Source organism: Bartonella sp. AA18HLJMS (genome assembly GCF_042197245.1).
GTDB lineage: Bacteria > Pseudomonadota > Alphaproteobacteria > Rhizobiales > Rhizobiaceae > Bartonella.
Genome location: NZ_JBHIRP010000004.1, coordinates 1 through 57671, shown reverse-complemented (window position 1 = coordinate 57671; position 57671 = coordinate 1). Strand labels below are relative to the sequence as shown.

Annotated in this window: 46 protein-coding genes, 1 other RNA gene and 2 pseudogenes; 21 read left to right on the top strand and 28 right to left on the bottom strand. The window is 37.8% G+C overall.

Going from position 1 to position 57671, the window contains the following annotated elements:
• Positions 1–191: 191 nt before the first annotated feature.
• Positions 192–773, top strand: a complete 582-nt coding sequence (gene hslV / locus ACFINW_RS03985) for an ATP-dependent protease subunit HslV (protein ID WP_375611823.1) — start codon at positions 192–194, stop codon at positions 771–773.
• Entirely contained in the window at positions 774–2084 is a 1311-nt protein-coding gene (gene hslU, locus ACFINW_RS03980; protein ID WP_375611822.1) for an ATP-dependent protease ATPase subunit HslU, read from the top strand.
• 19 nt (positions 2085–2103) lie between these two features.
• Here hslU and ACFINW_RS03975 read toward each other — a convergent pair whose 3' ends face one another.
• The 3 genes from ACFINW_RS03975 to rpsO all read right to left on the bottom strand — a co-directional run bounded on the left by ACFINW_RS03975 (position 2104) and on the right by rpsO (position 5882).
• Entirely contained in the window at positions 2104–3099 is a 996-nt protein-coding gene (locus tag ACFINW_RS03975; protein WP_375630005.1) for a class I SAM-dependent methyltransferase, read from the bottom strand.
• A 72-nt stretch (positions 3100–3171) separates the two neighbouring features.
• Complete coding sequence (gene pnp, locus ACFINW_RS03970) at positions 3172–5364, bottom strand: polyribonucleotide nucleotidyltransferase (RefSeq protein WP_375630006.1); 2193 nt, start codon at positions 5362–5364, stop codon at positions 3172–3174.
• 248 nt (positions 5365–5612) lie between these two features.
• The gene (gene rpsO / locus ACFINW_RS03965) at positions 5613–5882 is read right to left on the bottom strand and encodes a 30S ribosomal protein S15 (protein WP_375611819.1); all 270 of its coding nucleotides are present in this window, start codon (positions 5880–5882) and stop codon (positions 5613–5615) included.
• 314 nt (positions 5883–6196) lie between these two features.
• On the opposite strand from rpsO, the gene ACFINW_RS03960 reads away from it, so the two are divergent.
• On the top strand, positions 6197–7825 hold the full coding sequence (locus tag ACFINW_RS03960; protein WP_375639495.1) for an MFS transporter: 1629 nt from the start codon (positions 6197–6199) through the stop codon (positions 7823–7825).
• Positions 7826–8285: 460 nt separating this feature from the next.
• On the opposite strand, the gene truB is transcribed toward ACFINW_RS03960, so the two are convergent.
• From truB to ACFINW_RS03840, 24 genes are all read right to left on the bottom strand, one after another.
• Positions 8286–9248 carry a tRNA pseudouridine(55) synthase TruB gene (truB, locus tag ACFINW_RS03955; RefSeq protein WP_375639490.1) on the bottom strand — a complete coding sequence of 321 codons (963 nt, stop codon included), beginning with the start codon at positions 9246–9248 and terminating at the stop codon, positions 8286–8288.
• Between the two features lie 4 nt (positions 9249–9252).
• A complete protein-coding gene (gene rbfA / locus ACFINW_RS03950; protein ID WP_375639986.1) occupies positions 9253–9660 on the bottom strand; it encodes a 30S ribosome-binding factor RbfA in 408 nt (135 codons plus the stop codon).
• A gap of 121 nt (positions 9661–9781) precedes the next feature.
• A complete protein-coding gene (gene infB / locus ACFINW_RS03945; RefSeq protein ID WP_375673815.1) occupies positions 9782–12301 on the bottom strand; it encodes a translation initiation factor IF-2 in 2520 nt (839 codons plus the stop codon).
• Positions 12298–12933: an RNA-binding protein gene (locus ACFINW_RS03940; protein WP_375630008.1), complete on the bottom strand. Its 636-nt coding sequence runs from the start codon at positions 12931–12933 to the stop codon at positions 12298–12300. The genes infB and ACFINW_RS03940 overlap by 4 nt, the downstream gene beginning before the upstream one ends.
• Positions 12934–14565 (bottom strand): transcription termination factor NusA, encoded by a 1632-nt coding sequence (gene nusA / locus ACFINW_RS03935; RefSeq protein ID WP_375630009.1) that lies wholly within the window; start codon positions 14563–14565, stop codon positions 12934–12936.
• A 47-nt stretch (positions 14566–14612) separates the two neighbouring features.
• Entirely contained in the window at positions 14613–15263 is a 651-nt protein-coding gene (gene rimP, locus ACFINW_RS03930; protein WP_375611870.1) for a ribosome maturation factor RimP, read from the bottom strand.
• 127 nt (positions 15264–15390) lie between these two features.
• Positions 15391–16092 (bottom strand): tRNA (guanine(46)-N(7))-methyltransferase TrmB, encoded by a 702-nt coding sequence (locus tag ACFINW_RS03925; protein WP_375611812.1) that lies wholly within the window; start codon positions 16090–16092, stop codon positions 15391–15393.
• Positions 16089–17357 (bottom strand): methionine adenosyltransferase, encoded by a 1269-nt coding sequence (metK, locus tag ACFINW_RS03920; RefSeq protein WP_375613312.1) that lies wholly within the window; start codon positions 17355–17357, stop codon positions 16089–16091. Before metK ends, ACFINW_RS03925 begins: the two co-directional genes overlap by 4 nt.
• A gap of 130 nt (positions 17358–17487) precedes the next feature.
• Positions 17488–17901, bottom strand: coding sequence for a helix-turn-helix domain-containing protein (locus ACFINW_RS03915; protein ID WP_375611810.1), 414 nt, complete (start codon positions 17899–17901; stop codon positions 17488–17490).
• Between the two features lie 148 nt (positions 17902–18049).
• Positions 18050–19684, bottom strand: coding sequence for an apolipoprotein N-acyltransferase (gene lnt / locus ACFINW_RS03910; protein ID WP_375673813.1), 1635 nt, complete (start codon positions 19682–19684; stop codon positions 18050–18052).
• Complete coding sequence (locus tag ACFINW_RS03905) at positions 19647–20672, bottom strand: hemolysin family protein (RefSeq protein ID WP_375621196.1); 1026 nt, start codon at positions 20670–20672, stop codon at positions 19647–19649. The genes lnt and ACFINW_RS03905 overlap by 38 nt, the downstream gene beginning before the upstream one ends.
• 109 nt (positions 20673–20781) lie before the next feature.
• Entirely contained in the window at positions 20782–21249 is a 468-nt protein-coding gene (ybeY, locus tag ACFINW_RS03900; RefSeq protein WP_375621197.1) for an rRNA maturation RNase YbeY, read from the bottom strand.
• The gene (locus ACFINW_RS03895) at positions 21246–22370 is read right to left on the bottom strand and encodes a PhoH family protein (protein ID WP_375621222.1); all 1125 of its coding nucleotides are present in this window, start codon (positions 22368–22370) and stop codon (positions 21246–21248) included. Before ACFINW_RS03895 ends, ybeY begins: the two co-directional genes overlap by 4 nt.
• 159 nt (positions 22371–22529) lie before the next feature.
• On the bottom strand, positions 22530–23906 hold the full coding sequence (miaB, locus tag ACFINW_RS03890; protein WP_375621198.1) for a tRNA (N6-isopentenyl adenosine(37)-C2)-methylthiotransferase MiaB: 1377 nt from the start codon (positions 23904–23906) through the stop codon (positions 22530–22532).
• Positions 23907–23937: 31 nt separating this feature from the next.
• Entirely contained in the window at positions 23938–24429 is a 492-nt protein-coding gene (rimI, locus tag ACFINW_RS03885; protein ID WP_375611805.1) for a ribosomal protein S18-alanine N-acetyltransferase, read from the bottom strand.
• Positions 24429–25115, bottom strand: a complete 687-nt coding sequence (gene tsaB / locus ACFINW_RS03880; protein WP_375621199.1) for a tRNA (adenosine(37)-N6)-threonylcarbamoyltransferase complex dimerization subunit type 1 TsaB — start codon at positions 25113–25115, stop codon at positions 24429–24431. Before tsaB ends, rimI begins: the two co-directional genes overlap by 1 nt.
• 735 nt (positions 25116–25850) lie before the next feature.
• Entirely contained in the window at positions 25851–26879 is a 1029-nt protein-coding gene (locus tag ACFINW_RS03875) for a YeiH family protein (RefSeq protein ID WP_375621200.1), read from the bottom strand.
• Positions 26880–26948: 69 nt separating this feature from the next.
• Entirely contained in the window at positions 26949–27554 is a 606-nt protein-coding gene (gene recR / locus ACFINW_RS03870) for a recombination mediator RecR (protein ID WP_375673811.1), read from the bottom strand.
• A 30-nt stretch (positions 27555–27584) separates the two neighbouring features.
• A complete protein-coding gene (locus tag ACFINW_RS03865; RefSeq protein ID WP_375621202.1) occupies positions 27585–27908 on the bottom strand; it encodes a YbaB/EbfC family nucleoid-associated protein in 324 nt (107 codons plus the stop codon).
• A gap of 14 nt (positions 27909–27922) precedes the next feature.
• Complete coding sequence (locus ACFINW_RS03860) at positions 27923–29863, bottom strand: DNA polymerase III subunit gamma/tau (protein ID WP_375673809.1); 1941 nt, start codon at positions 29861–29863, stop codon at positions 27923–27925.
• 223 nt (positions 29864–30086) lie between these two features.
• Positions 30087–30184: signal recognition particle sRNA small type (gene ffs / locus ACFINW_RS03855), an RNA gene on the bottom strand.
• Positions 30185–31768: 1584 nt separating this feature from the next.
• Positions 31769–32176 carry a hypothetical protein gene (locus tag ACFINW_RS03850; RefSeq protein ID WP_375610537.1) on the bottom strand — a complete coding sequence of 136 codons (408 nt, stop codon included), beginning with the start codon at positions 32174–32176 and terminating at the stop codon, positions 31769–31771.
• A gap of 537 nt (positions 32177–32713) precedes the next feature.
• Positions 32714–33577, bottom strand: a complete 864-nt coding sequence (locus tag ACFINW_RS03845) for a prephenate dehydratase (RefSeq protein WP_375611800.1) — start codon at positions 33575–33577, stop codon at positions 32714–32716.
• Entirely contained in the window at positions 33574–34305 is a 732-nt protein-coding gene (locus ACFINW_RS03840) for a 3-deoxy-manno-octulosonate cytidylyltransferase (protein ID WP_375611799.1), read from the bottom strand. The genes ACFINW_RS03845 and ACFINW_RS03840 overlap by 4 nt, the downstream gene beginning before the upstream one ends.
• Positions 34306–34430: 125 nt before the next feature.
• Between ACFINW_RS03840 and ACFINW_RS03835 the strand changes: the two genes are divergently transcribed.
• Positions 34431–34994: a c-type cytochrome gene (locus ACFINW_RS03835; RefSeq protein ID WP_375611798.1), complete on the top strand. Its 564-nt coding sequence runs from the start codon at positions 34431–34433 to the stop codon at positions 34992–34994.
• Between the two features lie 924 nt (positions 34995–35918).
• Here the strand turns inward: ACFINW_RS03835 and ACFINW_RS03830 are convergent.
• Positions 35919–36713, bottom strand: a complete 795-nt coding sequence (locus ACFINW_RS03830; protein WP_375639463.1) for a molybdopterin-synthase adenylyltransferase MoeB — start codon at positions 36711–36713, stop codon at positions 35919–35921.
• Positions 36714–36800: 87 nt separating this feature from the next.
• On the opposite strand from ACFINW_RS03830, the gene gshB reads away from it, so the two are divergent.
• From gshB to ACFINW_RS03745, 17 genes and pseudogenes are all read left to right on the top strand, one after another.
• The gene (gshB, locus tag ACFINW_RS03825) at positions 36801–37748 is read left to right on the top strand and encodes a glutathione synthase (protein WP_375621206.1); all 948 of its coding nucleotides are present in this window, start codon (positions 36801–36803) and stop codon (positions 37746–37748) included.
• A gap of 133 nt (positions 37749–37881) precedes the next feature.
• A complete protein-coding gene (locus tag ACFINW_RS03820) occupies positions 37882–38928 on the top strand; it encodes a PstS family phosphate ABC transporter substrate-binding protein (RefSeq protein WP_375673806.1) in 1047 nt (348 codons plus the stop codon).
• Between the two features lie 75 nt (positions 38929–39003).
• Positions 39004–40464, top strand: coding sequence for a phosphate ABC transporter permease subunit PstC (gene pstC / locus ACFINW_RS03815; protein ID WP_375621207.1), 1461 nt, complete (start codon positions 39004–39006; stop codon positions 40462–40464).
• Positions 40461–41750 carry a phosphate ABC transporter permease PstA gene (gene pstA / locus ACFINW_RS03810; protein ID WP_375639449.1) on the top strand — a complete coding sequence of 430 codons (1290 nt, stop codon included), beginning with the start codon at positions 40461–40463 and terminating at the stop codon, positions 41748–41750. Before pstC ends, pstA begins: the two co-directional genes overlap by 4 nt.
• Positions 41751–41801: 51 nt before the next feature.
• Positions 41802–42560 carry a phosphate ABC transporter ATP-binding protein PstB gene (pstB, locus tag ACFINW_RS03805; RefSeq protein ID WP_375632304.1) on the top strand — a complete coding sequence of 253 codons (759 nt, stop codon included), beginning with the start codon at positions 41802–41804 and terminating at the stop codon, positions 42558–42560.
• Positions 42561–42581: 21 nt separating this feature from the next.
• Complete coding sequence (gene phoU / locus ACFINW_RS03800; protein ID WP_375611791.1) at positions 42582–43304, top strand: phosphate signaling complex protein PhoU; 723 nt, start codon at positions 42582–42584, stop codon at positions 43302–43304.
• A gap of 549 nt (positions 43305–43853) precedes the next feature.
• Complete coding sequence (locus tag ACFINW_RS03795; protein WP_375639442.1) at positions 43854–44687, top strand: cell wall hydrolase; 834 nt, start codon at positions 43854–43856, stop codon at positions 44685–44687.
• A gap of 177 nt (positions 44688–44864) precedes the next feature.
• Positions 44865–46112, top strand: coding sequence for an aminopeptidase (locus ACFINW_RS03790; RefSeq protein WP_375639437.1), 1248 nt, complete (start codon positions 44865–44867; stop codon positions 46110–46112).
• A gap of 271 nt (positions 46113–46383) precedes the next feature.
• A complete protein-coding gene (mutM, locus tag ACFINW_RS03785) occupies positions 46384–47259 on the top strand; it encodes a bifunctional DNA-formamidopyrimidine glycosylase/DNA-(apurinic or apyrimidinic site) lyase (RefSeq protein ID WP_375621213.1) in 876 nt (291 codons plus the stop codon).
• Positions 47260–47343: 84 nt separating this feature from the next.
• Positions 47344–48738: a M20/M25/M40 family metallo-hydrolase gene (locus ACFINW_RS03780; protein WP_375611787.1), complete on the top strand. Its 1395-nt coding sequence runs from the start codon at positions 47344–47346 to the stop codon at positions 48736–48738.
• Positions 48731–49351: a ribonuclease D gene (locus ACFINW_RS03775; protein ID WP_375611786.1), complete on the top strand. Its 621-nt coding sequence runs from the start codon at positions 48731–48733 to the stop codon at positions 49349–49351. Before ACFINW_RS03780 ends, ACFINW_RS03775 begins: the two co-directional genes overlap by 8 nt.
• A gap of 1126 nt (positions 49352–50477) precedes the next feature.
• A complete protein-coding gene (locus tag ACFINW_RS03770) occupies positions 50478–50807 on the top strand; it encodes a hypothetical protein (protein WP_375621214.1) in 330 nt (109 codons plus the stop codon).
• Positions 50808–52322: 1515 nt separating this feature from the next.
• Positions 52323–53156, top strand: coding sequence for an outer membrane protein (locus ACFINW_RS03765; protein WP_375621215.1), 834 nt, complete (start codon positions 52323–52325; stop codon positions 53154–53156).
• A gap of 335 nt (positions 53157–53491) precedes the next feature.
• Entirely contained in the window at positions 53492–54325 is an 834-nt protein-coding gene (locus tag ACFINW_RS03760) for an outer membrane protein (RefSeq protein WP_375673804.1), read from the top strand.
• 377 nt (positions 54326–54702) lie between these two features.
• Positions 54703–55514, top strand: a pseudogene (locus ACFINW_RS03755) (porin).
• A gap of 182 nt (positions 55515–55696) precedes the next feature.
• A complete protein-coding gene (locus tag ACFINW_RS03750; RefSeq protein ID WP_375621217.1) occupies positions 55697–56578 on the top strand; it encodes an outer membrane protein in 882 nt (293 codons plus the stop codon).
• A 215-nt stretch (positions 56579–56793) separates the two neighbouring features.
• A pseudogene (locus ACFINW_RS03745) lies at positions 56794–57671 on the top strand (hemagglutinin repeat-containing protein); the annotation flags it as partial.

The following is a 57671-nucleotide window of genomic DNA, read 5'->3' as shown; positions in this document are numbered from 1 at the left end:
TATAAAGCTATTTAGCAGTAATTTACATTGACAACAATGATATCATTTTTCCAATTTTCAACAAATTGAGTTATGCTGAATCATTGTGTTTTGCTGTATATGTTCTTAAATAGGACAATAGTAATTGAGTTTTACATTGTATGAAAAGAAATCAATATTAAAAAGTAAAGTTAATATTAAGGAGTTTCCTTATGACAGAACATAAGCCAGACATAATGTATGGTACAACAATTATTACGGTACGAAAAGGTGGACAAGTCGTGATGGCCGGGGATGGTCAGGTCTCTCTTGGACAGACAATTATGAAAGGCAATGCACGTAAAGTGCGTCGTCTTGGAAAGAACGGAGTGGTTATTGCTGGTTTTGCTGGTGCTACGGCAGATGCTTTTACATTACTGGAGAGATTGGAAACAAAGCTTGAACAATATCCTGATCAGCTTATGCGTGCTTGTGTGGAACTTGCAAAAGATTGGAGAACAGATCGCTATTTGCGTCGTCTCGAAGCAATGATGCTCGTGGCTGATAAGAAAGTAACTTTGGCTCTAACAGGGCTTGGTGATGTCTTAGAACCAGAAGATGGGGTTATGGCAATTGGCTCTGGAGGAAATTTTGCTCTTTCAGCAGCGCGTGCACTCATGGATTTGGATTTAGATGCAGAAACTATTGCTCGTAAAGCTATGGCTATTGCCGCTAAAATTTGTGTTTACACCAATGATCATTTTACGATTGAAACATTGGATGCAGAATTATCTTCTTTAGAGAAAGCTATTTAAATGTGTGTTGTATTTTCCCCTCGTGAGACTGTTTCTGAACTTGATCGTTTTATTATTGGCCAAAATGATGCCAAACGCTCTGTAGCTATTGCATTGCGCAATCGGTGGCGTAGGCAACAGCTTGATGAGCCGATGCGTGAAGAAGTTATGCCAAAAAATATTTTAATGATAGGGCCAACAGGTGTTGGTAAAACAGGAATCGCACGTCGATTAGCAAAACTTTCTGGAGCACCTTTTGTGAAAGTAGAAGCGACGAAATTTACTGAAGTTGGTTATGTGGGACGTGATGTTGAGCAAATTATTCGAGATCTTGTTGAAATTGCCATTTCTCTTGTGCGTGAAAAGAAACGGGATGAAATAAAAGAAAAGGCTCACGTGAATGCTGAAGAGCGGGTTTTAGACGCCCTTGTTGGTAAAACAGCAAGTCCTGCTACCCGTGATAGTTTTCGTAAAAAATTGCGTGAAGGTGAATTGGATGAGAAAGAGATTGAAATTGAAGTCGCCGATAATAATAGCAATAGTGCTTCAACCTTTGATATTCCTGGTATGCCTGGGGCACAAATGGGTATTATGAATTTATCAGATATTTTGGGCAAAATGGGCAGTCGTACAAAAGTCCGTAAGACGACAGTAAAGGATTCTTTTAAACCGCTCATTGATGATGAATCTGAAAAACTCCTTGATCAGGAGCAAATTATTCAAGAGGCGCTTCGTGTTGCTGAAAATGACGGTATTGTTTTTATCGACGAGATTGATAAAATTGCAACTAGGGATGGTGGAGCAAGTGTTGCGGTTTCGCGTGAGGGCGTTCAACGGGATCTTTTGCCTTTGGTTGAAGGAACAACAATTGCTACAAAATATGGGCAAATCAAAACAGATCATATTCTTTTTATTGCCTCAGGTGCATTTCATGTTTCCAAGCCATCTGATTTATTACCGGAACTTCAAGGACGTTTGCCCATCCGTGTGGAGCTGAACCCTTTAACAAGGGAAGATTTACGGCGCATTCTAACGGAACCAGAAGCTAGTTTGATTAAACAATATATTGCTCTTATGGCAACAGAAGAGGTTCATTTGGAAATTACCGATGATGCAATTGATGCTTTAGCAGATATTGCTGTAGATTTAAATGCAAGGATTGAAAATATAGGGGCACGTCGTTTGCAAACAGTGATGGAGCGCGTTTTGGATGAGATTTCTTTCACTGCACCTGATAAAGCTGGAACATCGTTTAAAATTGATGCTGCTTATGTGAGAAAATCTATTGGCGAGCTTGCTGCTGATATCGATCTTTCACGTTTTATTCTTTGAAAGTTATTGCTTGTTCTGTTTATCTGCGTGCTTCGATAATTTTGAAACCATGGGCTTGTTCATGTATCAACACTGTGCGGAAAATATTTTTTAATAATGTTTCATAAGGCAGGTGGCGGTTTGCAACAAAAAGCAGACTGCCGCTTGGCTTTAAGCACTTTGCAGCATTTATAATAAAATTTTTTCCTAATGAAACATCTGTTGTTTGTTGTGTGTGAAACGGTGGATTTGAAATGATTGTGTCATATAGATTTGTGATAGGTTCATGTACAAGGTCATGCCAATAAAAATGAATTGGAAAAGGAGCTGTTATGGATTTAAGGTGCTGTTTTGCTGCTCTCAAAGCATTGTAGTCTGCTTCATAAAGGTCGAGAGCGGTGAGTTTTTCACTTCTTTCAAGCGCAACGTGAGAAAGATAACCCCATCCAGCACCAAAATCAGCCGTTTTTCCAGAAATAATTTTGAGCATATAAGAAGCAAGCGCAGCAGATCCTGGATCAATACGTCCGTGTGAGAACATACCAGAAGTGGTTTGAAATTTACCAAAAGTGAGCGGTGGTGAGCGCAATTGCGCAATGTTATGTCTCTCAATTTGTTGAGGAACTTGCAACCAAAATACAAGACCATGATTTTTAGACAATTTATTGGTGATGGGAACAATTGTTTTGACCCATTTTATCATTGAAGCAGCACCAGCAATTTTATCCCCACTGATTACAATCCATCCATTGGGTTTAACGCACTCTAATAAATCAAGAAAACAATTTTGGTTCAAACCACGATATTTGCTCAAATGTAAAAATGCACCATCATAGCTGAAAGTTTTATCTATTTGAGGAGAGCAGTGAAATTGAGTATCGACAAATTTTAAAAAATCTGGTCGCCAAGGCGTAATAACTTTTAAATTTTGTGCCCATTCTGGAGCTGGGATTTCTGTTAAACCAAAACTTAGCCAACACTGGTTTGGATCAGGATACGGGAGTTCATGATTTTCAAAAGGCAAAAATAATAACACATATGACTCTTTCAAAGAAAAATGCCACTCCAATGTTGGGATGGCATTTCATGATACGATAAGAGGAAAAACTTACTCTTCTTTCTTACGGCGGCGCTTATTTTCAGGTTGTTTTTTTTCATCCACGCACTTTTCTTCATTCATCGCTTTATCACCGGTGATTTCCTTTCCGGTTGTTTGATCAACGACCTTCATTGATAACCGAACTTTTCCACGCTCATCAAAGCCCATTAATTTAACCCAAACTTTGTCACCTTCTTTTACAATATCTGTTGTTTTGGTGACGCGTTCTGATGCAAGCTGAGAGATATGAACGAGTCCATCACGAGAACCAAAGAAGTTTATAAATGCACCAAATTCTGCAGTTTTTACAACTGTTCCTTGGTAGATAGCACCAACTTCAGGCTCATCGACAATAGAATGGATCCAACGTTTTGCTGCTTCAATGGTTTTAGCATCAGCAGAAGCAATTTTAATGGTACCATCATCTTCAATATTAATTTTTGCTCCAGTTTGTTCCACGATTTCCCGAATAACTTTACCACCAGAGCCGATAACATCACGGATTTTATCGACAGAAATATTCATAACTTCGATTCGTGGAGAAAATTCACTCAGCTCAGCACGTGCACTGGTTAAAGCTTTCGCCATCTCATTAAGGATATGGATTCGTCCACCTTTGGCTTGTTCAAGCGCGATTTTCATAATCTCTTCGGTAATACCATCAATTTTGATATCCATTTGCAAGGCAGTAATACCATTTTCTGTTCCTGCGACTTTAAAATCCATATCTCCAAGATGATCTTCATCCCCTAAAATATCAGAAAGAACAGCAAAGCGTTCTCCTTCTTTAATCAAGCCCATAGCAATACCAGCAACAGGGCGTGCTAGAGGAACACCAGCATCCATAAGAGCAAGTGAGGTTCCACAAACCGTTGCCATAGAAGAAGAGCCATTGGATTCAGTGATTTCTGAGACAGCACGAATGGTATAAGGAAAAGATTCTTTCGTTGGTAACATGGGGTGAATTGCCCGCCATGCCAATTTGCCATGTCCAATTTCACGACGACCTGGAGAACCAAGGCGTCCCGTTTCACCCACTGAAAATGGTGGAAAATTGTAATGGAGAAGGAATGTTTCCTTATACATTCCTGTCAAAGAATCAACATATTGTTCATCTTCACCAGTTCCCAATGTTGCAACGACAATCGCTTGTGTTTCTCCGCGGGTAAAGAGTGCTGATCCATGTGTGCGGGGTAAAATACTTACTTCTGATTGGATAGGGCGTACGGTAGAAAGATTGCGTCCATCAATCCGCTTTTGGGTATCAAGAATGTTTCCGCGAACAATTTTTGCTTGCAACTGTTTAAATACGGTTGCAATTTGATCTGCACTAAATTGACAGTCTTTTTCTGGTTCTGGCATAAATTTATTGAGGATTTCTGTCTTTAGTGCATCAATTGCAGCATAACGTTCTTGCTTATCAGTAATTGTGTAAGCCTTTCGTATATCCTGTTCTGCCATTTTCTGCATCGCTTTTTCAAGCTCAGAAAGATCTTCAGGAACAAAATCACGAGGATCTTTTGCAGCAACTTCAGCAAGCTTTATAATGGCATCAAGGACAGGTTGAAGGCCTTTGTGACCAAACATTACGGCCCCCAACATGATATCTTCCGGTAATTCTTGTGCTTCTGATTCAACCATCAAAACAGCACTTTCTGTTCCAGCAACAACAAGATCAAGTTTTGATTCAGGCATTTCATCGATATGAGGATTAAGAATATATTGTCCATTACAATAGCCAACGCGGGCACCGGCTATAGGCCCCATGAAAGGAACACCTGACAGGGTCAATGCGGCAGAAGATGCAATCATCGCAAGGATATCGGGATTGTTTTCGAGATCATGCTGTATAACGGAAACAATAACTTGTGTATCATTTTTATATCCCTCAACGAAAAGGGGACGAATTGGGCGATCAATCAAACGTGAAACCAAAGTTTCATTTTCACTTGGTCGACTTTCACGTTTTAAATAGCCCCCAGGTATTCGACCAACAGCATAGGATTTTTCTTGATAATTAACGGTGAGTGGAAAAAAGTCCTGGTCTGGTTTTGGGATTTTGGCCGATACAACGGTAGCTAAGACAATCGTTTCTCCATAGGTAGCAATCACTGCACCATCAGCTTGACGCGCTATTTTCCCTGTTTCAAGGGTGAGCGGACGCCCGGCCCATTCAATTTCTATCTTGTGCGTTTTGAACATTTTTTATCCTTAATGACCAGTGTTTAAATCTTTGATTGCTCACATTCTGGTTTTGCGTAGCATACTTCCAAGATCTGGGGTGGACAACATACTTTTTATCTTTGTTGCAAGAAAAGAGAAGTAAACTGCTTAAATGCGAAACGATGAGCAGTTCTATCCCATAATAACTTATCAGTTTTTAAAATTTTTAATTAAAAGCAACACGTTGAAAAAATGGGTGTTTTTTAAATACCACTTCCATTTTTCTTTTAGCGACGCAAACCTAATTTCTTTATAAGTGTCTGATAACGATTTTGGTCAACTCCTTTAAGATAATCAAGAAGACGCCGACGTTGAGATACCATCTTCAAAAGACCACGACGAGAATGATTATCTTTTTTGTGAGATTTAAAGTGGTTTGTTAAATTAGAAATACGTTCAGAAAGTACAGCAATTTGCACTTCTGGTGATCCTGTATCACCAACTTTGTTTGCGTATTCTGCGACAAGAGCTTTTTTACGTTCAGCTGTAATCGACATCGTATTATCCTTTCCAAAAACGAAGAAACATAAAGCCACCCATAGCCGAGATGTCGTTCAGCAAGGGTCTGTGAGAAAACAGGAAAAGTCGAAGACTCTTACCCATTTTCGTTCTTATATAGGAAAGAAGGTTAAAATACTAGTCCTTGACAGCATTTTGAAGTCTTTCTTTAAATAAAAGCTTTTGTTTTGAAATATTGATTTAAATAGAGTTTTATGAGAAGTTTTTTAAAGAATTATGCATCCTTTTGATACAAAGATTATGAGCGTGTATGTGGTAACAAAAGTGATAAATACCGATTTGGAGGGAAAAGATGCAGAGCATTTCAACATTAAAACTTTTTCGTAATTCGGTATTTCGAAATTTATGGTCATCTACTCTTATTTCTAATTTGGGGGGGCTGATACAGGCTGTTGGAGCAGGGTGGTTAATGGCGTTGATTAGTTCTTCGCATTCCATGGTTGGGCTAGTTCAAAGTGCCACAACATTACCACTTGTTATGTTTTCTTTGATGGCAGGGGCATTAGCTGATAATTTTAATCGGCGTCAAATTATGTTGTGTGCGCAGATTATGATGATGGTCATATCGATGAGTTTATCTGTTTTAGCCTATATGGGATTTCTAACACCTTGGCTTTTGTTATGTTTTACGTTTTTGATTGGATGTGGTACAGCTTTTTATAATCCTTCTTGGCAAGCAACGATAGGAGATATTGTGAGCAGGGAAAATATTCCTGCTGCTGTTAGTTTGAATAGTGTCGGCTTTAATTTGATGCGGAGTGTTGGTCCTGCTATTGGTGGTGCCATCATTGCAACTTTGGGGGCATCTGCTGCTTTTTTGTTTAATGCTATAAGCTATATTCCTCTTATTGGTGCGTTGTTTTTCTGGAAGTCGAATTATGAAAACAACTCATTGCCACGAGAAAGGCTGTTAGGAGCTGTCTCAGATGGTTTGCGTTATGTTGCGATGTCACCTAATCTGCTGAGTATTATGGTTCGAGCGTTCCTTTTTGGTATAGGAGCAATTTCTATTTTAGCACTTTTGCCAATTGTTGCGCACAAAGTTCTTGGAGGAAGTGCCCTTCTTTATGGTACATTGCTCGGTTGTTTTGGGTTAGGAGCCATGACAGCAGGTATTATTAATGCAGTTGTACGGCATCATTTTCGTTCAGAAACAATTATTGCAAGTGCATTTATTGGTTTTGCCTTTTCTTGCTTTTTATTGGGAATAAGCCGTTCACTGATTATAAGCCATATTGCTTTATTTCCTGCAGGGTTATGTTGGGTTTTGGCCTTATCATTGTTTAATACATCTGTACAACTCTCTACACCACGCTGGGTTGTTGCACGTTCTTTAGCACTTTATCAAACGGCATCTTATGGGGGGATGGCTATTGGAAGTGCAATCTGGGGAGTTTTGGCTGATGGTTATTCTCCAACAATTGCTTTGAGCGTTTGTTCTCTATTCTTGATTTTTGGTGCTCTTGCGGGGGTAAAATTTAGAATTCAAGAAATTCCTCAGATAGATTTAAATCCTCTTGATCATTTTAGAGAGCCGGAACTATTACTCGACCTCAAAGCAAGAAGTGGCCCGATCATGATAATGATCGATTACCAAATTCATGAAAATGAACTCGAAGAGTTTCTCAAAGTGATGACGCGTCGACGCCATATTCGATTACGTGATGGTGCGCGTCAGTGGGTCCTTTTACGAGATCTTGAAAGACCTGAATATTGGACAGAGGCTTATCATATGCCAACATGGGTAGATTATTTACGCCATAATCATCGTCGCACAAAAGCGGATGCAGAAGTCAATAAGCGTCTGCGTCATTTAAATTGTGCTCCTAACGGTATAAGAGTGCACCGTATGATTGAACGCCAAACAATACCTCAAGCCAATGAGATGCTTTTAAAAGTTTCCTCTGATCATCTCCCTTAGGGTTAAAACAGTTTTTGTAAATATTACATATATTAATATTATTTCGATCAATTTGTTAGCGTAATCATAAAAAAATTGCTGTTTTAATATTTAATGAATTGATTTATAATGGTTATTTTTCATTTTTCATGTTGAGTGATAGATTCTGAAAATCTTAAGCTTTTCTCGTTTCAAATCTATTTAGAGTAAATCAGTCCATATCTTTGCTTGTACATTATAAACGAGGACTAAAGTATGAGTAAAAAACGATTGAAAAAGAAATAAAAAGCCTTTTATGAATCCTTTAAATGCAAGGATTGTTGCGACATTAAGAGGAAAAAGTGTGTGGTGGTGTTAGCTTATAGCACTGACTTAAATTTTGATATGAATACGGTAAATATAGACAATGAAAAGCACCATATTTTTCTTAATTGATAGAGAAAAATATCTTTCCGCAAAAGGTGGTTGGGAAAAGAATCGATTAAATTGTGAAAATCCGCTTTGGTTTAAATAGACCTTTGTCGAGAGTGCCAATAGCAAGAAGTTGTTCCTTATAGAGGACACAAATTTCCTCTTCATCAAGAGCTGCTTTGTGATGATTCAAGAGGATAGAATGGCCTCTTATAATTCTCTGTGCTTGAGTTTCATTAAGGATATAGTGAGGGAGGCAATCCAATGCGGCGCTTGTGTCAATTAAGAGCCCATCGAGTGTTGAGAAGTTTTTTTCAAAAGAACGATTATTCTCATCTGTAGTGTTTTTATTTGGCGGAATGGCCGCTTTTAGTTCCTCCCATGTAATGAGATCTTTTTCATCAAAAGGTGTGACGGCAATACGTCTTAAATCAGCAATATGCCCATAGCAACCGAGATCACGTCCCATATCGCGTGCTAAAGAGCGCACATAAGTTCCTTTTCCGCAGGTTATTTCAAAGACAGAATGCTCTTTAGTAGGCATTTCTAATAACTTGAAAGTTTCTATTTCCACTTCACGGGGCGGAATTTCAACAACTTCCCCTTCACGCGCTAAATCATAGGCACGATTTCCAGCAATTTTGATTGCTGAAAATTGTGGAGGTGTTTGCAAAATAATACCCGTATATTGAGGAAGAAGAGCAAGTATTTCTTCTTGTGTTGGACGTATGAGAGAAGTTTTCGTTATTTCTCCTTCTAAATCATCTGTTGAGCGCTCTTGCCCCCAAGCAATATGAAAACGGTAAGTTTTTTTGCCTTGCATCACGTAAGGGACGGTTTTGGTTGCTTCGCCCAATGCAATGGGAAGGAGACCAGAAGCAAGAGGGTCAAGTGTACCCGCATGTCCTGCCTTTTGTGCATGAAAGAGCCATTTGATTTGTGAGACAGCTTCTGTTGATTTCATTCCTTTTGGTTTATCAAATATGACCCAGCCAGAAACAGGACGCCCCTTTTTTTTGTGTTGCCGCGCCATATCTTTAATCCTCATCTGTATCACTATGGTGAAGATCGCGTGCAACCTCAGGCGAGCGAAGGAGGGCATCAATTTTTGAAAAATTATCAAAACTATTATCAAGTCGGAAACGCAGTTCTGGCATATATTTCATTTGTCGCAACGCATGACTGATTTCTCCACGGAGAAAACGACTATGTTTATTGAGGGTATCAACAACATCGGTATGAGAAGCATTTTTAAGAGTGCTGAGAGGTGATACAAAGCAAGTAGCAATTTTTAAATCTGGTGACATGCGTACTTCAGAGACAGAAATAACAATATCTTTTAAGATATCATCAAGCAAAATATCACGCTGTAATATATGCGCTATTGCATGACGTACTTGCTCTGCTACTCTAAGTTGCCGTTGTGATGTCCCTGCATTTTTCATCAAAGTTTTATCCTTGCTACAAGATCTCTTTTTTGACCATTTAGATAAGGAAAAAGAGATATTGTGTATAAAACCTAATAACTTTTCTCATTTCACAACAGAGTAAAGTTATTGGATTATTTTATAATGTGCGATTAATATGTTCGATACGGAAGGTTTCAATGATGTCTCCTGCACGCATGTCTTCATAATTTTCAAAGGCTATCCCACATTCTTGACCACTTTGCACTTCATTGACTTCATCCTTAAAGCGTTTGAGTGTTTTCAGCTTTCCTTCGTGAATAACGATATTATCGCGGATAAGGCGAACACCGGCTCCTCGTTCTATTTTACCTTCTGTAACACGACATCCTGCAACTTTTCCAATTTTTGTAATGTTAAAGACTTCTAGAATTTCAGCATTACCAAGGAAAGTTTCACGCTGTTCTGGTGAGAGTAATCCAGACATAGCAGCCTTGATATCGTCAACAAGATCATAAATGATGTTGTAATAACGAATTTCAATTCCTTGTGTTTTAGCAAAATCACGTGCCTGCTTATTAGCTCGAACATTAAAGCCAATTACAGCAGAGTTAGAAGCTTCTGCAAGAGAAATATCACTTTCGGTAATTCCTCCAGCACCAGAATGTACAATACGCGCACGAACCTCGTCATTTCCGAGTTTTTCCAATGCTGAAGCGATTGCTTCAATTGATCCTTGCACATCTCCTTTTATAATAAGAGAAAAATCCTTAACACCAGTCGTTTGCAATTTTGTCATCATCTGTTCAAGAGAACCACGCGAACCAGTTTGCCGCGCAACAGCTTTATCACGTGCTAATCGTTGCCGATATTCAGAAATTTCACGTGCTTTTGCTTCATGTGTGACAACAGCAAAACGATCTCCGGCTTGTGGTGTTCCTTGCATGCCTAAAATTTCAATTGGTGTAGAGGGAACGGCCTCTTTGACATGGCGGCCATGGTCGTCAATCAAAGCACGTACACGACCCCATTCATTTCCAGCAACTATAATATCAGAAGGGTGTAATGTACCTTTTTGAACAAGAACTGTTGCAACAGACCCACGTCCGCGATCCAATTTGGCTTCAATGATAACGCCCTCTGCAGTTCGTTGAGGATCTGCTTTCAGATCAAGCATTTCAGCTTGAAGAAGGATAGCTTCGAGAAGTTTATCAAGATTTTGACCAGTTTTAGCAGAAACTTCAACGTCCAAAGTTTCTCCGCCCATAGTTTCAACAAACACTTCATGTTGTAGAAGTTCTGTACGCACTTTTTGTGCATTCGCAGCTGGTTTATCAATTTTGTTGATAGCAACAATGATAGGTACACCAGCAGCTTTCGCATGATTGATTGATTCAATCGTTTGAGGCATAACACTATCATCAGCGGCTACAACGAGAACAGCAATATCAGTAACACGAGCTCCGCGTGCACGCATAGCGGTAAATGCAGCATGACCTGGTGTATCAATAAAGGTAATTTTTTGACCATTTTGTTCTACTTGATAGGCACCAATATGCTGCGTAATACCTCCTGCTTCGCCAGAAACAACATTTGCTTTACGAATAGCATCCAAAAGCGAAGTTTTTCCGTGGTCAACATGGCCCATAATGGTTACAACAGGGGCGCGCTGCTGCATGTTTTGAGGATTATCTGTTATATTAAAGATACCTTCTTCTACGTCAGATTCTAAAACACGTTTAACAGTATGGCCAAATTCAACAGCGATGAGTTCGGCAACATCTGCATCAATAACATCGCCAGGTTTCATCATTTGTCCTTGTTTCATCAAGAATTTAATCACATCAACAGAACGCTCAGTCATACGTTGTGCGAGCTCTTGAATGGTAATCGTTTCAGGAAGAACAACTTCGCGAGAAATTTTTTCTCTTGGTTCTTGATTTTGTGCACGCTTAAACTTTTCCTGTCTACGCCGCATTGCAGCCATTGAGCGCCCACGTGCGGTTCCTTCTTCATCCAGTGCACTATTCAGAGTTAGCTTTCCACGTCTCCGCTCATCAGCTCCTTTGACAACTTTTGGTACACGTATTTCTGACTTAGCAGGATTAGCACGTCGACTATGCCGTTCTTCCTCTTTATTGTCATCTATTTTGCGTTTTTCAACCACGGTTGTGTGTTTAGGCGCAATAGGAATATCTGTCTGTTCAATGAGAGGGGGAACAGGTGGAGTCTGTACTGGCAATATTTCTTCTTCTTGTTGGAGATGTATTTCTTTTTCTTTAATTTCTTGCTGTAAAATTTCTTCACGCTCTTTAGCGCGTCTTGCTTCTTCTTCGGCTTGTTCTCGCGTTATTTTTTCTTGGATATGTGCTTCTTCTAACGCGCGAAGTCTCGCTTCCATTTCAGTTGATGAAAGATTGCTTTTGGTCACAGATTCTTGAGGCTTTTTCCCCTCAAAACGCGGTTTAGAACGCTGGGGGGCCACATGCGGCTTTGTAATGGGCTGTAGGGTTTCAGCTTTTTCATCAGGTCGCGTAATTTTACGCCGTTTGGTTTCGACAACGACAGCCTTCGTACGGCCATGACTAAAATTTTGTTTAACCGTGCTCGTTTCCAAGACAGACCTCTTGAGAGTTAGTGTCTTCTTGACGGTTGTTTTGTCGTTGTTATTTTCACTCATTGTACTTCCTTCACGGCTTGTGCCGTCATCTCACTAGACTTACTATGCTTGTCGTCACGATAGCTGATCAATTTACATGTTGTTTTGAGAAATCCTTCAGCAGCTTTTGTGTCCAGTAAGGCCGCGTGCATTACAGGATTAGAGCCAAAAGCCACTCGCATTTCATCACTTGTAAATAAAGATATGGTTTTTATAGTCCGATTTGTTTGTTGTTGTATTGAATGGATGGCCTGTGCAATTTTTCGTTTCCCATCTTCTGTTGCTTCTTTAGCATGAAGTACAAGAATAACTTTACCAGAGCGGATAGCAGCGTCAACCTTTGTTGCTCCCATAACAATTGCTCCCGCTTTTCGTGCCATGGAAAGGCTTGAAAGAGCGGCTTTTAGTAAAAGCGTATCAACAATATGCACAAGATTTGGTGCAACCTCAACATCTGTTTTAAAATTTCTATGAAAAGCTTTCTGTTTGATTGCTTTCTCAATAACAGCGTGATGGGCAGAAATCCAAACGCCACGCCCTGGTAAATTCGCTTTAAGATCAGGAACAATTTGGTTATTGGGACCAATAACAAAACGGATCAGCGTTTGTGCTGAAGCATTTTTTCGGGTCACAATGCAAGTCCGTTCGTTCATTTAAAGTGTATCCACATCCAAATCATCTGTTTTTTCATTTTCTGCAGAATTTTCATCTTCTACAGGACTTTCTGTAACAAGATCAGCTTGGTCTATCCAGCCTGCTTGTACACGTGCGGCTAAAACCATAGCTTCTGCATCTGCGCGTGTAATGTCAAAAGGGGTTAAAATACCAGAAAAATTCTGTGTTTGACCTTCTTTACGTTCTCTCCAACCAGCTAAATCATCAACGGCATAGCCAGCAAAGTCTTCTATTGTTTTTACACCATCCTCACCTACAGCAACCAACATAGCACTTGTCATTCCAGGAAGTGTTCGCAATTCGTCAGAAACTCCAAGCTTTTTGCGTTTTTCATCAAGTTCTTTTTCTTGATGATCAAGATATTCGCGGGCACGACTTTGAATTTCAGCGGCGGTATCATGGTCAAAACCATCAATAGAAGCGATTTCTTCAAGATCAATATAGGCGATTTCTTCAATAGAAGAAAAACCCTCTGATGCCATAACCTGTCCGATCATTTCGTCAACCTCTAAGGCTTCCATAAACAATTTACTCCGTTCAGTAAATTCTTTTTGACGATTTTCAGATTCTTCCTTTTCCGTTAAAATATCAATGTTCCATCCTGTTAGTTGCGAAGCCAAGCGAACATTTTGCCCACGTCGTCCAATAGCAAGGCTAAGTTGATCATCTGGCACAATAACTTCAATCCGTTCAGCATCTTCATCAAGGATGATTTTAGAAACTTCAGCAGGTTGCAGTGCATTAACGACAAATGTTGCCGCATCAGGCGACCAAGGAATAATATCAATTTTTTCGCCTTGTAATTCAGCAACAACAGCTTGTACACGACTTCCTCGCATTCCAACGCATGCTCCAACAGGATCAATGGAACCATCACGTGAAATAACGGCGATTTTAGCCCGTGAACCTGGATCACGAGCAACAGATTTGATTTCTATAATACCATCATAAATTTCTGGTACTTCCATAGTGAAAAGTTTTACCATAAATTGGGGATGTGTGCGTGAAAGGAAAATTTGCGGACCACGCGTTTCACGGTGTACATCATTGACAAAAGCACGAATGCGATCTCCATAGCGGAATGATTCACGAGGAATTAATTCATCACGGCGAACAATAGCTTCACCGCGCCCTAGATCAACGATGACGTTACCATATTCCACACGCTTAACTGTACCAGAAATAATTTCACCAACTTTATTTTTGAATTCTTCATATTGCTGATCGCGCTCTGCATCGCGTACTTTTTGTACAATAACCTGTTTAGCAGATTGTGCTGCGATACGTCCAAAATCCATAGGAGGTAAAAGATCAGCAAAAAAATCACCAATTTTTGCTTCTGCTTGACGTTTGAGAGCATCAGACAAAGTAATTTCCGTTGTATAGTCTTCAACGACATCAACGATTTTAAGCAGGCGCTGTAATTTAATTTCACCTGTTTTAGAATTGATTTCAGCACGAATATTGGTTTCTTGACCATAACGAGAACGTGCTGCTTTTTGAATAGCATCAGCCATCGCAGAAATGACAATTTCACGGTCGATTGACTTTTCACGTGCAACAGCATCTGCAATTTGCAGAATCTCAAGCCTGTTAGCGCTTGTAGCCATCAATTTTCTCCTTCTTTGTGCCACACGATGGGTATTTCCCAGTGATATTATTTTTTGAAATTGAGCGTCTGTATAGAGTCGTTAGCGTTCTCTTCGGCAATGAATTGTTGACTTAAATCTTTATTTTGTTTCAATGCATCGCGAATAAGCTCATCGGTAAGCACTAAATGCGCATTTATGATATCACAAAAGGAAATAGGGGTATACATGGCTTCTCCATAAGCAGCTTTATCAGTGTTTAAAATAAATCCATCTTGCGTGATATTTGTAAGTGTCCCACGAAATTTTCGGCGCCCATCAATTGTTATTTTGGTTTCAATTTTTGCAAGATGCCCTTGCCAATGAAAAAAATCAGATTTTCTTACCAATGGACGATCAATTCCAGGTGATGAGATTTCTAAATGATATTTGCGTTCAATAACATTTTGTACATCAAGGAGGGGAGAAACTGTTCGACTAACAGTTTCACAATCTTCTATGGTCATAGAACCATCGGCACGCTCAACCATAATTTGAAGTGTTAAACCATTTTGACCAAGAAGTTTCACACGAACCAAACGAAAACCTAAAGGTTTAAGTAGTGGTATGACAAGAGCAGCAACCTGTGCTTCGATACCATCTTCTTCAAATAGGCGCGGTTCGTCAAGATTGCTTATTTTTTCAGCTTCGTTCATACATTTTATCCAAGTTGGTTTCATCAGTTTTATGATATTAAAAAAGAGCGGGTCCAACGGCCCACTCTTCATCATAAGACCAAGAATTTAACTATTGATACTCTTAAATTCAAAATTTTTCAAGTTGTTTATGAGAAAAGCGCTTGATCATTTATTTCTTGATAAAGGTAAGATAGGCAGGCGTTCGTCCTTCGCGTAAAGCTTTTGCTTCATAGCGGGTTCCGCTCCATAGTGGATAAGGGAGTTTCCAGTCTTGAGGGCTTTCTGCTTTCCATTCAAAGTGATCATGTTGTGCACAATGGTACAAAGTCCAGTTTACATAACTGTCTATATCGCTAGCAAAGCGCAAAAATTTCCCTATTTTAAGAACACGAGCAAAACGGTTAAGATTTTTTATGTTGATGAAGCGTCGTTTCCAGTGTTTCTTTTTCGGCCAAGGATCAGGATAGAAGAGGTCTATTCCATCAAGCGAGTTATCAGGGAGCCAATCAAGAAGGCGTGTAGCATCATCATTATAGAGGCGAAGACGATTTTGATGGTTTTGATGCTGTTCAAGAGACGATAATATTTTTGCCATGCCATTGATAAAGGGCTCGACGCCGATAAAACCGGTTTTTGGAAAATATTCCATTTCATGAAGTAAATGTTCACCTCCACCAAAACCGATTTCAAGTCGAATTTCTCTTACTTTGCTTGAAAATAAGGATGTAAGGTTTAAGGGAGGAGGGACATTTAAATCAATATTCAAACTGGGGAGAAGCATTTGTATACGTGTAAGCTGACTGTCTCGAAGTTGTTTTCCTTGTCGGCGTCCAAAAAATGCTTCACTCTTACGTATATTATGTTTAATCATGGGATTTGGATCATTGTTTGAAGCGTTTTCACGAGATCAGTTTTTTCCCATGAAAACGAACCATCGTGTTTTGGTTTACGACCAAAGTGACCATAGGCAGCTGTTTTCGCATAAATAGGTTTATTGAGGTCAAGATGTTTTCGAATGCCGGTAGGTGAAAGGTCCATTATTTTGCGGATGGCTTCTTCAATAACCTTTTCATCGACTTTTCCTGTTCCATGAAGATTAAGATAAATAGATAAAGGTTGTGCAATACCAATTGCATAGGAGAGTTGAATGGTGCATCTTTCTGCTAAATGAGCAGCAACAATATTCTTAGCCAGATAGCGTGCCGCATAGGCAGCAGAACGATCAACTTTTGTTGTATCTTTTCCTGAAAAAGCACCGCCTCCATGGGGTGCTGCACCTCCGTAAGTATCCACAATAATTTTGCGTCCCGTTAATCCGGCATCGCTTTGAGGGCCTCCAATGACAAATTTTCCTGTTGGGTTAATATACCAACTGCATTGAGCTGCAATGGGAATGTCATGTAAAGCTTGGCGAATGTAAGGTTCAACCACTGTACGTACTTTATTGGAATCCCAGCTTTCATCAAGGTGCTGCGTTGAAAGAACAATGGATGTGACCTCTATCGGTTTTCCATTTTTATAACGTATGGTTATTTGGCTTTTAGCATCTGGTCCTAATTTTCCAGTTTCTCCCTCTCCTTTATGACGAGCTGCGGCAAGAAGTTTGAGAATTTTATGCGCATAATAAATTGGCGCAGGCATGAGATCAGGTGTTTCACGGCAAGCATATCCAAACATGATACCTTGATCACCCGCTCCTTCTTCACCATGCCGATCCGTAGCATTATCAACCCCTCTTGCTATATCAGCTGATTGTGGGCGCAAAAGAACATCAATTTTAACAGTTTTCCAATGGAAGCCTGCTTGTTCATAGCCAATGGTACGAATAGCACGGCGCGCTGCTGTACGAAAACGTGTAGGATTAATGAGTGGAAAGCTAGTTTCATCATAGATGAATTCTTTATTTTTATCTTTTTTTAATAGCGTATCGGGAACACGTACTTCACCAGCGATAACAACACGGTTGACACTGACGAGAGTTTCACAGGCAACGCGTACTAACCATGGATCAGTACCAGTCTTTTCAGCTTCTTTATAGATCATATCAACGATTTCATCGGAAATACGATCACAAATTTTATCAGGATGTCCTTCCGATACCGATTCGCTCGTAAAAAGATAATCTTGATGCGGCATAGGAACTCCTTCAAAAAAGAAAACCAACGATTTAATCAATTGCTTACTAAAGCCGTCACCATTTGCTAATTCTACAGCAAATAGTCAATGCAAATGTATATGAATAAAAGAGAAAAGATATAATTTTAATTTATAACTTATTTGTCAAATCTTCCTCAGAAAGTGCTTTTGCCAAGTCAATAATTTTTCGACGCACTTTAGCATCAGATATATTTGTAAAAGCGCGCATGAGCTGAATCCCTTCGCTGCTAGAACAAAAGTCTATAAAATTGTGTTCACTTTCAGCAAAACCCTCTACTTGTTGGGAGGTAATACCTTTATCAAAAAAGTAAGAAACAGGAACATCCATAATTTCCGCTATCGCTTGAAGACGGCTGGCACCAATACGGTTTGTTCCTTTTTCATATTTTTGGATTTGCTGAAAAGTAATTCCTAATTTTTCACCTAGTTTCTCTTGAGTGAGTCCTAAAATATTACGACGTAAACGGATACGAGTTCCAACATAGATATCTATAGGGTCAGGTTTTTTTCTAGTTTCGGTCATAATGCAACTCTTTATTTCCAGCATTTTTCTTCTAAACCAACATCATATTTATGCGCAGTTGATTTATCATATAATTAAAACAATATGTAATATTTTTTCCCAATATCACTGGTACACGCAACACAATACCGTACAAAGGGCACTTGAATCATTTAAGCTGTTTTGTAAAACCAAAACCAATACGACACAATAGCATAAGGATGAATAAGATAAAAGTAGAGAAAGTTCTGTATTCATTGCTTCCTATAGGGGTAATGGATGATGGAACTTGTGAATCAATAATGCCCACAGCATTTTGTCGAAGAGCTACAACGATTCGTCCATAAGAATCAATAACAGCTGATATGCCATTATTGGCGGCCCGTATGAGGGGGATTCCCAGTTCAACGGCACGAAGCTGTGCTTGTTGAAGATGTTGATAGGGTCCAGGTGTTACACCAAACCATGCATCATTTGTAATATTAATAATTGCTTGAGGCGGGGAGCCTTTGAAAGTCATTTCATGGGGAAATATTGCTTCATAACAAATCAAGGGTAGATAAGAAAATCCGTTTGGCATTGTAACAATTTTGCGCACACTTGCAGCACTATATCCACCAATATTATCAGCAAGGGTACGCAATCCAATTTTTTTCAATAAATTCTGATAAGGAAGATACTCACCAAAAGGAACCAAATGAAGTTTATCGGAAGTATTTAAAATATTACCTTGAGCATTAATGACTGCAATTGTATTAAAATATTGTGTTTGGGAATGAGGTAGATCATTGCTGGCGCGTATTGCTCCAACAATAGCCCATTGTTTAGGTTTTAAAAGAGAGGCAATGCGCATTGTGATAGATGAATTATCATAGAGAAGGTAAGGAACGGAAGCTTCAGGCCATACGATAAAATCGGGTTCTGAATTTTGATCGGTTGTTGGCGTTGCACTTAGCTTCATATGTGCTTCCAACATAGATTCTCGTGTATTATCACGCAATTTTATATTTTGTTGGATGGACGGTTGAACAATGCGCACCCAATAAGCACTTTTTTGATCTTCAGTTGTGTTTTCTATAGTATGAAGACGATAAAACCCAAAACCACAGTGAATGAATATAAGTGATAAGCAAAGAGAAAGTGCCACTTTCTTTTTTTCATCCGTTAATAAAACAGTTGGCAAACTGTAGGCTAAGACAGCAAGAATATTCATTCCGTAAAGTCCTACGATTGCATCAGATTGCATGAACATTGGGGTTGGCATGGCTGTATAGCCAAGAGAATTCCATGGAAATCCTGTGAATAAAAACGCACGCAACCACTCGGATAATCCTAATGCAAAGGCTAAAACAAAAAAGCGTGCTATTCCTTTTGTCCATAATAAACCAACAATGAAACCAGAAAAAAACCAATAAAGAGAAAGGTAGAGTGGAGGGAATAAAATGGCTAATGGGACTGCCCAACCAAAAGAATCTGGATCTGTTAACAAAGCATTGCATAGCCACCAAAGGCCGCAAATAAAATAACTAAAACCAAAGGTTCCACAGCTTAAAGCGTAAGTAAAAAAATGTTTTTTATTGTTTTTGGTGGCCCGTATTGAGTCAAGTAAAACAATAAAGAGAGGGAAAGTTAAAAAGCAAAGAGGTGTTAAATAAAAGGGTGGAAGTGCAAAAGAAGTAAGAGCACCACACAGAAATATCCATGCTTGGCGCTTCCAGCCTGTAACAGAGAACAAAAAAACGATGAAATTGTTAAAAAACGCTGGACTATTCTTTAGGGATGGCATTGTTTTCAAGATTTTCATTTTTGGGAATGCGAAAAATGCGCAACCGTTTGATCCGGCGTTTATCAGCTTCTAAAATACGAAATCTATAGCCAGGTACAGCTTCGACAATTTCACCTTTGGCAGGAATGCGATCAAGAATGGAGACGATCAAACCACCAATAGTATCAACTTCATCACCATATTCTCCTACGATAAAATCAGGACCAAGAGCTTTCTCCACATCTTCTAGTTCAGTTCTTGCATCAACGAGCCATTTATTATTTGGTTCACGTACGATAGCATTTTCGACATTATCATGTTCATCTTCGATATCTCCAACGACTAACTCAACAATATCTTCCATTGAAACGAGACCATCTGTTCCTCCATGTTCATCAATAACTAAAGCCATTTGAGTTCGTGTAGTTTGCATCCGTGTTAATAATTTGCTTGCAAGCATAGAACTGGGAACAAAGAGAACTGTTCGGATCAAATCCAATTCACCGATTGGAGTATGCAAGTCTGTATGGTTTAATTGAAGCAAATCGGATTTTTGTTCGGTTTTTGTTGGGTTGATAATAAAGCGAGTGATGTAGTTAAGAATATCGCGGATATGGATCATGCCGCGCGGATCATCTAAAGTTTCAGCATAAACGGGGATACGAGAATGACCAATTTTTGCAAAACATTGAAGGGTTTCTCCAAGAGAGGTGTTTATTTCTAATGCTTCGATTTCAGAACGAGGTATCATAACATCATCCACGCGTGCTTCACGTAAGCGTAAAATGTTATGCAGCATAGTACGTTCTTCAGGTGAGAAGAGGGCGGTATCTTTTTCATTGTTAGTCGTGAGTGCAACGGTAAGATCATCGCGCAGTGACGTAGATGCACAATTTCGACCCCGTAAGAATGAAAACAAATGATTCATCAGGGAATATTTTTCTGTGTGATTCGTCTGCTGAGAGGGGTCTTTTTCATTATTAGAAGATGCTTGATTATTATTTTGTGCATTTATTTTGTTTGCCATGGTTTTGAAATCTTTTAGACTTTCTTTTTTATAATAGATAAATAAGAGGCTTTAAATGGTATGCTGGTAATATTGATTTTAAAAGTTAAATTTTATCATTGATAGACAATTATGCGTAAGGATCTTTTATGGAAAGCTTTTGAAGAATTTCTCTTTCGAGCTTTTCCATTTTATATGCTTCATCATCAGTTTCATGGTCATAACCAAGCAGATGCAAGATACCATGAACAATCATATGTATTAAATGGTCTTGAAATGTTTTTCCTTCTTTCTCTGCTTCGAAAACAACAGTTTCTCGGGCAATAATAATATCACCGAGCATGGGACCAGGTCGATTTCCAGCTTTAAGTGGAAAAGCAGGAAAGGATAATACATTAGTAGATTTGTTTTTGTTGCGCCATTGTGCATTGATTTGTGCCATATGTTCATCATCCGTAAAAAGCAGGCTAATCTCGCTTACAACATTTTCCAATGAAACATGATACATAGTTGCCATTAATGCTTTTTCAGTGATATTATAAAGCATTTTCTCATCATTCCACCCTGCGCTTTTAATCATTATATCAATAATAATCATGATGAATCAAATTCATTTTTTAATGCATCGCATGCGAATGATTTTTTTTTATTTTGTATTTCGGAATCAAGATCATAAGCACGAACGATAGCAGCAACAAGTGGATGGCGTACAACATCTTTTTCATCAAAATGCACAATTGCAATATTTTCTACATTTGAAAGAATGCGAATTGCTTCAATGAGACCTGATTTTTGCCCTGTAGGCAAATCAATTTGGCTCACGTCACCGGTAACGATCATACGCGTTCCTTCTCCAAGACGTGTGAGGAACATCTTCATTTGCATGGGCGTAGTATTTTGTGCCTCATCAAGAATAACAGCAGCATGGGCAAGTGTTCGTCCGCGCATAAAGGCGAGAGGAGCAATTTCTATGACACCAGAGGCTAAAATGCGTTCTATTTTTTCAGCGGGCATCATATCATAAAGAGCATCATAAAGTGGTCGTAAATATGGGTCGACTTTTTCTTTGAGATCACCGGGAAGAAAACCAAGATGTTCTCCAGCTTCAACAGCCGGACGTGAGAGAATAATTCGCTCAATGATACCACGTTCTAGAAGCATTGCAGCATGAGCAACAGCAAGATATGTTTTTCCTGTTCCTGCTGGTCCTACACCAAACACAAGTTCAGTATGCTCCATAGCACTTATGTAAGCGTCTTGTGTTGGAGTTCTTGCATGAATTATTTTTTTATGGGTACTCAACCGAGCTGGTATACGTTTCGTTGCAGATTTGTGTGTTATTGTGTCTTCTTTCTGCTTCTTTGGTATATTTGCCATAGCAATCGCTCCTTTTATATCTGATAAAGTGAGCTCTTGATGTGTTTTGGCACGTTCATAAAGCTGCTGCAATACATATTGCGCACGTTTTATAACAGAAACATTTCCACGGATTAAGACTTCATTACCACGCGGATGAATACTAAGTTCGAGTTTTTTTTCGATATAAGCGAGATTTTCGTCAAATTTACCAAAAACTGCTTTTGCATATTTATTATTTTCGAAAATCAAAACAACTTGGCTCACATCTGAAGCGCTTGTTTGTTTCAAGGTATCAGCCTTTTCAAGGGACGTATTTACTTTTTCTTTAATACGCTTTATTTTTTCGGTTGAAGCTTTCAGCCTATTCTCCATATCTACATAAATATTGCACATTTTGTTAAGTAAACTTTATAAAAGACAATTTTTACAAAAAGTGCACGCTTTAGATGTAATCATTTGCTTTTAAAATAAAAGAGTTTTCCAAAATATTTATTTTTGAACAAGGTATTAGAGGCATGTTTATCTATTTGTCACTTCACCAACAAAACTGTTTGAGCTTGCATTTTTAATATGAATTTCTATCACGCTACCTGTAGAGGCTTCTGTATCGACAACAACAGGTAAAAGCCAAGGGGAACGCCCTACCATTTGCCCTGAGTGACGTCCAGGTTTTTCGATGAGAACGTTCGTTTTTTGATCAATTTTAGAACGCAAAAACGCATTTTGTTGCTCAAGGAGAAGGGCTTGTAAATGTTGAAGTCGGGCATCTTTTACAGATTCATCAACATGATTTTTCATTGTGGCTCCCACTGTTCCAGGACGGGGGGAATATTTAAAAGAATAAGCTGAACTGTACTGTACTTGTTGAATAAGTTTAATGGTTTCTTCAAAGTCTTCATCTGTTTCTCCTGGAAACCCTACAATAAAATCGCCTGAAAAGGCAATATCTGGCCGTACGGTTCGAATTTTTTCGATAAGATGAAGATAATGAGAGCTTTTGTGTTGTCTGTTCATGGCTTTTAAGATGCGATCTGAACCTGATTGAACAGGAAGATGGAGGTAAGGCATTAACATATCAAGATCTCGATGCGCGGCAATAAGGCTATCATCCATATCACGTGGGTGGCTGGTTGTGTAACGCAAACGCTTTAAACCATCGAGTTTTGCGAGATGATAAAGAAGATCACCAAGACGCCAAGTTTTGCCATCAGCACTTTGTCCATGCCAACCATTGACATTTTGTCCAAGCAGCGTAATTTCTTTGACACCCGCTTCGATGAGTTGAAGGGCTTCCTCGGTAATTTGCTCGACAGACCGTGATATTTCAGCACCGCGTGTGTAAGGAACAACACAAAAAGTGCAAAATTTATCGCAACCTTCCTGTACTGTTAAAAATGCGCTAACACCTCGTTTTCTTACTGCATGTTTATTATGGGGCGGCAAATGAGCAAATTTATCTTCAACAGCATAGTCTGTTTCGATAATTTTTTTCCCTTGTTTGGCTTTTTCTAACAATTCTGGCAAGCGATGATACATTTGCGGACCAATAACAAGATCCACTGTTGGAGCACGGCGCAAGATTTCACTTCCCTCAGCTTGTGCAACACAACCTGTTACACCAACCATCAGGGGTTTATCAGGTGTGCGCTCTTGACGCATAACGCGCAAACGACCAAGATCAGAATAAAGTTTTTCTGCTGCTTTTTCACGAATATGACAGGTATTAACAAGAATAAGATCGGCATCATTGGGAATTTGTGTTGTCACATAGCCTTGCGAACTGAGGCTATCAGTCATCCGTTGGCTATCATAAACGTTCATTTGACATCCATAGGTTTTGATAAAAACCTTTTTAGGAGCAACAGGAGGCGTATTTTTAGGATTTACTTTATTCATAGCGCATGTGTAAATGTTTTTTACACAAATCTCAATCTATTTGCTTAAAAGTTTTTTGCATGATAATTGCATCACCACGACCATTTTTTGACGCGTAGTAGGCAAGACGTTCAGAAATTTTTTGAAATTCAAAGCGTTGATAAAGGTTCAAAGCAGAAAGATTTGTGGCTTCTACTTCCAAGAATAATTTTATGGCGCCCTTGTCGTGAAGATGGTGAACTGTACGATCGATAAGAAAGGTACCAATTCCTTTTTGACGATAATGAGGATGAACAGCAATTGTGATGATTTCTGCTTCATCAAGGATGAGACGGCATAGGCAAAAGCCTAAAATTTGATCAGAGTGATCAATGAGAAAAGCTTTGTATCCGAAGATAGAGTGATCTGTTAAGAAATTATCAAAAGCTTGTTTTTCCCAAGAAGGGGTAAAACAATGCTGATGAATTTGATGAAGAGAAGCACTATCATTAACTTGTAGCGGAGCAATTCCAAAATTCTTTTTTGTCAATGAAAATTTGGGCATTATTTTTTTTGTGGTAAAGCAAAATTGGTTTGTTGTTTTGCATCAGCGCTGCGTAGATAGAGTGGGCGAGGTGAATTTTTTGATTGTTTGTTTGCAGCAAGATAAGCATAGTTTACAATATCGGCCGCTTCGCAGGGGATTTTTTCTAGGACAATTTTTTCGTATATTTTATGGTTTTTAATATGCTCCACAACGACATCAGCAGCTGGGCCAGTCAGTCGGGTTTTTTTGGGCAAATCTTCGAGGATATTTTCAATTGTTTTTAATCCCGGCTCTCCCAAAGGTGTGAGATCATTATGAAAATTTTGATGGTAGAACATCCCTCTCCCTGCTTCAATGACAACAGTAATTGCCGATGCTGTACTTTTATTGTTTATGACTTGTGCTGCTAACGCTTCAAGAGCACTCACTCCAACAGCAGGTATTTCAAGTGCTAATGCCAAAGCGCGCGCTGTTGCAACACCGACACGTACACCAGTAAATGATCCAGGTCCAATATTGACAGCAATACGCTCAACTTGATCAAGCGTCATATTGGCTTGTTTCATTATTTGTGTAATCTGCCCAATAAGTTTTTCAGCATGTCCTTTGTTCATGCGCTCATTGATACGCGCAATAACAGATTTATGACGAATAAGCGCAACAGCACAATAAATTGAAGCAGTATCTATAGCAAGGATAAGCATAAAAATATTTTAGTTGAATAAAACGATAAATAAAAGTCCTGCTGTATTTTTAATCTTTTCATTATCGTATATTTCATTTGTAAGAAAGTTACTAGTGCCAATAAGCAACAATATCTTTTTATGGGATAGAACGAGATGTTGATTTAATCCTTATTTTTATCACTTTTTGAATGAGTATCTTGAGTATTGTAAGATTCTCTTATTTTAAATCTACTTATGGTGAAACAATTAAAGTTATTAGCTTGTATATTACAAGCGGAGTTAGCGTATGAATCAAAACTGTTGAAGAAAAGAATAAAAACTCCTTTCACGAATCGTTTAAATGTAAGGATTGTCACAACTTTTAAGCTATCAAATAGTACGATGATGCCACTTGTATTACATAGTAAGTAAAAGTAATTTAAAAGAGGAAAAGTTATGACCCCACATTTTTTCCAAATAAGAATATATTTTATCCGTCTTTATATAAAAACCTCAGCGTAATGAGAGCAGATGAAAGAAATGGCATTGTTTTGCATGAGTTACGTATTTCGATACTACCCCGTTGCAAATCATTATGGACTGAAAAGCAAATTTAACAGTTTTCACTTAAATATCAGCTCTTTCAATTTTTTGTATAGAATAATGAGCAGTATTTTAGAATTTTTTCTGGTTTATGAAAGAACTGATTTTAATAATAAGGAGGACTTTGGGTTGATTGCATACTACGTTGAAAAAATAATAATCAATGTACATTTAAAATGTTATATGATTTAAATCATTCAATTGTATCATGATAAGGCTACAAATACCGAGAATAATTATGGAGCAGGTTGAAGCCAAAATGACGCGCCATCCTGCTTTTTTTAGTGATCGGATATCAACACCTAATCCTAGTGCAGCCATTGAGATAACAGTAAACAATTGGGCAATAAATTTGATGGGATTGATAGCCTTTTCAGGGATAAGACCACTTGAGCGAACAAGCATCATGATAATAAAGCCAATGATAAACCATGGGACGAGGGTATGTAAACGCAAGCGTGTTTGTGCTGATCGGCGATAAATGATTGATAGAGTAAAAATAACAGGGCCTAACATGAGAACCCGTACTAATTTGACAATTGTTGCAATTTGAACACTTAGAAAAGAGACAGATGCTGTTGCTGCTAAAACCTGTGGTACAGCATACACAACCATGCCAGCAAGCACACCATATTGGCTAAATGACAAATTCAGAGATGGATGTAAAAAGGGTAAAAATAAAATAATAAGAATTCCTAAAAGAGCAGTGAAGGCAATTGACGCGGCTACATCGTCATGTTTTGCTTTTATGACAGGTGCAACGGCAACAATAGCTGAATTGCCACAAATAGCATTCCCACAAGCGACCAGCATTGCCAAATGTGTAGAAAGCCCGAAAAGTCGGCCGATGGCAAAGCTCAGGATAATCGTTACGAATATCACGAATATGATACTAGCAAGCAAATTCCAGCCAGCTGAAAGGACTGCGTTAATGCTAATGCTTGCTCCTAGAAGAACGATAGCAATTTCGAGAAGTGTTTTTGCACAAAAGGTGATACCTTTTTGAAAATATGTTGGCAAAGGAAAACAACTACGGATAATCGATCCTAAAAGAATTGCCAAAACAAGGCTTTCAAGCCATGCTTGTCCAAAAAGCTGTTTTTCTACGACTTCTAAGCCATAAGCTAAGGCTGATATGAGTAAACATACTAGAATACCAGGACCAAAGTCGTTTAAAAGTGAGAGTTTTTTCTTTATCACTTGGATATTTTCCCCATAAAAAGAAATGATAGTAAATAAAACGAGATAACAAGTAAGAGAAAGAAATTTTTAAAGATTTGTTCTTGCTTGTACAGCTGCTGCTAAAGTTCCGTCATCAAGATAATCAAGCTCGCCTCCTACAGGGACACCATGAGCAAGTCGCGTAATTTTAACTGGAAAATTAGAAAGCTGATCAGTGATATAGTGAGCAGTTGTTTGACCTTCGACAGTCGCATTTACAGCAAGAATAATCTCCGTAATAGGGTTTTGTACAACACGCTGTATTAAGGTGGCAATGTTGAGTTCGTCAGGACCTATTCCATCTAAGGGGGAGAGTCGTCCACCCAACACATGGTAACGTGCGGCTAAAGTTTTTGCGCGTTCAAGAGCCCACAGATCAGCAATATCCTCAACAACGATGATTGTTGTATCATCGCGGCGCAAATCTGTACAAATTGAACAAGGATCAATGGTATCGACATTTCCACAAACAGAACAAATGCCGACTTTTTCTATAGCTACTTGTATAGCTGCTCCTAAAGGTTCTAGCAATGTCTCTTTTTTTTTGATAAGATGAAGCGCAGCACGACGCGCTGAACGTGGACCAAGACCTGGTAACCGTGATAAAATCTGAATGAGACGTTCAATCTCAGGTCCTGCAATGTATTTAGACATATTTTTGTCCCACGGGAAAAATCCGTTTCATTAAAATGGAAGCTTGAAACCTGATGGGAGTGGTAGCCCTGCCGTCATACTTTTGGTTTTTTCTTCTATTGCGACTTCGATTTTTGTTCTTGCTTCATTATAAGCTGCCATAATGAGATCTTCAAGAATTTCAGCTTCCTCAGGTTTGAGTAATGAAGGATCAATTTGAATTGCTGTTATAATATTTTTGCCATTTAAAGTGATATGGACGAGACCACCCCCTGCAGTGCCCACAGCTTGCAGATTAGCTATTTCTTCTTGAATCTTCTGCATTTTTTCTTGCATTTCTTTGGCTTTTTTCATCATGCTCATCATTTCACGCATAGGAATAGGTATCCTTATTCATCATTGATATCATTTTTATTTTTAAAAATATCAGCATTTTTAAAGGTATTGGGGAGTAAATCAAGATCATTTTCTTCTTTATTAAGTCGAATATCGACAATTTTTGCTTCTGGGAAATGATTGAGGATTTTCGCGATATCAGGATCTGTTTCTGCATTGGAAAAAAGAGTCTTTTGAATCGCTATACTTTCCTCCTGTAAGGTTGGGCCACCTCCTTCATTAACAAAAGTTATTGTCCAGCGTTTTTCAGTCCATTGAGATATCTTTTTTTCTATATCATGAGCAAGAAATTGTGGGGTATTTTCAGAAAGTCTCAAGGTAATATGCCCAGCTTCAAAAGAAACAGGATGAACAAATTCTTTAACAAGGAGTTTGAAAGGAACGTCATTATGCTGTTCGGCTAATTGAACAATATCATGCAAAGAATTAATCACGAGAGTTTTAGGTTCAGTAATCTTTTCTGTTTTTTGCATGACAGAATGCGATAAATTTGCAATCTTTTCAGAAAGATCAGTAGATTGAGAAGTTTCTGGAATTTCTGTTACTTCTTGGGCGTTGATTTTGTCATGGTTTTGATTTTCAACTAAATTTTCTGGTTGTAAGGAATGATCTAATTGGTTTTTCAAAGATGTTTTTAAATCTGATTGATCGGCTAATGTATTTGAAACGCTCGAGGAAGCATGGGCTCCGACCATTGTTTCTTTTGTTATATTATTTGCATTTGTAGATTCTTGATGAGAAGAGTTTTTAACCAGTGTGTGAGGCGTTTTTTCTTGCGTAAGCTTTTTTAAAGCCTCATCAAGAGTTGGTAAGTCAGCCGTGTGAGCAAGACGAATTAAAAGCATTTCAGCGGCTTGAAGAGGACGTGCAGTTTGATTAACTTCCTGTAAACCTTTGAGTAACATTTGCCAGTTTCGGGATAAAACAGGAACGGAAAGTTTTTTTGAAAAGTCTAAACTTCTTAAACGTTGTTCTTCAGTCAGAGAAAAATCTTCCACTATTTCTGGTGTAAAACGTAAACGTGTGACCAGATGATTAAAATCGGCTAGTTCTGTCAATATAGTAAGAGGATCAGCACCTGCTTCATACTGACTGCGTAATTCATGTAACGCATTGACAACATCGCCCCTCATGATAAATTCAAAAAGATCAATAATACGTGCTTGATCCGCTAATCCTAACATTGTACGCACCGCAATAGCATTAACATTGCCATTGCTATGGGCGATTGCTTGATCAAAAATGGATAATGCATCACGTGCAGATCCTTCTGCAGCACGGGCAATCATAGAGAGTGCTTGATCTTCTACTTCTACCTTTTCATATTTCGCAATTTGACGCAAATGTGCACTCAAAGCTTTTGAGTCAATACGTCGTAAATCAAAACGTTGGCAACGCGAAAGAATTGTAATAGGAACTTTGCGAATTTCTGTTGTGGCAAAAATAAATTTCACATGGGAAGGTGGTTCTTCAAGAGTTTTCAATAAACCATTAAAGGCTTGTGTTGAGAGCATATGTACTTCATCGATAATATAAACCTTATAGCGTGCAGAAACAGGACGATAGCGTATTTGTTCAATAATTTCACGAATATCATCAATGCCCGTATGAGAAGCGGCATCCATTTCTATAACATCAATATGGCGTCCTTCGATAATTTGTGTGCAATGTTCACCAAGAGAGTCCAATACAGTTGTTGGTTGGTCAATATCTTTTGTTTTATAATTAAGTGCACGTGCCAAAATACGTGCTGTTGTGGTTTTACCTACGCCACGAATCCCTGTTAACATCCACGCTTGTGCAATACGACCTTTTTCAAAGGCGTTGGTGAGAGTACGCACCATAGCTTCCTGACCAATGAGGTCAGAGAAGTTTTGGGGTCGATATTTACGAGCAAGAACACGATAGGCTGTTTCTACCGGTAAATTTTCCATGAGTATTTCCAACTTCGAAGTTCTTTATGCGTACATTTTGATAATACAAAAGCATAGATCAATACTGTAGTCTCATATAAAAGGATTTTTTCTTAATCAAATTATTTATGGGACAATTTGTTTAAAAATAACAAAACCCCTTTATTTACTGCATACAAATGCTGCTCTGAAGATTAAAAATACCTCGCTAAAAGACAGCATAAAAAATAATTTTTTCAGCAAAATAGGAGGTTGGAACGATGACCCGTACCAGAACTCGTTGGGGCTGCTTCTTTCCAGACCTGACCCAGTTGGCGAGTAGTTCGTCCACCACCAACCTCCCAAGTCCATATTGTCGATTTGGAATGAAAAATCAAGCTCAGAAACGAAAAATATCCTAAGAAAGACGAAGAATTTTCCTTTGCATTTAATTTATTGATATATAAACAACAAAGAGATTGTGGATTTACCAGTTTTTATAGCAGTAGCTCTGCATATTTATTTGGTATGAAAATATTTTTTCGCTTAAGATAGTCTGAATGTATAATTATCTCATTCGCTGAAACATGTAAGAGTTTTAGGATAGATACATCTGTTCTAAAACTACGAAATTGAATCATCAAAAATTTACAACAGTCAAAGAAGCAAATAAAGTATATAGATCATGTAATTGGCTAACATGCGAAAGTTAGGGGGAAGAGTGCTATTTAAAGAATTATAAAATATTGCTTTAATGATGTTGCTCCTCTATACAAAACAGAACATCCCAAACAGAATACATTTAATGTTGTACATTCACAGGTTTTTTAAAGAGCGATTGCTCAATACTCTTAACTATATTTCAAACGCCACTCATAAATAGTATACATGCTTCCCTTGAGTTATAAATCCATTGTGCACTATCCTCTTTATACTTAATACAAAGTATAAATTTTAGCCCTCATACTACTTAACAACTCCCAATGTTGCGATCCCTTGCACTTGAGAGGCTTTATAAGAAGCATTTTTATTCCTTTTTTAATCGTTTTTACTCACACATCACTCCCATTTGTAACTTTCAAGGAAATGATTTTAATTGATTCAATATGAGATTTAAGATGGGAGGATCTTACTTTATTTGTGGTTGTAATTCAGTATAAAAAATCGAACTCTTATAATGATAAGTCAATATATTAAATATCTTATAAGAGAACCACCTCATTTCTATAGTGAATGAGAATATCAAATATGTAATATTTTTTCTTTTAACGTATATAAATACTGAGTAGATGTTATCGCTCTTTTTTTGCGTGCTTGTTCTTTTAATTAAAAAACATTGATGTTTATCACAAGATGGATCAATATATGAATTTTCATTATTTGAGAAAAGGTTTCATATATTTTTAAGAGACTGTACTCATACAAGAGAAGATGCAACATTAAACGCTATAGAAATAAGGGGGTACTGATTTTATAAGCATAAAAATGGTTCTTATTCGATATAAGCGACATTTTATAGTTTCAGATAATTATATTCTTTAATAAGGAGGGAAAAGCGAGATAATTTTTATAAAAAGCTGAATGAGTATGACTTAAAGTGCAGTGAGGAATGCACTTGTAGAGCAAATTTTACTTTTCTGTTTATCTAAGTGATTTGGGTATGGTGTGCTTTATATTACTTGAAATAAAGCAGTTGCGAAGATAGGAGTTACATTCTTATTAAAAAAATAGTTCTGATAGTAGAAAATACAGAACAATTTAAGTTTAGTCTTTTAGTTTTCGCAAAAGTTCTTTAATATCTAACCTTATAAGCAGCTTAAGGTTTGTCATATTAGGATAAAATACCTCTTCAGCGATTAGTTTTAATAGCTCATTATGCCGTATTTTGAAAAAAACACCTGAAAAAAAGAATAACTCTACTCAAATTTAGATGTTATAGAAATATTGTTAATCATAACCTCCTGTGTCACAATCTGTTCCAACAACTTTTTTGTTCGTAATATTTTTAAAAATATAATGTCCTGACCAAGGAAAACTTATATGAAGAGATTTTATATTTTTTAGGGTAAAGATTTTCTTTTCTTTATCATGGGTTATTTTCTTTTCATCATCAACAAAAATTCTCAATTTGTTTAAATCAGAAGGGGCAGAGTATGATAAAGTAAAGGATACTTTCTTCGGTTTAAAGGTATTACAAGAGTATTCAACTCCTTGCTGGAATGTATAGGATGGTGTGATCACAACACTTTCATCCCGCGCAAAATTCCATTTTTTTTCACCAAAGCCAGCAAATGCAACACTAGAGTAGGCGAGAATATTTGCGGCTAATAATCCTCGCGTGAAGATTTTTTTCATTATCCTCTCCTTTTTTCTAACGTGAGGTGAATCATAAATCAGTTTTTATAAAGATACAAGTTCAAACTTAACGCTAAAATCAGGGCTAAGTTGCATTTTCTAGTTTTAAACCATGTTTAGAATGATATTAATCTAAAAGATTCGAATGCTCTATTATGTATAATAATTTGAATTGTTTTGAGAGCTAATTTAGAAGTTCGTTATCTTTATTGGAATATTGTCAGAGGAAATGACTTTTCTCAAGAGGCTCTCTTTGAATATATAAAGGGAAATAGATGGTACAAGCGTTTTTATTTTTGGTTACTGTGTTTTTTTACACTGGTTTTTATACGAGTTGAATTGCGGTTTATCATGATATAATTTGTGAGAAAATATTATGAAAATAATTTATATATTCTATTACGAGCTGTTTTTTCTTCTTCAGTGTTTATGAAGGGTGTTGAGTAGAAAAAATGAGCCCTTTCAAGATGCGTTGCATTATGAAATTTTTACGATGCTTTTTGATATCAACAAAAAATGATAGCAGCTTAATTGCTTTTATATATACGATGTTCGATCGTTTTGTGCTGGATAAGTACCGATAATACGCAGTTCTGCAGAAAAGAAAGATAATTCTTCTAAGGCAAGTTTCATCATCGGGTCTTCAGGATGTCCTTCAATATCAACAAAGAACTGTGTTGCATTGAAATTTCCACCAATTTGATAGCTTTCTAATTTTGTCATATTGATACCATTCGTTGCAAATCCTCCCATAGCTTTATAGAGAGCAGCGGGGACATTGCGCACTCGAAAAAGAAGACTGGTGATGATTTTTTCGCCATTTTGAGGTTTGGGGACATGTCGTTTGGAGCGTGAAAGGATGACAAAACGGGTAATATTATGAGGGTTATCTTCAACATCTCTTTCAATAATATCAAGTCCATAGAGTTCTGCTGCGATTAAAGGTGCTAAGGCAGCCTGTGAACGTTTAGCATTTTTTTTAATAAATTTTGCAGCTCCAGCGGTGTCAGCAGAAACAACAGGTTTCCAACCGTTGTTTCGTATGATTTTTCGGCATTGTGCAAGGGCATGCGTATGGCTGTGGACGGTTTTAATTTCGTCATGTGTAACGCCGGGCAAAACCATGAGTTGAAAATGGATAGGTAAAAAATATTCATCAATAATATAAAGAGATGACTGTGGTAAAAGATGATGAATGTCTGCAACGCGTCCCGCAAGGGTATTTTCAATAGGGATCATAGCAAGATCAGCTTTCCCGCTTTCCACTAAATTAAGGGCGTCTTCGAAAGTAGCAGAGGGAACAGCATCCATATTGGGGAACATATTGGAGCAAGCAATATGGGAATTAGCGCCGTATTCTCCTTGGAAAGAAATTTTATTGGTTTTTTTAAGTATTTTCATGCTAAAATCTCACAAACTCTATCGAGATCATGTTGTGTGTCTACACCTAAGGGAATTGTATCGACTATTTCCACATCAATACGCATATTGTTTTCTAATGCACGTAATTGTTCAAGTTTTTCACGTTTCTCAAGTGGTGAGGGTTTGAATGATACAAATTTCTCAAGTGCTTCGCGCCTATAGGCGTATATTCCAATATGGTGATAAAGAGGACCCTCTCCATAAGGTGCTTTGGCGCGCGTAAAATAAAGAGCACGAAGGCGATTTTGAGAAAGCGGTGTACCAATGATTTTGACAACATTGGGATCTCTTGTTTCATTTTCTTCAATGATTTTGGCACCCAAGGTTGCAATATCAGTAAAGCTATTTTCTAAAGGGCGTAGCGCACGAATGATTTCACGAGGCATGATTGTTGGTAAGTCACCTTGTATATTTAAAATGGCGTTGTAGCGTTGTTCAGGATCAATGCGCACTAAAGCTTCATAAATACGATCAGATCCAGACTTATGATCACCTCGTGTTATGATATATTCATGCCCATAATCTGCAACAGCTTTAGCGATATCATTATGATCTGTTGCAACGATTGTACGTCCTATTCCAGCTTTTTTGGCTTGTTCTGCGACATGAACAATCATCGGTTTTCCGCCAATTTCAGCGAGAGCTTTTTGAGGAAGACGGGTTGAGCCCATACGGGCAGGAATAAGAATAATTGTTTCAAGAGCCATTGTAAGATTCCCAATGTCATCTGTGATGCATTTATGATGTTGTGTGTTATAAAGAAGATGTTGTGTGTTATAAAGAAAAAGCTTAAACTAAAAATGGTAATAAAATCGTGAACATTTGAGTTTTTATGAATCGCTCGAGATTTATTTATTTTATTTGTGCTTGTTTATGTGTGCTGGTCGCTATTGTGGGGATTTTCACACTCAGCAATATAGTTTACGATCATCCTACATCAGTCCAATATCATCATACAGTTGCCAAGAATGATATATTTCAAGAAAAACAAAAAGCACCTGATGTTTCCCTATCACTAAATAGCCGCCTTCAACAAGGCAATTTTGAAAATGGCCGTAAAGTTTTTCGCCAATGTGCCATATGCCACACATCTGGACGCAATGAAGCAGGGCGTGTTGGTCCAGTTCTCTGGGAGATTGTTAACCGCCCTTTGGCATCAGCAGCAGGTTTTGCTTATTCACGGGCATTACGTGCTCATTCTGATCAAAAATGGGATTTTGTAACGTTAGATCGTTATTTACATTCTCCACGTGAAGCTTTTCCTGGGACCATTATGTCTTTTCGTGGAATTAAAAATGACCAAGATCGTGCCGATCTCTTGCTTTATTTACGCAGTTTATCCGATCATCCTGTTCCTTTACCAATGGATAATAATAAAGCGAACGAGCCAAATTAACTTATACCATAGATGTTAATTTTAGAAAGAAGTCTGATTTTTTTGTAATTTTAGTTTCACAGTTTTATAAAAAGAGCTCTTATTGATGTTTTGTTAGGGGGGAACGCCCCTTACGCAAAACAGAACACATTTAACATTGCATATTTACTCGCTTATTTTAAAGAGATCTTTTATAAAAATGCACTCTTTACGCTGTCGTCTGTGGATTGGTTTTCAAGATTTGTGTGCTTCACTTTTTCTACGTATACTTGTCTGTGAAATTATTGCTGAAGGATTATCAATTTATGAGCCGCAGCTTTCTGCTTCTAAATGCAATAATTATATAATTAAAGCTCTCCATGAGGTTTATCTCAATCCTTCTATACACAAATCCCCATGTACTTTTACATCAATTCCCATGTATTTTTCTTATGAACAGAGACAATTGATTGTTCTTATACGTGCAATAATCCTAAGCTGCATTTTATGATGCTCGATGAATAGACGTTTTCTCTTGAGGTTAGAGATGTACTGACAGATCATTAACCTTTTATAGTATCGATCACTAAAATGTGACTTAGATTATTTATTTATAGGTTATGGTTTGAAGTAAGCACTTTCATGTGAAACAATTTTTATGTGTGAATATTAAAATAGTTGAATAGAGTTCTGCTGATTGTATTTTTATCTACGTCGAAAATTTTTTACACAAGGATATTGATAGCAGCTATGTTCCCACGAGTCTCTGTCCATTTATAGACGATGACATGAAATTATGCTGATAATCCATTATAGAGAATTATTTTTTCACAAAAGGTTTTCCATATTTGTGATAAATTTAATAGGTTTCATTGGTTACAATGTTTCGATGACTTGCGATAAAATTAATTAGTATTTCAATACATATTGCGAGAGTGCTAAAAATTAGTGGAAGAGAGGACATAATCATGATTCTCCAAGCTTCTTAATAACTATGGTATTTTCTTTATAATTTGAGCGTTTATAAGTAATAATATTAAATTGCGCTAATAATCCATTATAGAGAAGAATCTTTCCTACTAATGGCTCTCCGATGTTTGTGATCATTTTAATAACTTCCATTGCTTGTAGGGTTCCAATAACGCCAGGTAAAACACCGATGATTCCAGCTTCAGCGCATGTTGGAATAGTATCGGGAGCAGGAGGGGTGGGAAATAAATCGCGATAGTGAGGATTATTGTCTTTATACGGCATAAGGACGGTTAATGAGCCATTAAAACGTTCTACAGCACCACTTATTAAAGGTTTTTTACATTGGGCAGCGTGATCAGCGAGAAGATAGCGAGTGGTAAAATTATCACTTCCATCAACAATGATGTGGTAAGCATTGAGCAGTTTATCCACATTACTTTTATCTAAGCGTAGGGTGTGTTTTTCAACTACAACATGGGGATTTATTGCTTTTATAGTGGTTTCAGCACTGTCTGTTTTGCTTTTGTTGATTGCATTTGTTTTATGAATAACTTGGCGTTGTAAATTGGAAAGTGAAACGATGTCGTTATCGACAATTCCAAGAGTTCCAACACCTGCGGCAGCCAAATAGGTTAAGACAGGAGCACCAAGACCACCAGCGCCTACAACAAGAACGCGTGCTTTTTTTAGCTTTTGTTGCCCTGTACCACCAATTTCAGGCAAAATGATGTGGCGTGCATAGCGTTCGATTTCTTTGTTGTTTAATTTTATATCTGTTTCTTGTGTCATAAATTTTCTCTTGTCATAGTTCTTTTATTGTTTACTAAGTTTATGATGCATAGACCAGTCTGCTTTTAGGATAGAGAGGATTTATTTATGAAAATTGCCATTCAGATGGATCATATTTCAACAGTTCGGATTCAAGGAGATACGACATTTGCACTCGCTTTAGCAGCCCAAGAACGTGGACACTCTCTCTTCCATTATACACCAGATCGTTTATCTCTATACGATGGTTGTGTGATTGCACGACTAGAGCCATTGATTGTACATGATAAAGAGGGAAGCCACTATCGATTAGAAAAGCCTGCTCGTACGGAATTAACAGATATGGATGTGGTTCTTTTACGCCAAGATCCACCTTTTAATCTCAATTATATCACAACAACTCATTTGTTAGAGCGTATTCATCCTAAAACACTCGTTGTGAATGATCCGGCATGGGTACGCAACAGTCCAGAAAAAATTTTTGTTACTGAATTTTCTGATCTGATGCCAGAAACATTAATTACCAAAGATATTGAAGAAATAACAGCTTTTAGAGAGACATTTGGCGATATTATTGTTAAACCACTTTATGGAAATGGGGGTGCTGGTATTTTTTATTTAAAACAAGATGATCGCAATTTAGCATCATTGTTAGAAATGTTTGCAGAAATTTATCACGAACCTTTTATTGTTCAGCGCTATTTAGAGGCAGTACGAAAAGGAGATAAAAGGATTATTTTGCTTGATGGTACACCTGTTGGAGCTATTAATCGAATTCCGACAGAAACAGATGTGCGCTCTAATATGCATGTTGGAGGTCGCGCGGAAAATGTGGAGTTAACAAAACGTGATTATGAAATTTGTGAACGCATTGGTCCAGCCTTAAAGGAACGCGGTCTTCTTTTTGTGGGGATTGATGTGATTGGAGATTATATAACAGAAATTAATGTGACGTCTCCTACGGGAATTCGTGAAATTAAACGCTTCTGCGGTACAGATGTTGCTCATTTGTTTTGGGATGTTATTGAGTTCAAGCGTTCAAATGAATTTATTTGACAGAGGACAAAAACATGGTTTTAAAAAAATGATCCATGTTGTTTTTTATATTTGTTATGTTGTAAATGTGAACTAGAATGACCGTATAATATAAGTTAAGAGGCTTTGTTTTCGATTTTTAGGGAGTTTATAGATGAACAAAGTATTATCAATTGGAGTGGGATTGATTTTTGCGCTACTGCTGTCAGCAAATGGAGGCAATGCGCGCGATCAAATACAGATTACTGGTTCATCTACAGTTTTACCTTATCAAAAGATTGTTGCTGAAACATTTGGAGAAATTTATCCCCATTTTAAGGTTCCTGTTATCGAATCGGGAGGAACAGGAGCTGGTATTAAGGAATTCTGCCGTGGTATTGGGGAGAACACTGTTGATATTGTTAATGCTTCGCGAGCAATGAAACCGAGTGAATTACAGTCTTGTTTTGATGCTGGTGTAAAAGATGTTGAGGAAATACGTATTGGGTATGATGGCATTGTTTTTGCAACTGATATTAAGGGACCTGATTGGAAATTACAGCCAGTAGATGTTTATAAAGCCCTTGCTGCTCGAATTATTATAGACGGAAAGTTGCAACCGAATAATGTTTTGAAATGGAGTGCAGTTAATAGTGCTCTTCCTGATTGGACGATAGCAGCGTATATTCCTGGGGAGAAGCATGGGACACGTGAAGTTTTTGAGGAAAAATTACTTACTAAGGGGTGTAAAGAGAGTGGGGCAGTTGAGGTGATGAAGTCTTTAGGAATGGATGATAAGGAGATACACACTGCTTGTATTGCGGTACGTAAGGATGGAAAAGCGGTTGATATTGATGGTGATTATTCTGAAACATTTGCGCGTCTAACTTCTAATAAAACAGGGGTTGGTATTTTTGGTTTGTCTTTTTATCAAAATAATGCTGATAAACTAAAGGTTGCCGATATTAACGGTTTTGCGCCAACAGTTGAGACGATTTCTAGTGGACAATATCCGGTTTCTCGTCCGCTTTTTTTCTATATTAAGAAAACACATTTAGGTATTATTTCAGGTTTGCGAGAGTATGTTGACTTTTTTCTTTCTGATCAAATGATTGGTCCAGAGGGTCCTTTGGCTGAATATGGTTTGATTGTTTCTCCTGAAAAGGAGCGTCAAGCACAGCGTTCTGATTTTTCTGCTGGTCGAGTAATGACATTGAAATAATTTGCAGGGAAAATTTGTTGGATTTCTGGGATAGGGAATTTGGATGCTATTTTTTTATAAAAACTGAAAGATAAAATGCGCATTTCCTTTATTATTTTGTTATTATTGACTTTTGGATTTTGTGGTTTTTGTATTTCTTATATGCGAGCACGCATTCTTGAATACAGACAACATAAAATGCATTCTCGTGCGTATTATTATGGCTGGTGGACATTTTTGATTACTGTTATTCCAGCTTTTATTTTTTTAATTGTTTGGGATGCTGGGAGTACAATTTATTTAGAATATAATGCCTCTCGAGAGCTTGAGGCGTATAGTGCGCATGTAACAGAGCCTGTAAATCACGATCTACTTTGGGAGACACTTCGAAGTCTCGTCAAAAAGATTCATCGCTTTGAGGGGAATCTTTCTAGCGCTTCCTATAAGGAAGTGCAGGCACAATTACTCGCGAAGGGATTGATTTTATCCGATGAAGCATCGGATGATGTGTTCAAAATAGCACAGTCGTGGGTATTCTCTTCTGAAAAGCTTAAGTTTATAGGTTATGTTTTTCTTTTTGCTATTGCGTCCTTTGGTTTTATCTGTGGAATGATGCAAATTGCGCCTCATCAACGTGCCCGTAATAAGGTTGAATCTTTTATTATTATTGGATTGATTTGTGCATCTATTGTTGCAGTCTTGACAACAATAGCCATTGCGCTTTCTATGCTTTTTCAGACAGTAAGCTTTTTTCAGTCTGTATCCTTTTCAAATTTCTTTTTAGGAACAGTTTGGGATCCGCGTTTTTCCGCGAGCGGTTCCAGCGATGAAGTAGGACAATTTGGTTTAATACCGCTTCTTGCTGGTACGCTTTATATTGCATTTGTTGCCATGCTTTTTGCTGTACCTATAGGACTATTTTCAGCTCTTTATATGGCGGAGTATGCTTCTGCGCGATTGCGAGCAATTGTGAAGCCATTGTTAGAAGTTCTTGCTGGCATTCCAACGATTGTTTATGGCTTTTTTGCTTTGAAGGTTGTGGGACCATTTTTACGAGATCTCTCTGCTTCTCTCTCAGACGGGGTTAGTTTTATTATGGCACAAAGTGTTTTGACTGCTGGAGTTGTGATGGGAATTATGTTGATACCTTTTGTTTCCTCTTTATCGGATGATGTTATTACGGCTGTTCCACGCATTTTACGTGAAGGTTCTTATGGTTTAGGCGCAACGCAATCTGAAACAATTAAAAAAGTTGTTATACCAGCAGCGCTTCCAGGGATTATGGGGGCCATTTTGTTGACGGCATCGCGTGCAATTGGAGAAACAATGATTGTGGTTTTGGCGGCAGGTGTTGCAGCAAACTTAACACTCAATCCTTTCGAAGCAATGACTACGATGACTGTTAAGATTGTTAATCAATTGACCGGTGATTTTGAGTTTAATTCTCCACAAACTCTGGTGGCTTTTGCCTTAGGGATGACGCTCTTTGTTATGACACTTTTGATGAATATTCTGGCTCTTTATATTGTGCGTAAATATCGGGAACAATATGAATGAATGAAGATTTTTTTCCTCGTCGCAATATTAGTCTCAAGCGTCGGTATTGGGCTGAACGTCGTTTTCGTGCCTATGGTTTGATTGCCATTTCTATTGGTTTATTTTTTTTATTTACGCTTTTATGGTCTATCATTAGTCAGGGTTATACAGCTTTTTTTCAAAGTGAAATGACATTATCGATTTATTTGGATGAAAAGATCATTGATCCAAGTGGTCAACGTAAAACAAAACCACAAGTGCTTATGACGGCGAATTATCCACTTCTTGTACGCAATGCTTTAGCGAAGAAACTTAATATCAATCAAAATGATCGAGCCTCTCTTTTGGACGTTAACCGGATGTTTTCAAATGGTGTCCGTGTTCAACTGCGTGAAATGGTGACAAAGAATCCAAAACTGATTGGCACAATGCAAAAAGTTAAAGTTTTGGCATCTGCGGATATTGATTCTGCTTATAAGGGACAGATTGATCTGCGTGTAGCAGAAAAAAACCGTAAAGTTTCTAATCGACAAATAGAATGGATAAAGCGTTTAGCGCATGATGGTACGCTTTATAAAACATTTAATATTGGTTTTTTTACATTTGGCGCTTCAAGTCGTCCTGAGACTGCGGGATTAGGTGTTGCGATCATTGGTTCTCTTTATATGATAGGCATCGTTTTATTAGTTTCCCTTCCGATAGGCATAGCAACGGCTCTTTATTTAGAAGAATATGCACGCAAAAATAAATTTACAGATTTTATAGAGGTTAATATCAATAATCTTGCAGCTGTTCCTTCAATTGTGTTTGGTCTTTTAGGACTCTCTTTTTTTGTTAATTTTTTAGGATTACCACGTTCAGCCTCTTTTGTTGGTGGTCTTGTTTTAGCGCTCATGACTCTTCCCACGATCATTATTGCAACACGTTCTGCTCTGCGTGCTGTTCCTCTCTCTATTCGTTCTGCAGCTTTGGGGTTGGGAGCATCAAAAACACAAATGATTTTTCATCATGTTGTTCCTTTAGCTGCGCCTGGCATTTTGACAGGCACAATTATTGGAGTCGCTCAGGCTTTGGGTGAAACAGCTCCTTTGCTTTTGATTGGAATGGTTGCTTTTGTTGTTAATATTCCTACGACCCCCATGGATCCAGCAACGGCTTTGCCTGTTCAAATTTTTATGTGGGCGGGTGAAGCAGAGCGTGCTTTTGTTGAAAAGACATCAGGTGCTATTATTGTATTGATGATTTTTCTTGCGATCATGAATATTTCTGCGGTTTTTTTACGTCGACGATTTGAACGCCGCCAGTAATTTTAATAAAACAACAGCTTTGATAAGATTTTTGTAAGGTGAATTTTTGTAATGAAGATTAAAATGCGCGGTCAGGATGTGAAGGTTTCTTACGGAGATAAAGAAGCACTCCACGGTATTACACTTGATATTCCTGAACATCAAGTAACTGCTTTGATTGGTCCATCAGGATGCGGAAAGTCAACTTTTTTGCGTTGTTTTAACCGTATGAATGATACGATTGAAGGCGCTAAAACAACTGGTCTTATTACCTTAGATGGGGAGAATATTTATGACACACGGATTGATGTTGTAGAATTGCGCGCTCGTGTTGGAATGGTTTTTCAAAAGCCCAGCCCTTTTCCAAAATCTATATTTGAGAATGTTGCGTATGGTCCACGCATTCATGGTTTAGTTAAAACGCGTTCTGAATTGCATGATGTCGTTGAAAAGAGTTTGAGGCAGGCAGGTTTGTTTGAAGAAGTAAAAGACCGCCTTCATGATCTTGGAACAAGTTTATCAGGGGGACAACAACAGCGTTTGTGTATTGCACGTGCCATTGCGGTTAGTCCTGAAGTTATTTTGATGGATGAGCCATGTTCAGCTCTTGATCCTATTGCGACAGCACGGATTGAAGAGCTTATCGATGCGTTACGGCAAAATTATACAATTGTTATCGTAACGCATTCCATGCAACAGGCCGCACGTGTTTCTCAACATACGGCTATGTTTCATTTAGGGCATTTGGTAGAAGTTGGTGCGACTGAAATGATCTTTACCTCACCAAAAGAGCAACGGACGCAAGATTATATTACGGGGCGTTTTGGATAGGTGAATTGAGGAGTATAAGATATGTCTATGAAACATACTGTCCGTTCTTATGATGCAGAACTAAAATATTTAAGAGTAAGGATTACAGAAATGGGGAGCCATGCAGAAAGGATGATTGAACGTTCTGTCGCATCGGTTGTGAGTAGTGATCTTCAACTTGCAACGACAGTGATTGCCGATGATGTGTTTTTAGATGAAGCAGAACGTGACATTGATGAAAAAGCGGTTGCTATTATTTGCAAACGCCAACCGATGGCTGTCGATTTGCGTGAAATTATTGGAGCCATTCGTATTTCTTCTGATCTTGAACGGATTGGGGATATGGCAAAAAACATTGCTAAAAGGACTGTTGCACTTTCAGAAATACGTCAATCTGCTTCTGTTTATCATGGGCTTGAAACAATTACAGCTTTAGCACTCAATCAATTAAAAGAAGTCTTAAATGCTTATACGAGTCGCCTATTAGAGCGTGTTGACGCGGTGCGTGAGCGTGATGAGAAGATTGATGCTTTGTATACTTCTCTTTTTCGTGAACTTTTGACGTATATGATGGAAGATATGCGCAATATTACGGTTTGTACGCACTTACTGTTTTGTTTAAAGAATATTGAACGAATTGGTGATCATGTTACTAATATTGCTGAAATGCTGCATTATATCATAACGGGTTACCATATGTCCTCTGATCGTCCTCGCGATGACCTTACTTATAAAGTTGGGGTAGGTGAGAAGAAAATAGATTAAAATTTTTCTTATATGTATAAAATAAGTTTGTAGATATATGAGTATTTTCTTAAAGTGCAGCTATAGAAAGAATAAGATAACCATCTTATGGAAAAGCACAAAGAAGCAACAAAGAGTTTTTTCAGAGAAGCATGGCAGATTGTTAACTCTTGGTTTGACATATTTGTATATTAGATGATATCATCACTCGTATTGTGGCAGGAGGGGAGTTTTCTAGGGGAATTTCCTTTCAGATCATTTTGTTAAAATTTTATATTAAAGGGGATATCTGTATTATTTTTTCGTATGTAGAAGAAGTGGATAGTGTTACTTTATTGTAATTGAAATGTGTGGGTTATTATAGCCTATATTGAACCATGAAGAATAACAATATCGATCTGTAAATTAAGAGTTTTTTATTTTTTATTTTGCATAGATACTTTTTGATTACCTCTTGTATTAAAATTTTACTGAGTGGTAACAATTAGCTATGTACTTTATTGAGAGATACATTTAAAGCTCATTTCAAGACTTGAATATCTCAGAGATTATAGGAATGTGTTGCATAAGATGAAAAAAAATCGTTGGAATGTTTTTGTTACCTGTTGTGTAGCGCCGTTAGTTGTTGTGGGATGTGCTTCAAGTCATTTAGATGCTGGAAAAATAAATAATAATAAGACAAAAGCGGTTACATATCCATTGACAGAGCGTCAATGTCTTATGCGAGCAATGTATTTTGAATCAAATCGCACAAGCCGTGAAGGAATGATTGCCGTTGGAACGGTTGTTATGAATCGTGTTAATTCAACCGCCTATCCTAAGACGATTTGTGGTGTTGTTGGTCAATATAGGCAGTTTGCTCCTGGTGTTTTAACGCGTCCTATGACGGAGAAAGCATCTGTTGCTCGTGTAAGAGAGGCGGCTGATGCCGTTTTACGAGGTGAACGAGATAAGAAAGTTAAACACGCTAAGTTTTTTCATACCGCTGGTTTGTCTTTTCCGTATAAAAACATGCATTATGTTCAGGTTGCAGGGGGAAATGCTTTTTATGAAAAACGATCACGTGATGGAGAACTTCAAGTTCCTACAAATAATCGCCCTTATGATGTTGCTTATGCTTTTGCTCAAGAACGTTCTGGTCATGCGCCAAGCTTTATAGATGAAGGCTTAGAGAGTAGGGGCGTAAAGGCAGAGAAAAGTACATCTCCTTCGACAGAAGTAGCACAGTCCAAGATGGCACATCCTGCGCCTTTTGCTATGGTACAGCTTGATAAAGTTCCTATCCCTGCCTATGCACCTCAACATCTAGCTAGGAAAGAAGAAAATAAAACGATTATGGCTTTACCTTCATCTGATCAGTTAAATGCAATTGTTGCAATGTTAGAAAAACGACACAGGAACTAGTAAGTTTTTCATGACCAAAGAAGGATTATATACCCATTGCGGTTTATGAATTAAGTGAATTTTAGCGATAATGATACGCATAAATATACGTAGAGAAAGCGAACTCAAAGGATCTGAAAAACAATTTATAATATGACGACATAAAGAACGCATTCTATTTAAAGAAGGGTATTGGTAATGTACTTTGATATTCATGAGACAATTTTGCCTGAAATGCTTAATCGTCTTGCAGAAATTACAGTGAAAGTGGGGTTGAATTTACAAGAGGGGCAGGATCTTGTTTTAACTGCTCCAGTTTCAGCGTTACCTTTTGTTCGGCGTATTGCATATCATGCTTATAAGGTTGGTGCTGGTGTCATTACACCAATTTTTAGTGATGATATGTTATCGCTTACACGGTTTGAAAATGCCCATACAGCTAGTTTTGATTGTGCCCCTTCTTGGCTTTATGAGGGAATGGCAAAGGCTTTTGAAAATGGGGCAGCGCGTTTAGCGATTGTTGGTGATAATCCTTTGCTCCTTTCCAATCAGGATTTTGATAAGGTTTCACGTTTAAATAAAGCCACTTCAATAGCTTACCAGCCGGCACTCAAGCAAATATCAAATTTTGCTATGAATTGGTCGATTGTTGCTTATCCAACAGCAGGATGGGCTGAGGCAATGTTTCCTTCTTTACCACTTAATGAGGCGATTAAAAAATTAGCCGATGCAATTTTTTCTGCTTCACGTGTTACAGGAGAAGATCCGGTGCAGGCGTGGACTGTTCATAATGCACATTTGAAGAAACGGTCATTTTGGCTTAATGAGCAGCGTTTTTCTGCCTTACACTTTACAGGGCCAGGGACTGATTTAACTGTTGGTTTGGCAGATGATCATGAATGGCATGGTGGTGCATCCGTTGCTCAAAATGGTGTTATTTGCAATCCGAATATTCCGACAGAAGAAGTTTTCACGACTCCTCATGCTCATAAGGTTGAAGGTTTCGTTCGCTCAACAAAGCCCCTTTCCTATCAAGGAACTCTGATTGATAATATTGAAGTACGTTTTGAAGCCGGGCGTATTGTTGAGGCTCGTGCATCAACAGGTCAAGAAGTTTTACAGCAGGTTTTGCAAAGTGATGAGGGTGCAAGCCGGTTGGGCGAAGTTGCCCTTGTGCCCCATTCTTCACCAATTTCTAAGAGTGGACTCCTTTTTTATAATACCTTATTTGATGAAAATGCTGCATGTCATATTGCTTTAGGGCAGTGTTATTCCAAATGCTTTTTAGATGGGGCATCATTGACGTCAGAAGAGATTGCAGCACGTGGTGGGAATAAAAGTGTCATTCATATTGACTGGATGATTGGTTCTGGTGAAATTGACATAGATGGCATTACCCAAGATGGTGTAAGAGTTCCTGTATTTCGTAAGGGTGAATGGGCTTAATTTTGTTACCATAAAACACGGTCATTTGAGGTGGGGTGGGATGTAAGCTTTATTGATACGTTAAGTATTTTAGAGTGTGTGGTATATATTCAAGGCAGGGTTTGTCCATAAAGCCTTTAGTTAAATGATTCACATGAGTAGGAATCCAAGTAAAATCGACTCATCAAGAATTTGTTTAGTAGATGTAGAGGAAGTCTTCGTTTTTTGAGGGGGGAAGAAGTCAATTTATCAGTGATACGATTGGAAAGTGTATAATTATTAAAGAAGAGTAATGCCTGAGCTTCCTGAAGTAGAGACAGTTCGTCGTGGACTTGAGTCCGTTGTAACTGATGCAAAGATAGTATCTGTCAAACTTAATCGTAGAGATTTGCGCTTTCCTTTTCCTGAGGCTTTTTCTGAGCGCCTTATTGGCAGAACAATTATAGAACTTGGTCGGCGTGCGAAATATTTATTATTTCATCTTTCTCAGGATGAAACGATTTTAAGCCATTTAGGAATGTCTGGTTCATGGCGTATAGAGAATGATTTTTTAAGAAAAGCTTGTTCAGCGTCAAGTAAATTAGTTAAACATGATCATTTTGTCATGGATATTCAGACAAAGAATGGTGACGTTTATCGTCTTATTTATAATGATGTGCGTCGCTTTGGGTTTATGCTTTTAGTCGATACGGATAAGCTTTATGAACATCCACTTTTAAATAAGCTAGGTCTTGAACCTATGAGTAATTCGTTTTCTGGTCGTTATTTACAAAAGGCTTTTGTTAATAAAAAAATGTCTCTCAAGGGTGTTTTACTTGATCAGTCTATTGTTGCAGGTCTTGGGAATATTTATGTTTGTGAAGCACTTTGGCGGAGTCGTTTGTCTCCACAACGTGGTGCATTTACATTGGCATCAAAAACGGCACGTGCACGTGAATTTGCAGATTCTTTAGCACAAAATATACGCAATGTGATTTCTGAAGCCATTTTGTCTGGTGGCTCTTCTTTACGTGATTATATGCATATAGATGGTTCGCTTGGTTATTTTCAGCATGCTTTTTCAGTTTATGGACGAGAAGGCAAGCAATGTTTGGAATGTGGAGCGCCTATTATGCGCATTTTACAGGCTGGACGTTCAAGTTTTTACTGCTCACAATGTCAAAAATGAATAAGGTGTCTTGCAAAATCTTACAAGAGGCTTAAAGTCATCGCATCTATAATATAATTACACAAGGCTTGAAAGGTTTTTTTTATGCTGAATAAAGTACTAACACATCTTGATGGAAATATAGAGAAGAGCCTTGAACGCCTTTTTTCTCTTTTACGTTTTCAATCGATTTCTACAGACTCGGCTTACAAGGATGCATGTCGTAAAGCAGCTGATTGGTTAGTAGAGGATTTAAAAAGCATCGGTTTTGAGGCTTCACGCCGTGATACGCCGGGGCATCCAATGGTTGTTGGGCATCATCCTGGACCTTCAGATGATTGTTTGCATGTGTTGTTTTACGGACATTATGATGTTCAACCTGTTGATCCATTGAGTTTATGGGAGGATGATCCATTTACACCTTCTTTAAAAGAGAGAGATGGAGAGAAAGTTATTTGTGCTCGTGGAGCTTCAGATGACAAAGGTCAGTTGATGACTTTTATTGAAGCATGTCGTGCATTTAAGAAAGAAACAGGGCAGCTTCCTATTAAAGTTACTGTTTTATTTGAGGGAGAAGAAGAATGTGCTTCTCCTTCCCTTATTCCTTTTTTAAAAGCAAATACAGATGAACTTAAGGCAGATTATGCATTGGTTTGTGACACGTCAATGTGGGATGCGGATACACCATCTATTGCTCTTTCTCTTCGGGGAATTATGGCAGAAGAGATTATTATCACAGCAGCGAATCGTGATTTGCATTCTGGTTATTTTGGAGGAGTAGCAGCTAACCCCATTCGTATTTTAACGAAAATCTTAGCAGGACTTCACGATGAAAATAATAGGGCAACACTTCCTGGTTTTTATGATGGCGTAGAAGAAACACCTCCACAGATTTTACAATCATGGAATGCACTTAATTGTACTGCTGAAAATTTTCTTGGTCCTATAGGACTTTCCGTTCCAGCTGGTGAAAAAGGGCGGAGCATTTTAGAGCTTGTATGGGCACGTCCTACCATGGAAATTAATGGTATTAGTGGCGGCTATGAAGGGGAAGGGATGAAAACAGTTATTGCTTCTCAAGCGAGTGCAAAAGTATCGTGTCGTTTGGTGCATAAGCAAGATCCAGAGAAAATACGCCAAGCGTTGCGTGATTATGTACGTAGCTCAATTCCTGCTGATTGTAAGGTTGAATTTAAGAATCACGGTTCTTCTCCGGCACTTCAGATTTCTGATGATTCATCTTTTATCAAGGAGGCGAAGGATGCCTTATCACAAGAGTGGGAAGTGCCTGCTGTTTTGACAGCCATGGGGGGCTCGATCCCAATTGTAGCAGATTTTCGGTCAATTCTTGGTATGGAAACTCTTTTGGTTGGTTTTGGACTGGCTGATGACCGTATTCATTCTCCTAATGAAAAATATAATTTAAAATCGTTTCATAAGGGGCAGCGGTCTTGGGCGCGTATTCTTGCTGCTTTAGCAAGTAGGAGGGTAAATGGCTGAGATTCGCGTTCATCAAGGTGATTTACCAAACTTAGACAATTATAAAACTGATGCCATTGCGATTGATACCGAGACTTTAGGATTACAACCCTATCGTGATCGTTTATGCGTTGTTCAGCTTTCTTCTGGAGATGGTACTGCCGATATTATACAGATTGCTAAAGGACAAAAGAATGCACCTAATTTGGTCAAGCTTCTTGAAGATAAAGCGGTCGTAAAAATATTCCATTTTGGGCGTTTTGATCTTGCTATTTTAGCACATACATTTGGTGTTATGCCAGAGGCTATTTTTTGTACAAAGATTGCTTCGAAACTCACGCGCACTTATACGGATCGTCATGGTTTGAAAGAAATTTGTAATGAATTGCTGAATGTGAATATTTCTAAACAGCAACAATCTTCGGATTGGGCGGCAGAAACGTTATCACAGGCACAAATTGAATATGCTGCGTCGGATGTGTTATATTTGCATCGTTTAAAGGTTATATTTGAAGAACGTTTAAGACGTGAAGAGCGAGAAAATGTTGCCAAGGCATGCTTTCAATTTTTGCCTATGAGAGCTAGGCTTGATCTTTTAGGATGGGCGGAAGTTGATATTTTTGCGCATAGCTAGCTTTAAAATTGGCTTTTAAATGGAGTTAATTATTGATGTGAGAGGACAAAATGCTTGTACATTATGGGCATTTTATCCTCTCATCTTTTCTGATAAGAATTATAATAAATTCTTAAGTGCTATTTCATTTGAAGTTTAGGCAATAAAGGTACTTTTGCGAATTCATATTTTTTATTTTTGTAACAGCTTTTATTTGAAACAAAGCAATTTTGAGGAGAGGCTGAAAACATACGGTAGGTTGGAAGACTTAAATCTCTGAAACCGGTATACAGCCTAATTGGGGGAGAATATGAATGTGTAAATGTAAAAAACCAATCTCATCTTTACCATCATTTTTAATTCTGCTTTACGACTTTCAAAAGTATTTAAAGCAATGTCTGTTAAATAATAGAGATTACGCATTGCCCCATACTTTTGTTTCTCATGTTTTTAATGGATTTACGTTCTTCGTGTAAAACAGAACGCTCTAAACGGAATATATTTGTGTTGCTAATTCATGTGCTTTTTGTAAAGAAACCGACACCCAAGTTCATTTTACGGTGGCGCTCATAAAAGATATAACAATAAAGCTTCCAATACCAATATAAAATCTATTGAACACTACCATCTTTATGCTTATGGAGTAACAAGCCGCTACCATCCACACAACTGTGCCAATTCCCAATGTTGTGTAAGTCCTTAGCACTTGAGACGGTTCATAAGAGGCATTTTTAGTCTTTTTTTTTAGTGTTTTTTATCTACACAGCTCTCACAACTTGTAACGTGCAAACAAATGGTTTTGATTGATTCAACATGAAAAAGATTTGGAATGAGAGAATCTTATGGTATTTAGGATTCTCAGTCAATATGAATAACGCTAAATTATCATTATAAATCAGTATATTATATGAAGTTCGTATAGTTTATTATTTTCAGACGATACTTCGTGCCTTTATTTATTACTCAATAAGTAATTTCTATGTTGGCAGAGCAGGGCAATTTTCTTTTATTTTAAAATTAAAATGCTTCAAAGCTTTGTTTTTTGAGGATTCTCACTTTTTATCTATAAACATGCTATTTTTCTCTAGAAATTTGCAATGAAGACACTAGATAAAATCCATTATGGATATTTAATGAGGTTAAATTTATGAATATAAAATATTTTATTACGGCTTTCGCTACGTTTGCTTCAATCTCTGTAGCTCAGGGTGCTTCTTTCTTGTCTTCTCAAAAGTTAATAGAGGGTATACCTTCTATTGTTCCTCCTAGAGATCTTTTTTCTAGTGAACAGTTGAGCAAGATCTTCTCTGAAGTTGTTCAAATGGAACTTTCTTGCACGCATAACAACCAATGCATAACAGCAGCTAAGTTAGTACCTGTATCATATTCTGGTAAAAAAAGATTTAAAAAGCCTAAAAGAGGATCAGGGAAAGGAAAACGACCAGACTTATTTGGACGAAGTCCAATGAGTTATTAAAAAGTAAGAAAACAACATCAAGAGGTCTAACGTATGATCGGGAATTGAAGAGAGGAGATATTTTTTATCATTTGAAAAGTGGAGGAGCAGTTGTTCGCAAAGGGTATTATAATTATGTACGGAGGGGGTGAAGAGTACTATTTGGAAAAGATATGGGGAGGTGGATTTCGGTGTAAGAATACTCTGTATAATGGCAATCGCTCGTTACAAAATTCATGGGTTTGGATAAATATAACCTCCCGATTTTGGGTTACGCTGTTATACTGTAAATACTGTCATTTTAAGCGTAACTATACAGCGCATATAAAACTCCTTGATAAGTGTTTTTAGAGTAGGGCTTGTCCAGAGAGAGCCTTTAGTTAAGTGAATCACATAAGTAAGGAGTTAAGAAAAATCCTCTCGACAAGAAACTAAGCTGTTTGCAGAGAGGATCTGAGAGGATACTTCATCAAAATCGAGTGAAGCAACAAAAATGTTAAACTTTTGATCTTTCATGCTATGCTTCGACTACAGAATTTATAAAATATTCATTTGTCTATGATTCAAAATATCAGATATTTTTTCTGCCAAATTCATGATTTTTAAAGCAAGGTGTGGTGTGAAAACTTTAAGAAAGATTTCTCGTTTTTTCAGCTTTAAGGAGATTTCTATATAAGTTTTAATGTTTATCATACCGGTTGTCTGTCTTTAGGTATTTTTTTCAATTTAGCTAAAAAGAGTATGAAATGATAGCCTACAAATAGGGCTAAAGCTCTGGAAAAGATTTTCTAGAAAGTTAAGCAGAAGCGTAAATATGTCAAAAAGGAATAAATTCCTAAATTAAAAACAAAGAGCAAGCGTGATGAAATTACATGTAATTTTGTTGCAGTCCATAGGGTAGTGGAGATCTTGTTTTGTGCGGTACAAGCATTCTTTACAATGATGAAAAAACAATCAAAGAGCTATTCACATTTGGTTATGCGAAGGATGAAGCTAAAAACGTTGTTTGTATGAATTTAAATGGAACAGTTAGATTTAGCTGTTCTCAATATTGTAACGGTCTTCAATATTCAATATTGAGAGTATTAATAGGAGGCATCATGTTAGCTTTTAAATAGTTTTATTTATTCACACACTTGCTTGTTTGTGAGGTGCAGAGGGATGGTTTTGGTTTCTTTAATATAAAAAGGCTTAAGATAAGAGCATCGTCAATATTGCAGACGAATTAATATAAAGATATTTTTTCATTATAAATCAATATATTATATTTTTATGTCAATAGCACACGCTTTACACGGAGGGTACTGTGGCGCAGTTTTTTTATCAAAATGATAAAGGAGAGAAAACGTGAGGAAAAGAGATCATTTGTGCATGGGCATAGTTTTATTCTCATTATTACAGATCAAGCAATTAAGGGTACTTTGATTGGCTTTTTGTTTTTTTTTATAAGTGTATCATTTTTGCTACAGATATCTGAAGATGGGGCTCTATATGAAACGGTGTGTTCAAATAAATATTCAGCTATGGAGAGAAAATATGAATATGAAATGGTTAATAACAGCTTCTGCTTTCGCTTTTGTTTCAGCTTCAGCAGCACAAGCAGCAGATGTTATTGTTCCCCCAAGACCAACACCTGTTGCTCCCGTTATTGTTGCTCCAACTTTTTCTTGGACAGGTTTTTATGTTGGGGGCCAGATTGGTGGTTTTTCGGGTAAAACGAAAATGGATATTCTCAGTAATGGAAACAAGATTCCAGCGCCTGATGACCTTTTGCCTAAACTATCTGGTTTCATGGGTGGTCTTTATGCAGGTTCCAACGTTGATCTTGGTAATGGCCTTATTCTAGGTGTTGATACAGATATCATGTGGTCTAATAAAGATGACACGAAGACAGGAAAAACATATGTCATTGCCCCAGAACACATCAATTATATTAACAAGGTATTAAAAGACGCTGCAATTAATATTGGTAAAGATGCGCTTAAACCTGGTGCTAAACGAACCCACAGTTTCACTTTTAAAGAAAAGTGGGCTGGTGCAACGCGCGTGCGTATTGGTTTTGCAGCTGAACGCATTATGCCTTATGTTGCTGGTGGTATCGCTTATACACAGCTTCAAGATAGTGCGTTGATTTCAATAACAGATAAAGATTCAGACAAAGTAATCGCTTCTGGTACTCTGTCTGATGAAACAAAGACCCTTGTTGGTTACACCCTTGGTGCTGGTGTTGATTTAGCAATGACCAATAATATTATTGTACGTGCGGAATATCGTTACTCAGATTTTGGGAAAAAGAAATTCTCAAATGATAAATATGAGACTTCTTACAAAACCAATGATTTCCGTGTTGGTGTTGCTTACAAATTTTAACAGATGATAAGTTAAATAACAGAGGCTCTGTCTTTGACAGAGCCTCTGTTATTTTCTGTTGCCATATTATCACACAATACATAATTTATTGTGGATGTGAAAAGATATTATTCAGATTTTCTTAAAAAAAATCATAGACAATAAACAAGAATTACATTTAAAAACCAATAAGTTATTTATATATATATCTTTAGGTTTCTCGTACAAAATCAAGCTATGAAGCGATTTTGTCTGGGATGTGCCCTCCATTTTCTGTGACTGTATCATTTTTACTACAGCTTTTCTTTCTGTAATCTTGTAGCACTGTGCTCATAAATAAATTAGGAGCAAAGTTTATGAATATAAAATCTTTAGTAACAACTTCTGTTATCGCTATAGCGGCAGCTTCTGCAGCACAAGCTGCTGATGTTGTCATCCCTCGTGAAACAGCCCCAGCAGTCATCTCAGCAGCCCCTGCCTATTCTTGGACAGGTTTTTATCTTGGTGCTCAGATTGGTGGTCGTTCAATGAAATCTGACAACTTTTCAAACGATTTTAAGTTTTCCGGTATGATCGGTGGTCTATACACAGGTTACAATATTGATCTCGGCAGTGGTGTAGTCTTTGGCTTGGATACAGATGTCTCTTTTGTTGGTAAAAAAGATACAGTTAATTACGGTGAACATACGGTTGGAGGAGTATTCAATAAAACTGCTGAAGATATTACTAAAATCCTTACAGAAGCTAAGATTCCAGTGAAAGATGGTCTAAGAGTTGCATCTGGAGATGCATACACCGAAAGTGTTACTCTGAAAGAAAAGTGGTCTGGTGCTACACGCGTTCGCATTGGTTTTGCTGCTGATCGTATCATGCCTTATATCGCTGGTGGTGTTGCTTATACGCAAATACAAGGAATTTCCGCAATTGAAGTGAAAAAAGCTGTTGATACTTCTGCTAATCCTTCTGCTGATTCTGGTAAATTGGTTGCTTCTGGTAACGTATATGATGAAACAAAGACCCTTGTTGGTTTCACCCTTGGTGCTGGTGTTGACTTCGCAATGACAGACAATGTTCTGTTGCGTGCAGAATACCGTTACTCAGACTACGGTAAAAAGAAATACTTTAAAGACACAGCTGAACTTCAATACAGAGTCAATGATTTCCGTGTTGGCGTTGCATATAAATTCTAATTTCGTAAAAAACGAAATAAACTTCCAAGAGGCTCTGTCTTTGACAGGGCCTCTATTATTTTCTGTTGTTATATTATCACATACCCTATATTTATTAGGGGAGTAAAAGATATTATTTAGATTTTCTTAAAAAGATTTTTATAAATGACAGATAACAATTATGCCATAAAATCAATAATTTACACATACTTGTAACGTACAATTTCTTATGAAACGTGAAGTTATGAAATGACTTTATCTTGCGTCAGCTTTCGTTTCCTATGATTGTATCATTTTACTACAGCGTTTTTTTGTAGTCGTATAATACTGTGCTCGTAAATAAATGAGGAGCAAAGTTTACGAATATAAAATCTTTAGTAACAACTTTTGTTATCGCTATGACTACAGCTTCTGCGGCACAAGCTGCTGATATTGTCATTCCTCGTAAAACAGCTCCAACAGTTATCACAGCTCTTTCGTTTTCTTAGACAGGTTTTTATCTTGGTAGTTAAGTTGGCAACTTTTCAAGTCAAAGTTTATGTATTTGATTTTGAGACAAAAGAAAAAACTTCAGATAAAGATGCACTACCTATGCCTTCCGGTTTCATCGGTGGTATTTATTTAGGTTCCAACGTAGATCTTGGAAATGTTCTCATTCTAGGTGTTGAAACCGATGCAGTCTGGGCAGACCGAGGAGAGACGAAGACGGTCTCAAAGATTCTTGTGATTGATGAATTTAATGATTTTAATGATGAATTTGAAGATGCTGGTGTTGCATTGCTGGTGTTACATTGGATGAAAATAAAAAGTTTCAAAAGGGTGACACAGCAGTGTATCGCATTGGTTTCAAAGAAAAAAGGTCTGGTGCAACACGGGTTTGTGTTGGTTTTTCTGTCGCTGACAGTATTATGCCTTATCTTGCGATGGTATTGCTTATGCGCAAATACAAGGTGTTGGTAAAGTTTCAGGAACAAAAAAGTTGGCAAATGGGTAAGCCAAGTAAAGAGTTTCTGCTACAGTATTTAATAAAACAAAAACGATGGAGGGTTTTATCCTTGGTGGTGGTATAGATTTCGCGATGACAGATCATATTCTGCTTCGTGCGGAATACTGTTACTCAGACTTTGGTAAGAAGGAATTTAAAAAGGATTATCTTAAACTAGGCTACACAACCAATGACTTTCGTGTAAGTATCGCTTACAAGTTCTAATTTCATCAAAAGTGCAATTATGAATAAAAAAGTATTAATAAAAAGTTAAATTTTCAAGAGATCTTGACTTTTACAAAACCGCTGTTTTCTAGGGTTTATTTGTGTGATTGTGATATTTTTACTACAGCTTTTCTATCTGTAATCTTGTAAGGTCGTTTGATAGTTAATTTAGGAGCAAAATTATGAATACAAAATCTTTAATAGCAACTTCTATTGCCGCTTTAATTTCAGCTTCTGCAGCACAAGCTGCTGATATTATCATCCCTCGTGAAACAGCCCCAGCAGTTATCGCAGCAGCCCCTTCGTTTTCTTGGACAGGCTTTTATCTTGGTGGTCAAGTTGGTAACTTTTCGAGTAAAACTAAAGTAACTATTCCAGGAGAAGATAAAGAACTTTTCAAAAAAGATAACACACCTAGTCCTTCTGGTTTCATGGGTGGTATTTATGCCGGATCTAACGTAGACCTTGGAAATGGTCTCATTCTCGGTGTTGAAACCGATGCAGTTTGGGCAGACCGTGAAGAATCAAAAACAGCCCGTGAATTGACTCTTACTGAAAAAAATGCAGCAGATTTTAATGCTGCCCTTGAAAAAGCTAAGGTTGAATTAAAAGGTCAGCAACAGTTTGAAAAAGGCGACAAGGTAACGGAAAAGCACAGTTACAAAGAAAAATGGTCTGGTGCTACACGCGTTCGTATCGGTTTTGCTGCTGTTGACCGCATTATGCCTTATGTTGCTGGTGGTATTGCCTATGCGCAGGTACAGGGTATTCAATCAGTTACAGGAAAAGGAGAGAGAGTTAAAGTTGAACAGAAAGCTGGTGTGGTTGAAAACCCATCAGTTAAGCAAAATGTAGATTTGACTGGTGGTACTTGGGCTGATGACACGAAGACAATGGTTGGTTTCACTATTGGCGGCGGTGTTGACTTTGCAATGACCGACAACGTTCTTTTACGTGCAGAATACCGTTACTCCGATTTTGGTAAAAAGAAATTCGCCAACGATACACGTGAATTCAACTACAAAACCAATGACTTCCGTGTAGGTGTCGCTTACAAATTCTAATTTCGTAAAAATGAAATTATCAGCACAAAAAATACTAAGACCTCGTTTAACGGGGCCTTTATTTTATTATCTCTCTATTTTATTCCTCTTAATCTCTTCATTTTTAATGGGATCATACTCCTCATGCAAAACAGAACGCCCTAAACGGAATACACTTGTTGTTGTGTATTCACACATTTTTTTTAAATAAATATTTTTCAAAGTACATCAAGCCCACTTATGTCTCTGGAAAAGATTTGAATATTTTAGGCTCTGATGTTCAAGCAACGGATAAACTCCTCTTGCAAGCTGAGAGGAATGTTTCGATTGATGCCACACGCAACAGTGCCAATAGCCATCGCGGGGATCAAACATCTCATGTCGCGGTGCACAATGGCTCTCATCTAAGTTCTGGAAAAGAGACCACTGTTCTATCGGGTGGCGATATCCATATTGCTGCTTCCAATATAGATGCCAAGGGTAATGTTGCTCTTGGCGCCCAAGGGGAGGTAACAATAGGGGTAAGAAACGATGAGATGGAGTATCATCTTCAGGGCAAAAACACGAAAGTGGACATGCAAGCCTCTCATGCCGTTGGCTCTTCGATAAAATCTGGAGGTGATACCACTGTCATTGCAGGACAGGATGGCAAACCGCATGACCTTAGCATCACAGGCAGTTCCATTGCGGCTGAGGGCAAGGTAGGGCTGAAAGCCAGCAACGATGTCCTGATCAATAATGCAGAGGATAGCTCACACCGTGAGATATCTAGCTATACAGATGGCGGTTTTTTTGGGGGAAGTTCATCCTATTATAAAACTTTTGGAGCCACCCAAGTAGTAGGTTCAAGTATAGCAGGAGAAAAAGGCATTGCCATTGCCTCAGGCAACAACACGGAAGTTGTAGCCTCGACGCTCATAGCCGGTAAGGCAGAGGAAACGTCAGAAGAGAAAGCACTGGGAGATCAAAAACAAGCGGATATTACCATTCATTCTGGGGGAAAGATTGTCATAAAAGGCGCCCAAGAACACTTGGACCAGCAAGCACAATCGTCATCAAGTGGCTTTTTGCATGAGGAATCGTCCGATACATCTCAATCGCATACCACAACGGT

Coding starts and splice junctions, on each gene's coding strand:
- lnt (WP_375673813.1), bottom strand. CDS start 19,684: ATGAAAATCTTGAAAACAATGCCATCCCTAAAGAATAGTCCAGCGTTT.
- ACFINW_RS03820 (WP_375673806.1), top strand. CDS start 37,882: ATGAACAAAGTATTATCAATTGGAGTGGGATTGATTTTTGCGCTACTG.
- metK (WP_375613312.1), bottom strand. CDS start 17,357: ATGCCGCATCAAGATTATCTTTTTACGAGCGAATCGGTATCGGAAGGA.
- ACFINW_RS03780 (WP_375611787.1), top strand. CDS start 47,344: ATGCTGAATAAAGTACTAACACATCTTGATGGAAATATAGAGAAGAGC.
- tsaB (WP_375621199.1), bottom strand. CDS start 25,115: ATGCTTATCCTTGCTATAGATACTGCTTCAATTTATTGTGCTGTTGCG.
- ACFINW_RS03960 (WP_375639495.1), top strand. CDS start 6,197: ATGCAGAGCATTTCAACATTAAAACTTTTTCGTAATTCGGTATTTCGA.
- phoU (WP_375611791.1), top strand. CDS start 42,582: ATGTCTATGAAACATACTGTCCGTTCTTATGATGCAGAACTAAAATAT.
- ACFINW_RS03790 (WP_375639437.1), top strand. CDS start 44,865: ATGTACTTTGATATTCATGAGACAATTTTGCCTGAAATGCTTAATCGT.
- ACFINW_RS03830 (WP_375639463.1), bottom strand. CDS start 36,713: ATGACACAAGAAACAGATATAAAATTAAACAACAAAGAAATCGAACGC.
- ACFINW_RS03925 (WP_375611812.1), bottom strand. CDS start 16,092: ATGATTAAACATAATATACGTAAGAGTGAAGCATTTTTTGGACGCCGA.
- miaB (WP_375621198.1), bottom strand. CDS start 23,906: ATGAATAAAGTAAATCCTAAAAATACGCCTCCTGTTGCTCCTAAAAAG.
- hslU (WP_375611822.1), top strand. CDS start 774: ATGTGTGTTGTATTTTCCCCTCGTGAGACTGTTTCTGAACTTGATCGT.
- ACFINW_RS03750 (WP_375621217.1), top strand. CDS start 55,697: ATGAATACAAAATCTTTAATAGCAACTTCTATTGCCGCTTTAATTTCA.
- pnp (WP_375630006.1), bottom strand. CDS start 5,364: ATGTTCAAAACGCACAAGATAGAAATTGAATGGGCCGGGCGTCCGCTC.
- rbfA (WP_375639986.1), bottom strand. CDS start 9,660: ATGAAAAATGCAGGGACATCACAACGGCAACTTAGAGTAGCAGAGCAA.
- ACFINW_RS03775 (WP_375611786.1), top strand. CDS start 48,731: ATGGCTGAGATTCGCGTTCATCAAGGTGATTTACCAAACTTAGACAAT.
- recR (WP_375673811.1), bottom strand. CDS start 27,554: ATGTCTAAATACATTGCAGGACCTGAGATTGAACGTCTCATTCAGATT.
- pstB (WP_375632304.1), top strand. CDS start 41,802: ATGAAGATTAAAATGCGCGGTCAGGATGTGAAGGTTTCTTACGGAGAT.
- truB (WP_375639490.1), bottom strand. CDS start 9,248: ATGGCGCGGCAACACAAAAAAAAGGGGCGTCCTGTTTCTGGCTGGGTC.
- ACFINW_RS03840 (WP_375611799.1), bottom strand. CDS start 34,305: ATGGCTCTTGAAACAATTATTCTTATTCCTGCCCGTATGGGCTCAACC.
- gshB (WP_375621206.1), top strand. CDS start 36,801: ATGAAAATTGCCATTCAGATGGATCATATTTCAACAGTTCGGATTCAA.
- ACFINW_RS03765 (WP_375621215.1), top strand. CDS start 52,323: ATGAATATGAAATGGTTAATAACAGCTTCTGCTTTCGCTTTTGTTTCA.
- nusA (WP_375630009.1), bottom strand. CDS start 14,565: ATGGCTACAAGCGCTAACAGGCTTGAGATTCTGCAAATTGCAGATGCT.
- mutM (WP_375621213.1), top strand. CDS start 46,384: ATGCCTGAGCTTCCTGAAGTAGAGACAGTTCGTCGTGGACTTGAGTCC.
- ybeY (WP_375621197.1), bottom strand. CDS start 21,249: ATGATTATTATTGATATAATGATTAAAAGCGCAGGGTGGAATGATGAG.
- ACFINW_RS03940 (WP_375630008.1), bottom strand. CDS start 12,933: ATGAACGAACGGACTTGCATTGTGACCCGAAAAAATGCTTCAGCACAA.
- ACFINW_RS03835 (WP_375611798.1), top strand. CDS start 34,431: ATGAATCGCTCGAGATTTATTTATTTTATTTGTGCTTGTTTATGTGTG.
- ACFINW_RS03850 (WP_375610537.1), bottom strand. CDS start 32,176: ATGAAAAAAATCTTCACGCGAGGATTATTAGCCGCAAATATTCTCGCC.
- rpsO (WP_375611819.1), bottom strand. CDS start 5,882: ATGTCGATTACAGCTGAACGTAAAAAAGCTCTTGTCGCAGAATACGCA.
- rimP (WP_375611870.1), bottom strand. CDS start 15,263: ATGAAACCAACTTGGATAAAATGTATGAACGAAGCTGAAAAAATAAGC.
- rimI (WP_375611805.1), bottom strand. CDS start 24,429: ATGCCCAAATTTTCATTGACAAAAAAGAATTTTGGAATTGCTCCGCTA.
- pstC (WP_375621207.1), top strand. CDS start 39,004: ATGCGCATTTCCTTTATTATTTTGTTATTATTGACTTTTGGATTTTGT.
- ACFINW_RS03795 (WP_375639442.1), top strand. CDS start 43,854: ATGAAAAAAAATCGTTGGAATGTTTTTGTTACCTGTTGTGTAGCGCCG.
- pstA (WP_375639449.1), top strand. CDS start 40,461: ATGAATGAAGATTTTTTTCCTCGTCGCAATATTAGTCTCAAGCGTCGG.
- ACFINW_RS03760 (WP_375673804.1), top strand. CDS start 53,492: ATGAATATAAAATCTTTAGTAACAACTTCTGTTATCGCTATAGCGGCA.
- ACFINW_RS03845 (WP_375611800.1), bottom strand. CDS start 33,577: ATGAAAATACTTAAAAAAACCAATAAAATTTCTTTCCAAGGAGAATAC.
- hslV (WP_375611823.1), top strand. CDS start 192: ATGACAGAACATAAGCCAGACATAATGTATGGTACAACAATTATTACG.
- ACFINW_RS03860 (WP_375673809.1), bottom strand. CDS start 29,863: ATGGAAAATTTACCGGTAGAAACAGCCTATCGTGTTCTTGCTCGTAAA.
- ACFINW_RS03915 (WP_375611810.1), bottom strand. CDS start 17,901: ATGACCGAAACTAGAAAAAAACCTGACCCTATAGATATCTATGTTGGA.
- ACFINW_RS03905 (WP_375621196.1), bottom strand. CDS start 20,672: ATGGCAAACAAAATAAATGCACAAAATAATAATCAAGCATCTTCTAAT.
- ACFINW_RS03865 (WP_375621202.1), bottom strand. CDS start 27,908: ATGCGTGAAATGATGAGCATGATGAAAAAAGCCAAAGAAATGCAAGAA.
- ACFINW_RS03770 (WP_375621214.1), top strand. CDS start 50,478: ATGAATATAAAATATTTTATTACGGCTTTCGCTACGTTTGCTTCAATC.
- infB (WP_375673815.1), bottom strand. CDS start 12,301: ATGAGTGAAAATAACAACGACAAAACAACCGTCAAGAAGACACTAACT.